Origin of the sequence: Pseudomonas fluorescens (assembly GCF_002022275.1) — a bacterium.
In the GTDB taxonomy this organism is placed as follows: Bacteria; Pseudomonadota; Gammaproteobacteria; order Pseudomonadales; family Pseudomonadaceae; genus Aquipseudomonas; species Aquipseudomonas fluorescens_AJ.
Genome location: NZ_MSDF01000010.1, coordinates 57,026 through 108,066 on the forward strand (window position 1 = coordinate 57,026; position 51,041 = coordinate 108,066).

The following is a 51,041-nucleotide window of genomic DNA, read 5'->3' on the forward strand; positions in this document are numbered from 1 at the left end:
CCGGTGGCGGCCGCTGCCCAGTTATCCACAGACAGGTCATCCAGCGCGGCTTGCATGGCGCCTTCGATTTTTTCGACCGGCAGCGGCTCACCGATGACGCCGGTGGAGTACGGCAGCACCTGGCTGGCATCAACCCCGGCAATCTGGGCGAGCTTGGCGCAGGTACGCGCAGCCGCCACCAGGCCCGGCTCGCCGGTGCCGGCGTTGGCATTACCGGTGTTGGTCAGCAGGTAACGGATGTTGCCGGCCACTCGTTGCTTGGCCAGGATCACCGGCGCTGCGCAGAACGCATTGAGGGTGAACACACCGGCGACGGTCGAGCCTTCGGCACAGCGCATCACCACCACATCTTTGCGCCCAGGACGCTTGATGCCGGCCGAAGCGATACCGAGTTCAAAACCGGCAACCGGGTGCAATGTGGGCAAAGGACCAAGACCAACAGCCATGAATGCGCTCCTTAAAAATAGGTGATGTCTGTGCCGTCGTAAGCGACGGTGAAATTAATGGCAAAACGCCGCGACGGCAAAAGCCGGTCGCGGCGCAGGGTGTTGCAGCGTCAGGCAAAAATCTTAGTTGATTTCGCCGTGGCAGTGTTTGAACTTCTTGCCCGAACCGCACCAGCACAGTTCGTTACGACCCAGCTTCTGATCATTGCGAACCGGCGTCTGAGCCAGAGCCACATCGACCTCTTCGCCCAGCACTTCCGGCGCCTCAAGACCCGGCGCTTCGTCGTGCTGGAACTGCATGCGCGCAGCCAGTGCCTCGGCTTCCTGACGCAGACGAGCTTCCTCCTCGATCGGGTCTTCGCGACGCACCTGAACGTGGGACAGCACGCGAATGGAGTCGCGCTTGATCGAATCCAGCAGTTCGGAGAACAGCGTGAACGACTCGCGCTTGTACTCCTGCTTCGGGTTCTTCTGGGCGTAGCCACGCAAGTGGATACCGTGACGCAGGTGGTCCATGGTCGACAGGTGGTCTTTCCACAGGTCGTCCAGCACGCGCAGTACGATTTGTTTCTCGAAGGTGCGCAGCGCTTCGGCGCTCGCCTGCTCTTCTTTCTCGTTGTACGCGAGCAGCAGCTCGGTCATCAGTTTTTCGCGCAGGGTTTCTTCGTACAGGTGGTCGTCTTCGTCCAGCCATTGCTGAACCGGCAAGTCCACACCGAAGTCGCTCTTCAACGCGGCTTCCAGACCGGCAACATCCCACTGCTCTGGCAGGGATTGTGGCGGAATGTGTGCGCTGACAGTGGCGTTGAGCACGTCCTGACGGAAATCGGCGATGGTCTCGCCAATGTTGTCAGCGGCCAGCAACGTGTTACGCATGTGATAAATCACTTTACGCTGTTCGTTGTTGACGTCATCGAACTCAAGCAGTTGCTTGCGAATGTCGAAGTTACGGCCTTCAACCTTGCGCTGCGCTTTCTCGATGGCGTTGGTCACCATGCGGTGCTCGATCGCTTCGCCGGACTGCATGCCCAACGCTTTCATGAAGTTCTTCACCCGGTCAGAGGCGAAGATGCGCATCAGGCTGTCTTCCAGCGACAGGTAGAAGCGGCTGGAACCGGCGTCACCCTGACGGCCGGCACGACCACGCAACTGGTTGTCGATACGGCGCGATTCGTGACGCTCGGAAGCGATCACCTGCAGGCCGCCGGATTCCAGCACGGCCTGGTGGCGTTTCTGCCAGTCGGCCTTGATCTGGGCGATCTGCTCAGGGCTCGGGTTTTCCAGTGCCGCGACTTCCACTTCCCAGTTACCGCCCAACAGGATGTCGGTACCACGACCGGCCATGTTGGTGGCGATGGTGAGTGCGCCTGGGCGACCGGCCTGGGCAATGATCTCGGCTTCTTTTTCGTGGAACTTGGCGTTCAGTACCTTGTGCTCGATACCTTCCTTATTGAGCAGGTTGGACACGTGCTCGGACGTTTCGATGGTGGCAGTACCTACCAGGATCGGACGACCCTGGGCCATGCCGTCCTTGATGTCGTTGATGATTGCCGCGTATTTCTCTTCGGCAGTCAGGAACACCAGGTCGTTGAAGTCTTTACGTGCCAGCGGCTTGTTCGGTGGAATCACCATCACGGCCAGGCTGTAGATCTGGTGGAATTCGAACGCTTCGGTGTCGGCTGTACCGGTCATGCCGGACAGTTTGTTGTACAGACGGAAGTAGTTCTGGAAGGTGGTAGACGCCAACGTCTGGCTTTCGGCCTGGATGTTGAGGTGTTCCTTGGCTTCGATGGCCTGGTGCAGGCCTTCGGACAGGCGACGACCCGGCATGGTACGACCGGTGTGCTCGTCGACCAGCACGACCTGGCCGTCCTGCACGATGTATTCAACGTTGCGATGGAACAGCTTGTGGGCACGCAGGCCGGCATACACGTGAGTCAACAGACCCAGGTTGTGTGCCGAGTACAGGCTTTCGCCTTCGGCCAGCTCGCCGATCTGGGTCAGCATCTCTTCGACAAACTGGTGACCGGCTTCGTTGAACTCGACCTGACGGGTCTTCTCGTCGATGGTGAAGTGACCTTCTTTGGTCACCACGCCTTCCACTTCCTCGATGTGCTGCTCCAGACGCGGGATCAACTTGTTGATCTCGGTGTACAGGCGCGAGCTGTCTTCGGCTTGGCCGGAGATGATCAGCGGGGTACGGGCTTCGTCGATGAGGATGGAGTCGACTTCGTCGATCACGGCAAAGTTGAGTTCGCGCTGGAATTTTTCTTCCATGCTGAACGCCATGTTGTCGCGCAGGTAGTCGAAACCGAATTCGTTGTTGGTGCCGTAGGTAATATCGGCAGCGTAGGCCAGACGTTTCTCTTCCGGCGGCTGGAACGGCGTAACCACGCCGACGGTCAGGCCGAGGAATTCATACAGCGGGCGCATCCAGTTGGCGTCCCGGCGGGCCAGGTAGTCGTTCACCGTCACAACGTGCACGCCCTTGCCGGACAATGCATTGAGGTAAACACCCAGGGTTGCTACCAGGGTCTTGCCTTCACCGGTACGCATTTCGGCAATCATGCCTTCATGCAAGGTCATGCCGCCGATCAACTGGACGTCGAAGTGGCGCATGCCCATCACACGCTTACCGGCTTCACGGGCGACCGCAAAGGCTTCGGGAAGCAGCTTGTCGAGGGATTCACCTTTGGCTATGCGGGCCTTGAACTCTTGGGTCTTGGCGCGCAATTGCTCGTCCGAAAGGGCAACCATCTGCTCTTCGAAGGCATTGACCAGCTGCACCGTCTTGAGCATGCGTTTAACTTCGCGCTCATTCTTGCTTCCAAAAAGTTTCTTTAACAAAGGCGCAAACATATCGGCAGGTTCTTCCACACATAGGGATGGAGGGCGCACCGTGAGTGGCCCGAGCAGCCCTCACGGCCGCATGCGAACGCGCATTCTACCCGGATTCGTGGGTGAGGAAAGTGGCGTTGTTCCCCGATGCTGGCATGGTGCTGTGAGAGGGCCTGTTTAAAATAAGGGCTTTTGCTGGAACTTCAACCCATGGAGCGCAGAAGTTACCTATTGATTTCACGGCTCAAGCCCGGTCAGCGCTTTGCCAGGGGGCACACAGACGCTTTCTGCTAAGATGGCGGCTCTGTTACTTAAGGTGTCTAAACATGGCATTTCGCCCTCTTACAGCCCGCGCCCCCGGCGCGTTGCTTCGCGAAGCCAAGCCGTTGAAAGCCATCTTCGGCCACGCGCAACGCTTGGGCCATTTGCAACGCCTGGTCGACAGCCAACTGCAACCGGCGGCACGTGAACATTGTCATGTAGCGTCCTGGCGTGAAGGCAATTTGCTGTTAATTGTCACCGACGGCCATTGGGCGACCCGTTTGCGCTATCAACAAAAACGCCTGCAGCGGCAGTTGATGGCCTTTGATGAGTTTGCCAGTTTGACGCGCATTCAATTCAAGGTGCAGCCGCCCACCGTGCAGCAAGGCGCGGTCGGGCACACGATGGACCTTTCGGAAAATGCGGCCGAAACCATTCAGGCTACGGCCGACGGGATCAGCGACCCAGGTTTGCGCGCAGCGCTGGAGCGGTTGGCCGCCCATGCCAGGCCCAAAACCTGACCGCCTACTTGCGCTTGCTGCCGCCGAGCAAGGAACCTAACAGACCACGCACCAGTTGACGACCCATCTGATTGGCGGCCTGCTGCATGGCTGATTTGAGTGCCTTGCCTGCCGTAGTCCCCAAAAATGCGCCCGCCTTGTCGGTGAAGCTCGGCTCCTCGGATGCCGGTTTGGCTTCCTCGGTCGGCCCGAGGTCCTTGCGCGCCATCAGCACTTCATAGGCAGACTCGCGGTCAATCGGCTTGTCATAGCGGCCCAGCAATGGCGAACTGGCGATCAATGCCGCGCGCTCGGCTTCACTGAGTGGCCCGATCCGCGATTGCGGTGGCGCCACCAGCACGCGCTGGACGACTTCCGGCGTGCCCTTTTCCTGCAGGGTGCCCACCAACGCCTCACCCGTGCCCAGTTCGGTCAGTACCGACAACGCATCGAAAGCCGGATTAGGTCGGAAACCATCCGCCACCGCCCTCAGGGATTTCTGTTCTTTCGTGGTGAAAGCGCGCAAGCCGTGCTGGATGCGCAAGCCCAGTTGCGCCAACACCGTGTCAGGCAAATCCCCCGGCGATTGCGTGACGAAATACACACCCACGCCTTTAGAGCGAATCAGACGCACCACTTGCTCCAGACGATCCTGCAACGCCTTGGGCGTATCGGCGAACAGCAAGTGCGCCTCGTCGAAAAACAGCGCCAACAGCGGTTTGTCGGCATCCCCACGCTCCGGCAGTTGCTCGAACAGCTCGGCCAACAGCCACAGCAAGAAGGTTGCATAGACCTTGGGCGCCTCATGCACCAGGCGGCTGGCGTCGAGCAAATGGATGCGCCCACGACCATCGCCGGCGGGTTGCAAGATATCTTCGAGTTGCAAGGCCGGCTCGCCAAACAGGGCTTCGGCGCCCTGCTGTTCCAGCACCGCCAAGCGCCGCAACAACGCCTGGCTGGAGCCGGTGGTCATCAAGGCGGCATCGTCGCCCAGCAGCTCCGGGTGATAACGCAGATGGTTGAGCAGAGCCTTGAGGTCCTTGAGGTCCAGCAGCAACAGGCCTTCGCGGTCCGCCACTTTGAACGTCGCGTACAGCGCCGATTGCTGGCTGTCGGTGAGTTCCAGCAGTGCGCCGAGCAATAAAGGGCCCATTTCACTGATGGTGGTGCGCAATGGATGACCGGATTGCCCGTGGATATCCCACAGGGTTACCGGATAAGCCTTCGCCGTGTAATTAAGGAAGGGCATGCCCGCGATGCGTTCGGCCACCTTGCCCTGAGGGTTGGCCGCAGCACCCAGGCCACAAAGGTCACCTTTGATGTCGGCCGCGAACACCGCCACACCCGCATCGCTGAACGCCTCCGCCAGACGCTGCAAGGTGACGGTTTTGCCCGTGCCTGTGGCGCCGGCAATCAACCCGTGACGGTTGGCCAGGCGCATGGCCTGGGCGATGGGCTGGCCGTCGAGACCGGCGCCGATAAGGAGTTGCGTGGAGTCAGGCATTTCGTCACCTATGGTTAAGCTTTAATGACACCAGGTCGATACAGACAGATGTGAGACCCACAAAGTCTAAAAATAGGTCAGATAGTTCCTACAGGGACAAACGAGAAGTATCACACCTTTTTTGACGCTGCCATGTTGCGCATCCCACAAGGACGCGCTTCGGATATTAAGACCTTAGCGGACCCTACAGGCCATGAATAAAAATCTGCGCTTCAGCCACAAAATCCTGCTTGCAGCCTCCCTTATCGTCATCGCCGCCTTCGCACTGTTTACCCTCTACAACGACTACCTGCAACGCAACGCGATCCGCGACGACCTCAATAATTACCTGCACGAAATGGGCGATGTCACCGCCAGCAATATTCAAACCTGGCTCACCGGGCGCATTGCCCTGGTGGAAAACGCAGCACAAAACATCGCCATCAACCCAGAAACCAGCGCGGCGGCAACCCTGCTGGAACAGAAAGCCCTGACGTCCTCGTTCATGGCGACCTACGTGGGCGACAGCAAAGGTGCCTTCACCATTCGCCCCGACACCAAGATGCCCGACGGCTTCGACCCTCGCGTTCGCCCTTGGTACACCGGCGCGCAGAGCAGCAACGGCTCAACGTTGACCGAACCTTATATCGACGCCGCCACCGGGCAGTTGATCATTTCCATCGCCACGCCCAGCGCGACCAAATCCGGCCAGAGCGTCGGCGTGGTGGGCGGTGACCTGAGCCTGCAAACCCTTGTGGATAACATCGGTGCACTGAACTTCGGTGGCATGGGCTATGCGTTCCTGGTCAGTGCCGACGGCAAAGTGCTGGTACACCCGGACAAGAGTCTGGTGATGAAGACGTTGGCGGATGTGTATCCGAAAAACACACCGAAAATCAGCGGTGGCTTCAGCGAAGTCGAAGCCAACGGCAGAGACAACATCGTGACCTTTACCCCGATCAAAGGCCTGCCGTCGGTAAAATGGTACCTGGGCATTTCGGTAGATAAAGACAAGTCCTTCGCCATGCTCAGCCAATTTCGCACCTCGGCAGTGATCGCCACGCTGATTGCCGTGGTGATTATCATCGCGCTGCTGGGCATGCTGATCCGTGTACTCCTGCAACCCTTGCACGTGATGACGCGCGCCATGCAGGACATCGCCGACGGCGAAGGCGACCTGACGCGCCGCCTGACCATCCAGAACCACGATGAATTCGGCACGCTGGGAAATGCGTTCAACCGTTTCGTGGAGCGGATTCATACGTCGATTCGCGAAGTATCCTCCGCCACCCAACAGGTCAACGAGGTTGCCCTGCGCGTGGTCAGCGCCTCCAACTCTTCGATGGTCAATTCCGACGAACAGGCCAACCGCACCAACAGCGTGGCCGCTGCGATCAATGAATTGGGCGCCGCCGCCCAGGAAATCGCGCGCAATGCGGCACAAGCCTCGCACCAGGCCAGCGACGCGCGGCAGTTGGCGGAGGATGGCCAGCAGGTGGTGGAGCGCAATATCAAGGCGATGAACCAGCTGTCTCAGATGATCAGCGCGTCCAGCAGCAATATCGAAGCGCTCAATAGCAAGACGGTGAATATCGGGCAGATTCTTGAAGTGATCACCAGCATCTCCCAGCAAACCAACCTGCTGGCGCTGAACGCTGCGATCGAAGCCGCCCGCGCCGGGGAAGCCGGGCGCGGTTTTGCGGTGGTGGCCGATGAGGTACGCAACCTGGCGCATCGCACTCAGGAATCGGCGCAGCAAGTTCAGAAGATGATCGAAGAGCTGCAAGTCGGCGCACGGGAATCGGTCAGCACCATGAGTGAGAGCCAACGCCACAGCCTGGAAAGCGTGGACATCGCCAACTTGGCGGGGGAACGCCTGAACAGCGTGACCCAGCGCATCGGCGAGATCGACGGCATGAACCAGTCGGTTGCCACCGCCACCGAGGAACAGACCTCCGTGGTGGAGTCGATCAACATGGACATCACCGAGATCAACACCCTCAATCAGGAGGGTGTGGAAAACCTGCAATCAACCCTGCGCGCCTGTACCGACCTGGAACAACAGGCGTCGCGCTTGAAGCAGTTAGTGGGCAGTTTCCGGATCTGATCCCCTCACTCGTGCTCGGACGGGCCCTTCTCTTGCTCCCAAAGCTCGGCGGCACCCGGAAACTCGGTGCCGTCCTCAGCATCAAGGTCATCCGGGTCAAACCGGCTCAAGCAGCCCTCCCCCAGGGTTGCCGGGGCTTTGGAGGTGGCTTTGTCCAGAGGGTCGCTCATCGTTCAATCCTCAATAGCAAACAATGAAAAAGGGCCTGGGACGATTTAACGCCCAGGCCCTTTTTTGATCAATCAAATGCCGTCGGTATCAGAACACCACGGTTTTGTTGCCGTGCACCAGCACGCGATCTTCCAGGTGATAACGCAGGCCACGGGCCAGCACCATCTTCTCGACGTCACGGCCGAAACGCACCATGTCTTCAATGCTGTCGCTGTGGCTGACGCGCACCACGTCCTGCTCGATGATCGGGCCGGCGTCCAGTTCTTCGGTGACGTAATGGCAGGTCGCGCCGATCAGCTTCACACCCCGCAGAGACGCCTGGTGGTAAGGCTTGGCCCCGACAAACGAGGGCAGGAAGCTGTGGTGAATATTGATCACCTTGCCAGCGTATTCGCGGCACAGTTCCGGCGGCAGAATTTGCATGTAGCGCGCCAGCACCACCACGTCGGCCTCGTGCTGCTTGACCAGGCGGGAGACTTCGGCAAAGGCAGGCTCCTTGTCCTGCGGGTTGACCGGCACGTGGTAATAAGGAATGCCATGCCACTCGACCATGCTGCGCAGGTCATCATGGTTGGAAATCACACACGCGATCTCGCAGTCGAGCTCGTCGCTGTGCCAGCGGTGCAACAGGTCGGCCAGGCAATGGGACTCACGACTGGCCATCAGCACCACGCGCTTTTTCTGCTCGGTGTCGGAGATATGCCAGGTCATCGAAAACTCTTCGGCGATTGGCGCAAACGCCTCGCGGAAGGCTTCAAGACCAAAGGGCAGCGTATCGGCACGGATTTCGTGACGCATGAAAAACCAACCGCTGAGATCGTCCGAGTGATGGCTCGCCTCGGTGATCCAGCCGTTATGGGAGGCCAGAAAGTTACTGACTTTGGCAACGATGCCAACCCGGTCCGGGCAAGCAATCACCAGCCGAAAAGTGCGCATTAGGGGAAAACTCCAGAACTTCGCAAAGGCCGCCATTCTAGCGATTGCGCAGAAAAACTGCAGTATTCATTGCGGCTTATTCTGTTCGCGCCCCGCGCCTACCTCCCTTAATAGCGTAAGGGTTTACCACCACTAGATGACCGTAAAGCGGCACATCAGGTCAGTTATCGAAAATAAGCGAAATAATCTTTAGGCATACCACCTACTAATTAACTCGATTGCACAGCGTTGCCACAAACATTCAACGTAATTTACCTAAATGCATCCTTAAATGTTTACTTGGGGAATTTGCCTGACTATTATTGAGTCACTTCCCCTGTCAATCAGCGCTCTACATAAGGTAGTCCACATGTCTCTGATCAACGAATACCGCGCCACCGAAGAAGCTATCAAAGAGCTGCAAGCCCGTTTGAAGAACCTGTCCCAAGACGACAAGCTGCAAACCGAGCTGGAATTTGAAGGCAAACTGCGCACCCTGATGGGTGAATACTCCAAATCCCTGCGTGACATCATCGCGCTGCTGGATCCGGAATCGAAAGTTAAAGCACCGCGCGGCGCTGTGAAAACTACCGGCACCAAGCGTGCCCGCAAGGTCAAGCAATACAAGAACCCGCATAACGGTGAAGTGATTGAAACCAAAGGTGGCAATCACAAAACTCTGAAAGAGTGGAAAGCCAAGTGGGGCGGCGACGTAGTTGAAGGTTGGGCTACCCTGCTGGGCTAAGCTTTGCCAGGTATGCGCCTGATACGTTACACATAAAAAACGCCAGCTTGCTGGCGTTTTTTATTGTCCGAATAGTCTGCAACTGCCTGATTACAGATCCAGGCGAGCTGCTAAAGCGTCAGCATATGCTTGCCATTGATCCAGCACCTGGCACTGAAACGATGTAGCACTAACAGCCAACTCCTCACGCGCCTGCTTAAATGCCTCAAGGGTATTCGGCGCCCCCCACTCCGGACTCGACAAACGTTGCTGGCAGAAAAGTTTCCAGCGCTGTTGCTCCTCGTTGTTCAAGGTGTCGGCAAAGTTGCGGGCACGATAGCGAAATAATAATTCCGGCAAACGATGATCATCAAACGGCCACTGCAGACGCGCTAAATCCGCAGGTTCCGCCGTGCGGACTTGTTCACATAAACGACGGTCGCGGTCACCGATAAAACCGTCGTAGAGCTGCTGCTCAGGGTCGTTACTCGGCGTAAAATCTTCTTCGGCGTAAATGGCTGCCAACTTGTCACGCCAAACTTCCTGTGCGTCAGTTAGCCGCAGCGCCCGTGCCTGACAGACATCCATATCCAACTGAAGCCGTTCACGGTCTTGCGCCCGCAGCACGTTTAAGGGAGCGACGACCGGGCATCGATTGATATGCAGCAACTTGAGTGGCACCGGCAGTTCACCTTCGGCCAGTTCATCCCTGCGCGTGTAAAGGCGCCTGCGCAGCGTATCGGCGTCCAGATCCAGCAACGCCTGAGGGTCGACCCCCAGATCACATACGATCAACGCATTGCGATTGCGCGGATGCCAGGCCAGGGGCAGCACCACACCCAGGTAATGACGCGCCGCGGAAAAACGCCCGGAGATGTGCACCATCGGTTGCAGCAGGCGCACCTGATCCATGACCTTTTGTTTGCTGCGCAGTTGAAACAGCCACTCATACAGCTTGGGTTGTTTCTCGCGGACCAGACGCGCCAAGGCAATGGTGGCACGCACGTCGGACAAGGCATCGTGAGCCTGGCCATGGTCAATTCCGTTGGCCTCGGTCAAGCGCTCAAGCTTGAGGGTGACGCGCCCGTCCTGTTCAGGCCAGACAATCCCCTCAGGACGCAACGCATAAGCAGTGCGCACCACATCAATCAAGTCCCAGCGGCTGTTACCGCCCTGCCACTCACGGGCGTAAGGGTCAAAAAAGTTGCGATACAGGCTGTATCGCGTCATCTCGTCGTCAAAGCGCAGGGTGTTGTAACCGGCACCACAGGTACCCGGCGCAGCCAGTTCGGCATGTACCCGGGTCATGAAATCGGCTTCGGCCAGGCCCTTTTCCGCGAGAACGGCGGGGGTGATGCCGGTGATCGCGCACGCGGCCGGATGAGGCAGGATATCGTCGCTGGGCCGGCAATAAAGGTTGACCGGCGGGCCGACCTCGTTGAGGTCGAGGTCGGTAGGAATACCGGCGACCTGCAGCGGACGATCGCTGCGCGGGTTGATGCCGGTGGTTTCATAGTCGTACCAGAAAATGGTGGTCACGGGCTGTTCCTGTGCTGAAGATCGACAAAGTCTAGGCGCTGTGGGGCGTCTGCGGCCAGCGATACCTTACTGTACAAACATCCAGCAAAACCTTGAGTGGTTGCTTCCACCGGTGACACTGCTAGCATCCGTGTCTCACAGCCGCTTCGCACTGCCAGGGATCGCAATGCCATCAGCTCCTTTGGACACCCGTTACCAGATCGAAACCCCGGAGGGCATTGACCTGCCCTTGCGCCCCGCGGGCTTGCTGCCCCGCGTGCTGGCCTTTGCTTTCGACCTGGGCGTGCGCGGGTTGATCATGGGCATTCTGCTGGTGCCACTGGCCCTGCTGGGCAATATTGGTATCGGCCTCGGTTCATTGCTGCTGTTCCTGGTCAGCTGGTGGTACATGGTGCTGTTCGAAGTCCTCAATCAGGGCTGCTCTCCAGGCAAACAGGTGATGGGCCTTCGGGTCATTCAGGACGACGGCACACCGGTCGGCTGGTCCGCATCGCTGACCCGTAACCTGCTGCGTTTTGTCGACATGCTGCCCTTCGGCTACTTCCTCGGCGCCATCAGTTGCCTGCAACACCCCCATTTCAAACGGCTGGGCGACCTGGCAGCCGGAACCCTGGTGATTTACCGCGAACTGCCAGTGGCTCGCCCGCAGATACCCCAGGCAACCGCATTGCGTCTGCCCTTCGCCCTGGACCTGAGCGAACAGCGCGCCATCCTCGGTTTCGCCGAGCGCCAAGGCGAATTGTCTGCCGAGCGAGTGCATGAACTGGCCGCAATCCTCGCCTCACCGCTGAAAGTGTCTCCGGCCCGGGCGGCGGAACAACTCAACGGCGTGGCCCGTGGATTGTTGGGGCCGACATGAAACAGAGCCTGTTCGAAAGCCGTCACCAGCCCGAATGGCAGGCCTTTGCCGAACAACTGAAGCAGTTGGAGCAAGGCAAAGCCAAGGCAGGTGACATGGCGCAATTTCCTCATCACTACCGACGTTTGTGCCAGCAACTGGCCCTGGCTCAGGAGCGCGGCTACAGCAGCTATCTGGTAGACCCTCTGCAACAGCTGGCCTTGCGCGGTCATCAACAGCTCTATCGCCACCGCAGCCAATTGGGTGCCAACGTGCTGAGTTTTGTACTGGCCGGTTTTCCTCGACTGGTGCGCGAGCAGTGGCGCTTTGTGCTGATCGCCAGCGTGCTGTTTTTTGGCAGCCTGGCGGGCATAGCCCTGCTGGTCTACCTGTTTCCGGACCTGATCTACAGCATCGTCAGCCCCCAGCAAGTCGCCGAGATGCAAAGCATGTACGACCCCGATGCCAGCCGCCTGGGTCGCGCCGCCGATCGCGCATCCAGCGAAGACTGGATGATGTTTGGCTACTACGTGATGCACAACATCGGCATCGCCTTCCAGACCTTTGCCGCCGGTTTGCTGTTCGGCCTGGGCAGCGTGTTCTTTCTGATATTCAACGGGTTGATCATTGGGGCAATCTCCGGTCACTTGACCGGTATCGGCTATGGCCAGACCTTCTGGTCGTTTGTCATTGGCCACGGCGCCTTCGAACTGACCGCCATCGCCCTCGCAGGCGCGGCGGGTTTGCAACTGGGCTGGGCGCTGATTGCTCCAGGGCCATTGGCTCGCAGCGAGTCCCTGCGATTGGCCGCCCGCAAGAGCGTGCAAATGCTCTGCGGAGTCATGGCATTCCTGCTGATTGCCGCGTTTATCGAAGCCTACTGGTCTTCCACCACAAGCCTTGCTCCATGGATCAAATACCTGGTGGGCGCGGCGCTCTGGCTGCTGGTGGCCGCTTACCTGATTCTCGCCGGACGGACTCGCCATGCGCCTGAGTGATGCGAGTGTGGTGATTCGCCCCCGCACAACCTGGGAAGCCATGGACCTCGGTGTCCTCATGGCCCGCGAACATCGCCTGTTGTTGATGAGCGCCTGGGCATGGGTGAGCTTGCCGGTGTTTGCTTTGCTCACTGCGCTGCTTTGGGAATATCCGTCACTGGTGATGTTCCTGTTCTGGTGGCTCAAGCCAGCGTTCGACCGCCTGCCGCTGTATATCCTGTCCAAGGCTCTGTTCGGCGAAACACCCGGCGTTAAACAAGCCGTACGTCACTGGCCACACCTGCTTAAAAGCCAGCTGCTGGCAAGCCTGACTTGGCGACGACTGAGCCTGAGCCGCAGCTTCGTGTTGCCGGTCAGCCAACTCGAGGGCCTGGATGGGCAAGCCCGCCAGAGACGACTCGGCGTGCTGCTGCAGCGCAATGCCGGTGCCGCGCGCTGGTTGACCATTCTCGGTGTCAACGTGGAAATAGGCCTGTGGTTTGGCTGCATGGCATTGTTCTATCTGTTCATTCCCGAGCAGATTGAGCTGGATTGGGACTGGCAACGACTGGCACTCTCGACCGGCTCGGAAGGCTTATGGCTGGAACATCTGAGCAACACCTTCTATGCCCTGATTCTGGTGTTTTGGGAACCGGTCTACGTCTCCTGCGGCTTCAGCCTTTATCTCAACCGCCGCACCGTGCTGGAAGCCTGGGATCTGGAACTGGTGTTCCGTCGACTGCGCCAACGCCTGAGCAGCGTCGCGACGTTGTTGCTGCTTAGCGTTGGGCTGTTTTTGGTACAAGCCAGCCCGCAGGCATTGGCCGATGAGTCCAACAGCCCCAAACAATTGAGCACCCAAACTGCCAGCCAATCGATCAAGGCGCAGCTGGAACAACCGCCCTTTAAAAACCCGGAAACCGTCACCCGCTACCGCTTCGGCGATGAAAAAACTGCCCCTCAAAGCAAAGCCCACGGCGACGGAAAATTGCCAGCCTGGCTACAAGCGTTGCTGGATAATTTCAACAGCAATGCCTTCAAGCATGTTGCCCAAGGCCTGGAAATTCTTCTGTGGAGCCTGCTGATCGCAAGTGTGGCTTTGCTCGTGTGGTACTACCGTGGCTGGCTGCAAGCCTTTGTCAGCCGGCGCGCGGAACACAAATCCAGGGTCGCCAAACCCGCTCCCACCCAGCTGTTCGGTTTGGAGTTGGGTATCGAGACATTACCCGAGGATATCGCCGCAACGGCCGAAACACTCTGGCTCACCCAGCCACGGGAGGCACTGGGCTTGTTATATCGCGGCCTGCTGAGCCGGCTACTGCATGACTTCAACCTGCCGCTGAAAAGTGCCGACACCGAGGGCCAGGTCCTGGAGCGCGTACACCAGTTGCAACAACCACACTTGCTGGCATTCAGCGACGAACTGACCCGCCATTGGCAGAACCTCGCCTATGGCCATCGCCTGCCACCGTCCTCTGCCCAGCAAAAACTATGCAGTGACTGGCGTGCGTTGTTCCCTGCGGAGTCGGCCCGATGAACCGGCCTTTAGTCTGGGTGGGCCTGCTGCTCGCATGCCTGCTGGGAGCCGGCGCCTTTTATGCCTGGCACAAGGCAATCCCGTATGACGAGGTAGTGGATCGCGGGCCCTCACCAGAGGCCCGGGCGAACCCCTATCTGGCGGCTGAGTATTTCCTGCGTCAGCAAGGCTTGACCGTTGAACATGCCAAGGGTCTTGACCGACTCACCGACCTTGCGCCCAAGGGCAATAGCCTCTTGTTGCTGGGCGAACGCAGCAACATGACCCCACGCCAGGTAGAGCAATTGCTGGACTGGGCGAGATCCGGCGGCCACCTGCTGGTGGTCGCCGAAGCACTGTGGGATGAAGAGACAGGCAAAAGTGGCGACCTGCTGCTCGATCGGCTGGGCATTCATCAAGCCTTGAGCGATAACGTTGACGAACCGGCCTCACCGCGCAAAAAGAAAGCGCCGGACCTGACCAAACTCTATGTCGACAATGAAACCGCTCCGGCTTACTTCAACTTCGACACCGACTTCAACCTCATCGACCCCAAGCACCTGGTCCAGTTTTCCGCCAACAGCGCCAGGTCCAGTCACTTGATGCAGCTCGACCTCGGTCAAGGTTTTGTCACGGTGGTAACCGACAGTGACCTGTGGAAAACCCCGAGCATCGGCAAACACGATAATGCCTGGCTGCTGTGGTACCTCACCCAGGGCACGGCCGTGACATTGCTGTTCAACAGCGACGTGGACAATCTGCTGACGCAGTTGATGCGCTACTACCCACAGGCTTTGGTTGCGCTCGCTGCACTGATTGGTCTGGCACTTTGGCAGGCGGGCATGCGCCAGGGGCCGATCCTGGCTCCGGCGCCCAAGGCTCGTCGGCAGTTGCAGGAGCATTTGCAGGCCAGCGCCCACTTCCTGTTGCGTCGCAGTGGCCAAGGCACTCTGTTGCAAGCATTGCAACGCGATATCCAGCGCGCCGCCCGGCGTCGTCACCCGGGCTTTGAACATCTGGACACCGCTGAACAGTGGCAGGTACTCGAACGCCTGACGCACCAACCCCCTCACGTCATCCGCCAGGCCCTTGGCCCACTCCCGGCAAAACGGCTCAACAGCGCCGATTTCAGCCGTCAGGTGGCGTGCCTGCAAACTCTCAGGAATGCCCTATGAGCGATTTTCCAGCAGACACTGCTCCAACCCGCGAAACCCTTCTACAGGCCAGCCAGCAAGCCCAGGCGCTGCGCGTTGAATTGCGCAAGGCGGTGATCGGTCAGGACTCGGTGATTGACGACGTACTCACCGCACTGATCGCAGGCGGTCACGTTCTGCTTGAAGGTGTCCCCGGCCTGGGAAAAACCCTGCTGGTACGTGCTTTGGCGCGGTGTTTTGGGGGCGACTTCGCGCGCATCCAGTTCACTCCGGACCTCATGCCCAGCGATGTCACAGGGCATGCCGTGTACGATTTGCACACCGAACAATTCAAGTTGCGCAAGGGCCCCATCTTTACCCATCTGCTGCTGGCCGACGAAATCAATCGCGCCCCGGCCAAGACCCAGGCTGCCTTGCTGGAAGCCATGCAAGAGCGCCAAGTCACCCTTGAAGGTGAGGCATTGCCCATCGGCCAGCCGTTCATGGTGCTGGCGACCCAGAACCCCATCGAACAGGAAGGCACTTACCCACTGCCCGAAGCGGAATTGGACCGGTTCATGCTCAAGGTTCGCATGAGCTACCCCGAGGCGCAGCAGGAGCTGGACATGGTGCGCGAAGTGACGCGTTCAGCACGGGCCGACATGCTGGATGTACACCCGCTGCGCACCGTGTTGCAGGCAGTGGACGTGCTGCAATTGCAGCAGGTCGCCAGCGAGCTGGCTCTGGACGAACAGGTACTCGACTACGCCGTGCGTCTGGCCCGAACCACGCGTACCTGGCCCGGGCTAACCCTCGGCGCAGGTCCACGGGCCTCCATCGACCTGGTACGGGGTGCCAGGGCTCGCGCACTGCTGCGCGGTGGCGAATTCGTCACCCCTGATGACATCAAGGGTTGCGCTCTGGCTGTCCTGCGTCATCGGGTACGCATCGCGCCGGAACTGGACATCGACGGCCTGGAAGTAGACGAGGTGCTCAAGCAAATGCTCGACCAGATTCCGGCACCCCGGCAGTGACCCGTCCATGAAGCCGACGCGACTGTTATTGAGCTGGCTGGGGGTGCTGCTGGGCCTGTCTATCTTGCTCGGCGCCGCTGCCGCGTTGCAGTTCAACGTGCCTGACACACTGCACTCGATAGCCTGGGGCTTGCTGCTCGCGCTGTTGTTGTTGGCCGTATTGGACGCCGTGCGCCTGCTTCGCCGCCCCTCGGTTCAGGTTCAACGGCAAATGCCCGGCAGCCTGGCACTCGGTCGCTGGGGCGAGATACGCCTGATGCTGACGCACAGTTACTCGCAGCCGGTCACCGTGAGGGTGTTCGATCACGTGCCTGACGGCCTCAGCCTGGAAAATCTGCCTCAAACCGTTGAGCTGCGCCCTGGCGAACGCAGTGACATGGGCTACCGCCTGCGTCCTCTGCGTCGCGGGCACTTCAGCTTCAGTCGCTGCGAGATTCACCTGCCGAGCCCCTTTGGATTGTGGTCCGCGCGAAGATTTGTACATGCGCCTGATGCCACACGCGTCTACCCGGATTTCGCCCGTTTGTACGGCGCACAACTGCTGGGGGTGGATAACTGGCTGAGCCAGCTTGGGGTACGTCAACGCCAGCGCAGAGGGCTGGGTCTGGAGTTCCATCAACTGCGTGAGTTTCGTGAAGGCGATAGCCTGCGCCAAATCGATTGGAAAGCCACTGCACGCCAACGCACGCCCATTGCCCGGGAATATCAGGACGAGCGTGACCAGCAAATTGTGTTCATGCTCGATTGTGGCCGGCGCATGCGCAGCCAGGATGGCGAACTGTCGCATTTCGACCACGCGCTCAATGCCTGCCTGCTGCTCAGTTATGTCGCACTTCGCCAGGGCGACGCCGTGGGCCTGTGCACATTCGCCAGTGACCAGGCGCGTTACCTGGCGCCGGTCAAGGGTAGTGGGCAATTGAACCTGCTGCTCAATGCGGTATACGACCTCGATACAACCCGCCGAACAGCCGACTACGAAGCCGCCGCGAGCCAGTTGCTGGCACGGCAAAAACGTCGTGCGCTGGTCATCGTGGTGACTAATCTGCGAGATGAAGACGATGAGGCGCTGATGACCGCGGTCAAGCGGATCAGCCGGCAACACCGGGTTCTGGTGGCCAGCCTGCGGGAAGAGGTTCTTGATCAATTGCGCCAGGCCCCCGTGCAGACGTTGCCTGAGGCTTTGGTCTACAGCGGCACGGTGGACCACCTCAATGCGCGTAACGAACTCCTTGACCGGCTGAACGCGCAGGGGTTGGCGGTAGTGGACACTTCACCTTCGCAACTGGGAGCTGAACTGGTTACGCGCTACCTGGGCTGGAAAAAGGCCGGGGTCTTCTGAAGTCAGCATCGGACCATGGTCGAGGAAACGCCCCCGAACCGGTCCGGTAATGCTTCATCGCTAAGCTGATGCCTGTAAAGGGTCGAAACTGAAGTAATTCAATAACGCAGCGACCAAATATGCGTACTCATCGCACGCCTGAACCACGCTGAACCCCGAATCATAATGCTGAGGGTTGATATCTTCATGGCTCCACAGGCACCTGGCCGTGAGGTCAACGGTTTGGATTTCGCCTTCCGGGCCAGGAATCTTCAAACGCAGCTCGAAATCAGCGTCAATCATTATGGGCAATTGGCTGATCAGCATTAGCCCGTCTACTGAGACATTCCCCAGAAAACCGATAGGTTTGTCTGTCAGGCGATTGAACACCTGCAGAAAGCAAGGTAACTGATGCCGCTCGATACGTCGGTGGTTGAACATGTGAAATCGCCATCCAATGGCCACGCTTGGCCGGGCCAGTGATTCGGAACGAGCCAATGGCTCACTCTCCCTGGATCTCGGAGTGACAACACCTATTGTTTGGTCACTGCACAGCTGCCGAATCCGGGCCTTGCATTCGTTTGAACAGAAACTTGTACAAACGAACATCCAAAGAATAGCCCAAGACTGGCGACAGGCCAGCTATAGAATGACAAACATCATTACAACGACGCCGGCCGTGGCTGAGCAACACTGGCGCCGGGATAATGCCCCAACTGCTGCAAGGTATCGAGCCTGGCGCGAGCACGGAAAGCGTACTCACTGGAGGGGTACTGGCTGATGATGAACTGATAGGTTTGCACGGCATCGACAAACAACTTCTGCCGCTCCAGGCATTGCCCGCGCAGCATCGAGACCTCAGGCTGCACATAGCGACGGGTGCGGCTCTCGCGATCCACCTGGGACAATTCCAGGGTGACGCGCTCGCAATCACCCACCCCATAGGCGCGGTAAGCGTTGTTCAAATGGTGGTCCATTGACCAGCGGGTACAGCCGACAACACTGACGGCCAGGGCAGCAACGAGCAAAATTCGCATGGGGGTTCTCCTGTCTTGTGCAGTGTATCGACCCCTCCTCGAAAATCTTCAAGGATGTTCATCGATTCAACTGCCGCAAAAACAAGCCAATCGTCGATAAGTAGTGCAAACGAACAATGACTACAACGAAAGAGCATAGTAGCCTTCCCCAGCGCTTGAACTCAGGAGTCTGTGCATGTCCGTCCGTCGTACCAAAATCGTCGCCACCCTTGGCCCGGCCAGCAACTCGCCGGAAGTCCTCGAACAGCTGATTCTGGCTGGTTTGGACGTTGCCCGTCTGAACTTCTCCCACGGCACCCCGGACGAGCACAAGGCTCGCGCCAAGCTGGTGCGTGACCTGGCCGCCAAACATGGCCGCTTCGTCGCATTGCTGGGTGACCTGCAAGGCCCGAAAATTCGTATCGCCAAATTCGCCAACAAGCGGATCGAGCTGAAGATCGGTGACAAGTTCACCTTCTCCACCAGCCACCCGTTGACCGACGGCAACCAGGAAGTCGTGGGTATCGATTACCCGGACCTGGTCAAGGACTGCGGCGTCGGTGACGAACTGCTGCTGGACGATGGCCGCGTGGTAATGCGCGTCGACACCGCGACCCCGACTGAGCTGAACTGCACCGTGATCATCGGCGGCCCGCTGTCCGATCACAAAGGCATCAACCGTCGTGGCGGTGGTTTGACTGCACCCGCGCTGACTGAAAAAGACAAGGCCGACATCAAGCTCGCCGCCGAAATGGAAGTGGACTACCTCGCCGTGTCCTTCCCGCGCGACGCTGCCGACATGGAATACGCCCGTAAACTGCGCGACGAAGCCGGCGGCACTGCCTGGCTGGTGGCGAAAATCGAACGCGCCGAAGCCGTGGCCGATGACGAAACCCTCGACGGCCTGATCAAGGCGTCCGACGCGGTGATGGTTGCCCGTGGCGACCTGGGCGTGGAAATCGGCGACGCCGAGCTGATCGGCATCCAGAAAAAGATCATCCTGCACGCACGCCGCCACAACAAAGCGGTCATCGTGGCGACCCAGATGATGGAGTCGATGATCCAGAACCCGATGCCGACCCGTGCTGAAGTGTCTGACGTGGCTAACGCCGTGCTCGACTACACCGACGCCGTGATGCTTTCGGCTGAAAGTGCCGCTGGCCCGTACCCACTGGAAGCGGTGCAAGCCATGGCGCGTATCTGCCTCGGCGCTGAAAAGCACCCGACCAGCAAGACCTCCAGCCACCGTATTGGCAAAGAGTTCGAAAGCTGCGACCAGAGCATCGCCCTGGCTGCGATGTACACCGCGAACCACTTCCCGGGCGTTAAAGCTATCATCGCCTTGACCGAAAGTGGCTACACGCCGTTGATCATGTCGCGCATCCGCTCCTCGGTGCCGATCTACGCGTTCTCCCCGCACCGCGAAACCCAGGCCCGCGCGGCCATGTTCCGTGGCGTGTACACCGTACCGTTCGACCCGGCTTCGTTGCCACCGCACGAAGTCAGCCAGGCTGCCATCGACGAGCTGATCAAGCGCGGCGTTGTGGAGAAAGGCGACTGGGTCATCCTGACCAAAGGCGACAGCTACCACACTATCGGCGGCACCAACGGCATGAAGATCCTGCACGTTGGCGACCCAATGGTTTGATGTGACACGCTGAAAAACAAAAGCCCCGCCATGTAGATGGCGGGGCTTTTTGCATTTCATTTCAGGATGATCTGTTGGCTATCAGGGCCTCATCGCAGGCAAGCCAGCTCCCACCTGGGTACGCGGTCAACTGTGGGAGCCGGGCTTGCCCGCGATGAGGCCCGACCAAACAACCCTCTTTCAGCGCCGGGTGATGAAAGCCGACAACGCCGCAATCGCCTCCGGCGACTTCAACCGCTGCACAAACAACGCCCCCTCCTCCTCAATCACCAGCCGCAATTGCTCACGGTCCACGCTCTTCATCAGTTGCTTGGTCACCTGCACCGCCCCCGGCGCCAGGCTTTCAAAACGCTCGGCCATTTCCCGCGCCTTGGCCAACGCCGCCTCACCATTGCCCAAGGCCTCAGTGGCAATGCCCCACTGCGCCGCCTGCTCACCGGTAAAGCCCTCGCCCAACAGCAACAACTCAGCCGCCTTGGCATGCCCCAACAGGCGCGGCAGGATCAGGCTGGAACCGAACTCCGGGCACAGCCCCAGGTTGACGAACGGCATGCGCAACCGCGCATCGCGGCTGATATAGACCAGGTCGCAGTGCAGTAACAGGGTTGTGCCAATCCCCACCGCCGCACCTGCCACGCCCGCCACCACCGGCTTGCGGCAATTGAGCAGGCTCTTCATAAAGTGAAACGGCGGGCTGTCGAGGTCGCTGGGCGGCTGTTCGAGAAAGTCGCCGATGTCATTACCGGCGGTAAAACATTCACTGCTGCCCTGAATCAGCACGGCGCGGATATCCGCATCCGCATCGGCCTGCTCCAACGCCTGCGCTAGTTGCGTGTACATGGCGCGGGTCAGGGCATTCTTTTTGTCAGGGCGATTGAGCTGCAAAATCAGCAACCCGCGTTCACGTAGCTGCAGGATGGCGTCGGTCATGGTGAATCTCGCGGCTGTAGAATTCAGCGCTCAACCACGGGGCAGGAACACGTCGGCCAGCAGTTGATTGCGCGGCAGTCCCGCCAGGAACAAGCGCTTGGAAAACGCCTCGACACTGTCAGGGTGACCGCAGAGTAAAGCCAGAGTTTGCCGCGAAACAAGCCGCAGTTGCGCCAATGCCTGAGACAACTGCGCCGCCGTCCACAGTTCCACGGTCAGGTTGGGGTGCTGTGCAGCCAGCGCCGCCAAGGGTTCGGCCAGATAATGCCCTTCGGCATCATGGGCCAGGTGAATCACCCGGATGGCGCCCTGGTGATCCTGACGCAGCGCCTCGCGCAATACGCCCCACAATGGGCCAAGGCCGGTGCCCGACGCCAACAGCCAGAGCGGCCTGGACTGCCAGTCAGGATCGTATTGCAGCGCCCCGCCCCGTAATTCACCCAGGCGCAGGCGATCGCCCATCGCCAACTGCCGCGCGGCATCGCAGAATTCACCGGGCTGGCGGCAATCGATATGAAACTCCAGAAACCCATCTTCCTGGGGCAAACTCGCCAGTGAATACGGTCGCGCCACCTGCCCCGCCCACACCACCAAATGCTGCCCGGCGCGGTAACGCAGGCCACGTTCGGGTTGCAGGCGCAGGCGCAGCACATTCGAATTCAGCCAGTCGATACCCACCACCTGCGCGGGTAAGCCGTCACGCTGCGGGTCAAAGGCTTCAACCTTCAAGTCCCCCGTAACCTGGCACTGACAGGCTAAACGCCAGCCGTCCTGACGCTGCGCCGGGCTCAAGGCATCCGGTTGCCTGTCCTCAACCTCACCCTGGCAGCGCACCAGGCACGCATGGCAACTGCCCGCGCGACAACTGTAAGGCACGGCAACGCCCGCCTGATTCAAGGCGTCCAACAAGTTGCTGCCGGTGGAGACCGACCAGTGGCGTTCGCCGACGTGCAGTTCAGGCATATAAGTCTCAAATGGAAGGAGCGCGCACAGGGAATCATGCCTGCGACAGTTTGACCATAGTCGGGTGTATCGGCCACCGTGCCGGGTTATACTGCCGCGCCTTTTTAGCGTCGCGCCTGCACCACTTGGCGTGCCTTGGAAAGGTGGACTCAGCCGACCGATGCAACACTGAGCCCACCTTTATTGAATGTTCCCTTATAGAGGAGCGCGACTCATGACCGTGATCAAGCAAGACGACCTGATTCAGAGCGTTGCCGACGCCCTGCAATTCATTTCCTACTACCACCCCGTTGACTTCATCCAGGCCATGCACGAAGCCTACCTGCGCGAAGAATCGCCGGCAGCCCGTGACTCCATCGCCCAGATCCTGATCAACTCGCGCATGTGCGCCACCGGCCATCGCCCGATCTGCCAGGACACCGGTATCGTTACCGTGTTCGTGCGCGTGGGCATGGATGTACGCTGGGACGGCGCCACCATGAGCCTGGATGACATGATCAACCAGGGCGTGCGCCAGGCCTACAACCTGCCGGAAAACGTGCTGCGGGCTTCGATCCTCGCCGACCCGGCGGGCGCACGTAAAAACACCAAGGACAACACCCCGGCAGTCATCCACTACTCCATCGTCCCGGGCAACACCGTGGAAGTGGACGTGGCGGCCAAAGGCGGCGGCTCCGAGAACAAGTCGAAAATGGCCATGCTCAACCCGTCCGACTCGATCGTTGACTGGGTGCTCAAGACCGTTCCGACCATGGGCGCCGGCTGGTGCCCACCGGGCATGCTCGGCATCGGCATCGGCGGCACCGCCGAGAAAGCTGCGGTGATGGCCAAGGAAGTGTTGATGGAATCCATCGACATCCACGAGCTGAAAAAGCGCGGCCCCTCCAACCGTATCGAAGAGATGCGCCTGGAGCTGTTCGAGAAGGTCAACCAGTTGGGCATCGGCGCCCAGGGCCTCGGCGGCCTGACCACCGTGCTCGACGTGAAGATCATGGACTACCCGACCCACGCAGCCTCGCTGCCGGTGTGCATGATCCCCAACTGCGCCGCCACCCGTCACGCGCACTTCGTGCTCGACGGTTCGGGCCCGGCGTCGCTGGAAGCGCCACCGCTGGACGCCTACCCGGAAATCGTCTGGGAAGCCGGCCCGTCGGCCCGTCGCGTCAACCTCGACACCCTGACCCCGGAAGAAGTGCAGAGCTGGAAACCGGGCGAAACCGTGCTGCTCAACGGCAAGATGCTCACCGGCCGCGACGCGGCGCACAAGCGCATGGTCGAGATGCTGAACAAGGGTGAAACCCTGCCGGTAGACCTCAAGGGTCGCTTCATCTACTACGTCGGCCCGGTTGATCCGGTGCGCGAAGAAGTGGTTGGCCCGGCGGGCCCGACCACCGCCACGCGGATGGACAAGTTCACCCGTCAGATCCTCGAGCAAACCGGCCTGCTGGGCATGATCGGCAAATCCGAGCGCGGCCCGACTGCGATCGAAGCGATCAAGGACCACAAAGCCGTGTACCTGATGGCCGTCGGCGGCGCTGCTTACCTGGTGGCGCAAGCCATCAAGAAGTCGCGCGTTGTTGCCTTTGCCGAGCTGGGCATGGAAGCGATCTACGAGTTCGACGTGAAAGACATGCCGGTTACCGTTGCGGTGGATAGCAAAGGCGAATCCGTGCACATCACCGGTCCTGCCATCTGGCAGAAAAAGATCAGTGAAAGCCTGGCGGTAGAGGTGCAGTAAGTACCTCGCTGCAAGACTAAAGGCGACTGCGGCCCCATGGCCCAGTCGCCTTTTTTATGGCTGATACTTTTTGTTCAGTCGAATGCGGTCAAATGTGGGAGCGGGCTTGCTCGCGAAAGCGGTGGGTCAGCCAACTCATCTGCCACTGATACACCGCTTTCGCGAGCAAGCCCGCTCCCACATAAAGCGCGCTCGTCACAAGTCACGATGGTGCATGCTATGGTGCTCCCCCCTTACCGTGCCTGCCCCTCACCGTATGATCGTGATCCCTCGCCCCCTGCGCCTGACCTTCTACTCGCTGCTGATCATCGCCGGTGCGGTGCTGGCCGCTGCCCTGGCGACTCGCCATGCTGAACGCCAGGCCTTGGTGGATGACGCCGCCCGCGCCAATCAGCAACTCACGCTGTATGGCAACTCGCTGCACACCCTGATCGAACGCTACCGCGCCCTGCCCGCCGTGCTGGCCCTGGATTCGGAAATGATCAGCGCGCTGAAAAACCCGGTGGATGCCACGACCCAGGACGTGCTTAACCGCAAGCTGGAACGCATCAACGGCGCCGCGCAATCCTCGACGCTGGAATTGATGGACCGCACCGGGCTGGCTGTGGCCGCGAGCAACTGGAACCTGCCGAGCAGCTACGTGGGGCATAACTACGCGTTTCGGCCGTATTTCAGGCAGACCTTGAGCCAGGGCACCGGGCGTTTTTACGCGGTGGGCGTGACCACCGGCATTCCGGGTTACTTCCTCTCCAGCGCCGTGAATGATGAGAACGGGCAGTTTCTCGGCGCCATGGTCGTAAAGCTGGAATTCCCCGAGCTGGAGCGTGAATGGGCCCAAGGCAATGATTTGCTACTGGTGAGCGACGCCCGTGGCATCGTGTTTATCGCCAACCAACCCGGCTGGCGTTATCGCGCCTTGCGCCCGTTGTCCGACAGCGACCACGCCGAACTCAAGGCCACCCGGCAGTACGACAAAAAGCAGTTGCAGCCCTTGGAAGCCAACAGCCTGCAGCGCTTCGACGACAACAGTCATTTAATGCGCGTCAACGGCCCCGACGGCAATGCCAATTACATCTGGGAATCCTTGCCGTTGAAGGCCGAAGGCTGGACCTTGCACCTGCTGCGCAAACCGCAGTTCGCCTTTGAAGACCAACGCAACGCCGGCCTCGCAGCTGCCGGCTCCTGGCTGGCGCTGGTATTTCTGGTGCTGTTCCTGAGCCAGCGTTGGCGCCTCGCCCGCTTGCGCCAGCGCAGCCGCGAAGAGTTGGAACAGCTGGTAGAAGAGCGCACCCAAGCCCTGCGCACGGCTCAGGATGGTTTGGTGCAATCCGCCAAACTGGCCGCGCTAGGGCAGATGTCCGCCGCCCTTGCCCATGAAATCAACCAACCGCTGACCGCCCAGCGCATGCAACTGGCGACCTTGCGCCTGCTGCTGGACCACGGTCGTGTGGACGACGCCTATAAAGCACTCACGCCGCTGGACGAGATGCTCACGCGCATGGCCGCGCTCACCGGCCACCTCAAGACGTTCGCGCGCAAAAGCCCGAGCGGCCTGCGTGAAAAGCTCGACCTGGCGACGGTGGTCGACCAGTCCCTGCACCTGCTTGACGCGCGCCTGCGCGATGAAGCCATCGGCGTGATGCTGGACCTGAGCCGCCCGGCCCTGGTCCGCGGCGACGCTATCCGCCTGGAGCAGGTGCTGATCAACCTGCTGCGCAACGCCCTCGACGCCATGGCCGGCAAGCCGCGCAAACGCCTGGAAATCCGCCTGCATGCGGACGATCAGCTGTGGCAACTGACCGTCAGCGACAGCGGCGGCGGGATCGCCGAAGAACACCTCAACAGTGTGTTCGACCCCTTCTTCACCACCAAGCCGGTGGGCGACGGGCTCGGCTTGGGGCTGGCGGTGTCCTACGCTATCGTGCACGAATTGGGCGGGCGCCTGATCGCCAGCAACCGTGGCGATGGCGCGGTGTTTACCCTGACCTTGCCTATTGCGCTGGAGACGCCCGGCCTATGTTAAACGCGGTGATTGTGGTCGATGACGAAGCCAGTATTCGCACGGCTGTCGAACAATGGCTGAGCCTGTCGGGGTTTGAGGTGCAGCTGTTCAGCCGCGCCGAGGAGTGCCTGGCGGCGCTGCCGAAGGACTTTCCCGGGGTGATCCTGAGCGATGTGCGCATGCCGGGCCTGAGTGGCCTGGAGTTGCTGGCCGAAGTGCAACGCCGCGATGGCGACTTGCCGGTGATCCTGCTCACCGGCCATGGCGACGTGCCGATGGCTGTGGAGGCCATGCGCGACGGAGCCTACGACTTTTTGGAAAAACCCTTCAGCCCCGACGCCCTGCTCAACAGCCTGCGCCGTGCGCTGGACAAGCGCGGGCTGATCCTGGAAAACCGTCGCCTGCATCAACAGGCCGACCACCGTGCGCAGCTGGAATCCAGCTTGCTGGGCGTGTCCCGGGGTTTGCAGAACCTGCGTCGCCAGGTGCTGGACCTGGCGACCTTGCCGGTCAATGTGCTGATCCGGGGCGAAACCGGCAGCGGCAAGGAGTTGGTCGCGCGCTGCCTGCATGATTTCGGCCCACGGGCAAAGAAGCCCTTTGTGGCACTCAACTGCGCGGCGATTCCCGAGCAGTTGTTTGAGGCCGAGCTGTTCGGCCATGAAAGTGGCGCGTTTACCGGCGCCCAGGGCAAACGCATCGGCAAGCTGGAATACGCCCATGGCGGCACCCTGTTCCTCGATGAAATCGAAAGCATGCCGCTGGCTCAACAGGTGAAGTTACTGCGCGTATTGCAGGAACAGAAGCTGGAGCGGCTAGGCTCCAATCAAAGTATTCACGTGGATTTGCGCATCATCGCCGCGACCAAGCCGGATCTGCTGGAAGAAGCCCGCGCCGGACGGTTTCGCGAAGACCTGGCCTATCGCCTAAACGTCGCGCAACTGCGCCTGCCGCCGTTGCGCGAGCGCCGCGAAGATATTCCTCTGCTGTACGAGCACTTTGCCCACAGCGCCGCCGAGCGTTTGGGCCGCAGTGCCGAACCCTTGAGTGGCCCGCAACTGGGGCGCCTGCTCAGCCATGACTGGCCCGGCAATGTGCGTGAATTGGCCAACGTCGCCGAGCGTCAGGTGCTCGGCCTTGGCGAGCCGGAGCCGGAAGGCATTGAGGCCGGGCAATCGTTGGCGGCGCAGCAGGAAGCCTTTGAAGCGCATTGCCTGAAGGCTGCGTTGACTCGGCACAAGGGCGATATCAAGGCGGTGTTGGCAGAGTTGCAACTGCCGCGGCGTACCTTGAATGAAAAGATGCAGCGGCATGGGTTGGTGCGAGATTCGTTCCTCTAGGGCGAACCTCGCGTTGCCCGTGAGGACGCCATCGCGGGCAAGCCCGGCTCCCACATTTTTGATCTGTGAATACCTTCCAGTGTGGGAGCTGGCTTGCCCGCGATAGGGCCAGCAGCCATAAGCGGATTTCCGCTTACCGCCTGAAAATCATCAGCAATTTTCCGCTCAAAAATATCCTGAAACCCTTCTAAACCGGGCCTTCACCTACCTGGCACAGCTCCTGCTATAGCCCAGACCAGGCGGCGCTCGCGCACGCTCCACAAAAACAATTAGATGAAGGATCCTTCAATGGATAACTCCAATTCCCTGCCTCTGGGGTCGGCGGCTGCGCCGGCGAAAGAGCGCACGACTTCAAGCCGGATCAAATCGATTTTCAGTGGTTCGGTCGGCAACATGGTCGAGTGGTATGACTGGTACGTCTACGCCGCCTTCTCGCTGTACTTTGCCAAAGCCTTCTTCCCCAAAGGCGACACCACCGCCCAATTGCTCAACACCGCTGCGATCTTCGCAGTAGGCTTCCTGATGCGCCCGATCGGTGGCTGGCTGATGGGTTTGTACGCCGACAAGGTCGGACGCAAAAAAGCCCTGATGGCCTCGGTCTACCTGATGTGCTTCGGCTCGCTGCTGATTGCCCTGAGCCCAGGCTATGAAATGATCGGTATCGGCGCACCGATCCTGCTGGTGTTTGCCCGTCTGCTGCAGGGGCTATCGGTCGGCGGCGAATACGGCACCTCCGCCACCTACCTCAGCGAGATGGCGACCAAGGAACGCCGTGGTTTCTACTCCAGCTTCCAATACGTGACCCTGATTTCCGGCCAGCTCATCGCGCTGGCGGTACTGATCGTGCTGCAACAGGTTCTTACCACCGAGCAACTGTATGCCTGGGGCTGGCGTATCCCGTTTGCCATCGGCGCCCTGTGCGCAGTGGTCGCGCTGTACCTGCGTCGCGGCATGGAAGAAACCGAGTCGTTCACCAAGAAGGAAAAAGCCAAGGAAAGCGCCATGCGCACCTTGATGCGCCACCCCAAGGAATTGTTGACCGTGGTCGGCCTGACCATGGGCGGCACCCTGGCGTTCTACACCTACACCACTTACATGCAGAAATACCTGGTGAACACGGTCGGCATGAGCATCTCCGACTCCACCACCATTTCGGCAGCGACGCTGTTCCTGTTCATGTGCCTGCAACCCATCGTCGGCGGGCTGTCGGATAAAGTCGGCCGTCGTCCGATCCTGATTGCCTTCGGCATCCTCGGCACGCTGTTCACCGTGCCAATCCTCACCACCCTGCACACCATCCAGAGCTGGTGGGGTGCGTTCTTCCTGATCATGGCGGCGCTGATCATCGTCAGCGGCTACACCTCGATCAACGCCGTGGTGAAGGCCGAATTGTTCCCGACCGAAATCCGCGCGCTGGGCGTGGGCCTGCCATATGCCCTGACCGTGTCGATCTTCGGCGGCACCGCTGAATACATCGCGCTGTGGTTCAAGAGCATCGGCATGGAAACCGGTTACTACTGGTATGTGACGGCGTGTATCGCAGTGTCGCTGGTGGTCTACGTGACCATGAAAGACACCCGGAAACATTCGCGCATCACCACGGACTAAAAAATGCGGGAGCGGCGAACAGCCGCTCCCACATTGGATATGATGTGCTCCCCAGAATTGAGAGCAGAACCCGGCCATGTCTGACGATATCCATTTCTACGAACCCGCCAACGGCCACGGCCTGCCCCATGACCCGTTCAACGCCATCGTCGGCCCACGGCCGATTGGCTGGATTTCCACCCACGACAGCGAAGGCCGCCTGAACCTGGCGCCTTACAGCTTCTTCAACGCCTTCAACTACATTCCGCCGATCATTGGTTTTTCCAGCGTCGGACGCAAAGACAGCCTGAACAACATCGAACAGACCGGCGAGTTTGTGTGGAACCTGGCCACGCGCCCGTTGGCCGAGCAGATGAATCAGAGTTGCGCCGCAGTTTCACCGGACGTGAACGAGTTCGAGCTGTCCGGCCTGACGCCGGTGGCCTCGAAGATCGTGGGCGTGCCGCGAGTGGGCGAGAGCCCGGTGTCATTCGAATGCAAGGTGACGCAGATCATTCAGCTGCAACGTGCCGACAAGGAGTTGGTGCCGAGCTGGCTGGTGCTGGGCGAGGTGGTTGCGGTGCACATTGCCAAGTGGTTGCTCAAGGATGGCATCTACGATACCGCCGCCGCGGAGCCTATCTTGCGTGGCGGCGGGCCGGCGGATTATTTCCAGGTGGGGCCGGAGGCGCTGTTCAAGATGTATCGCCCTCGTTGATTGGAACACTGATCAACAAACACCCTAGACCCATGTGGGAGCCGGGCTTGCCCGCGATGAGGGTGGATCAGCCAACCTGTGTATTGACTGACACTGCGCTATCGCGGGCAAGCCCGGCTCCCACATTGGATCTTTGTTGATCACTCAGTTTTCGGCAGTTGCCCAGGTCAGTTGACCTTCTTCATCCACATCAACCAACCGCTCAAGTTGCAGCGTCGCGGCATCATCAGCGTCGGAAGCCGTCTTGAACGTCTGCCCATCCAGGATCTTGTGAAACTGCGGTGCGCCCATGCCGTCCAGTGCCTTGACGGCGACGGCGGCGCTGTAGCCACCTTCTCCAGGCACTACGGCGGAAACGGCTTCGTGGTGGGTAAATTGTTTACGTGCCATGTTGCAGGTCCTGGCCAATGGGAAAGTCGGCCATTCTAACCCTCAACCGGCGAGTTGCAGGTACTCACCGTAGGCTTTCACGGCAGAGGCATCGGTGAACGTCTGGAAGTCCATGCTGCGGATCACCATGTCATTCAACAGCTCGGTAAAGATCATCAGGGCCGGAGAATTGAAGTAGGCACTCATCGCCTGCTCGCTGCTCCAGAAACCCGAGACCAGCCATACATCGGGGTCGACCTGGGAATGCTGCAACGAGAATTGCAGACAACCCTGAGCCTGACGGCCCGGTTCAATCAAACTGCTCAAGCGTGCACCGAGTTCGGTGCTGCAACCGCTGCGTGCGCGGATAAAGGCCATATGGCTCGCGGGAATGGGGGTGGACATGTTCGACTCTCCCGTTGAGAAGTGATGCTCGGCAAGCACTGTGAGGGCGTGCTGCCACAGGATCAAAGATAACGGCGCGGACAGGGGCGCAGTTAGTCAATTCCTGCAGGCTTATTGCACAATCCTGCGAGAAGCGTAGATACGACGTTTGGCGGCCCGGATTTATTCCATGCCCATGTTCAGTGTTTCAGGCTGATGACAGGCGCCGCCCTTGCCTGATTCACGGCATGTCGCAGGATCAGGCAAGGATTGTGCAGAATCGACGTAACACTTTTTGAAAAGCTGCCGCTAAGCTGAACCCATCAAAGAAGCCTGCAGAGGTCGCCCCATGTCGTCGCCTGAACATAAACCGCTTCCCCTCGATGCCGAGATGGAAAAGCAGCGCGCCGAGCTGGCCAGCATCGTGCACCGCCACACCTGGGAAGACGGTTCCTACGGCACAGCGATCACCTCGCTGTACCTGAACCGCCACAACACCCCGCGCGATTTCATGCCGGTGCTGGTGGAGCCTGCGTTGTGCATCCTTGCCAGCGGCAGCAAGGAAGTGCGCCTGGCCGACGAGATCTTTGCCTACGATCCACTCAATTACCTGGTGTTCTCCGTGGCGATGCCGGTGGCCGGACGGATCCTCGAGGCCACACCGGAAGCGCCCAACCTGTCGGTGCGCATCAATATCGACCCGGCACAACTCACCGCGTTGATCGCCGAGGCAGGCCCGATGGGCGTGCCCTCGCGTCCGACCTCGCGGGGCATGTACGTCGACCGCATCGACGCCCAACTGCTCGACGCCGTGCTGCGCCTGGCGCGCCTGCTGGATACGCCCAAAGACGTCGCCATGCTGGCGCCGTTGATCAACCGCGAGATTCTCTACCGCCTGCTGCGTGGGCCGCAGGGCTATCGGCTGTATGAAATTGCCGTGACCAACAGTCAGAGCCATCGGGTCAGCCAGGCGATCAAATGGTTGAATGGCAATTACGAACAGCCGCTGCGCATTGATGATCTGGCCAAGGAAGTGAACCTCAGCGTCTCGACCTTGCACCACCGTTTCAAGGCGATCACGGCCATGAGCCCGTTGCAGTATCAGAAGCAGCTGCGCCTGCAGGAAGCGCGTCGGCTGATGATTGCCGAAGGGCTGGAAGCCTCGGCGGCGGGGTATCGGGTGGGGTATGAAAGCCCGTCGCAGTTCAGCCGGGAGTACAGCCGGTTGTTTGGGGCACCGCCGCTGCGCGACTTGGCCAGAATGCGCCAAAGCGTCTGACCCAACGCTGATCACAATGTGGGAGCTGGCTTGCCTGCGATTGCGGTGGGTCAGCTGGCAAATCTGCTGCTGATACACCGCTATCGCAGGCAAGCCAGCTTCCACATTGGTTCTGTGTGTGGTCAGTCCAGACCGCGGGGGAGTTGCAAGGTCACCCGTAGACCACCCTCACGCAAATTCTGCAAACTCACCTCACCACCATGACTGTGCGCAATATTGCGCGCAATCCCCAGCCCCAAGCCGTAACCCTGCTGCTGGCCAGCCAACCGGAAATGCGGTTCAAAGACCTGCTCCAGCCGCTGCTCCGGCACGCCCGGCCCCTCATCATCCACGTGCAGCACAAATTCCGCGCCGTCGTCTTCGATATGCAAATGGGCGTTTTGCCCATACTTCAAGGCATTGTCGATCAGGTTGCCGATGCAGCGCTTGAGCGCCAGCGGCTTGCCGGGGTAGGTGGTCAGCGCGCGGCCGTCCTGGGTGATGCGACCGTTACCGTTAGGGGCCAGGTAAGGCTCCACGAGGCAATCGAGCACGTGATTGAGGTCCACCGGCTCGATATTCTCGTGGATGTCGGTGTCTTTCACGCATTGCAGCGCGCCCTTCACCAATAACTCCAACTCGTCCAGGTCGCGGCCAAACTTGGTTTGCAGGTTCTCGTCTTCGAGCAATTCCACACGCAGGCGCAGACGGGTAATCGGCGTGCGCAAGTCGTGGGAAATCGCGCTGAACAACTGGCTGCGTTCAGTCAGGTAACGGCTGATGCGTTCGCGCATGGCGTTAAACGCGCGCCCCACTTCTACCACTTCGCTGCCGCCGCCTTCGGCTACCGGCTCCACGTCGGCGCCCAGGGACATGTCACGTGCGGCCCGTGCCAGACGCTTGAGCGGGCGGCTTTGCCAGTGCACCAGCAGGCCGATAAACAACAACAGGAAACCGCTGGTCAGCACGATAAACCACACCTGCTGCGATGGCAGGCCTTGTTCTTCAAGGCTGGTGTAGGGCTCGGGTAACAGCGAGGCGATGTACAGCCACTCGCCTTGGGCAAGCTGGATCTGAGTCACCAGCACCGGCGGGTTCACCGGTTCCAGCGTCAGCGCGTAATGCGCCCAGGAGCGCGGCAGTTCATCGAGCTTCAAGCCGGCATTGAAGATGCGCAGGTCTTCGGCGCTGACGAATTCCACCGAGATGTGCACATCGCTGCCCAGGGTCTGGCGCAGCACTTCATCCACCGCTTGCAGCACAGCTTCCTTGCGCGGGGTTTGCGGCAGAATCTGCATGTCCAGCGGGCGGTCGTTGAGGGTCACCACAAACCGCGTGCCACCCATGCTGCGCAACTGGTCCAGCACCAGCGGGCGATAAGCCACGGGCAACGAACGGAAATAACTCACGCTGGCGGTCATCGAATGCGCCAGGCTGCGGGCGCTGGTGACCAGCCCTTCAAGCTGAGTGGCGCGCAATTGCGAGACCCAGATCACGCTGGACAGCGCCTGGGCGAATAGCACCGCCAGCAGGGTCAACAGCAACATGCGCCCGAGCAGCGAACGCGGCACCGGGAAACGGCGGCGCTCGGTCAGAGGTTCAGTGGGCATTGCCGGCAACCACGCTGGCTGCCAGTTGATAACCACTGCCACGCACGGTGCGGATCAGCCGTGGAGGTTTTTCCGTATCGCGCAGGCGTTGGCGCAGGCGGCTGACGGCCATGTCGACGATACGGTCCAGCGGCATCAGGTCGCGGCCACGGGTGGCGTTGCCGATGGTGTCGCGGTCGAGAATTTGTTGTGGGTGGTCGAGAAACAGTTTGAGCAGGGCAAAGTCTGCGCCGGAAAGAATCACTTCTTCGCCGTCGATGTGAAACAGGCGGTGACTGATCATGTCCAGGCGCCATTCATCAAACACCCACACATCGCCGCCGCTGCTGCGTTCCTGGCCAAACTGGGCGCGGCGCAACAAGGCCTTGATTCGCGCCTGCAACTCGCGGGGGCTGAACGGTTTGCCGATGTAGTCATCGGCACCCAGCTCCAGGCCTATCACGCGGTCGGTTTCGTCGGAACTGGCGGTAAGCATGATGATCGGCACCTGCGCCTGGCGCGGGTGCTGGCGGATCCAGCGGCAGAGGCTGAAACCGTCTTCGTCCGGCAACATCACATCAAGGATGACCAGGTCGCACGGCGCCTCGTTCATGGCCTGGCGGAACCCCGCGCCATCCGACACACCCCGCACCTGAAAACCGGCACGGCTGAGGTAGGTTTGCAGCAATTCGCGGATTTCCTGGTCGTCGTCGACGAGGAGAATGGATTTACTGATTACGCTCACGGGGTCCTCCTTGTTGTTATGGCCAAGCTTAAGTCATCTGTTGCTCTTAAGGCCCTATCGCAGGCAAGCCAGCTCCCACACTTGACTGCATTCCAAGGTTGGAACCCGGTCAACTGTGGGAGCTGGCTTGCCTGCGATGAGGCCATAAGCCCCTACGCAAAAGCTTGTTCGAGTGCTACGCCCGCCCCGGTCAACCCGGAATACGGCGCGGTCACCAACCACACCGGAATGCCTTTGAAGTAGTCGCTCATGCAGCCTTTGTCGCTGAAGCTCTTGGCAAAACCGCTGTTGATAAAGAAGTCGGCAAACCTCGGAATCACACCCCCCACGATATACACACCACCGCGTCCACCGGTGGTCAGCACGTTGTTACCCGCCACCCGGCCCAGCCAGATGCTGAACTGGTTCAAGACTTCCATCGCCACCGGGTCGCCGGCCAAACCCGCAGCCGTGATGGCTTCGGGCGTGTCCAGCACCGGCTCGTGGCCGTCGACCGCGCAAATCGCGCGGTACACACGCGGCAAACCGCCACCACTCAACGCCGTCTCGGCGCTGACGTGACCGATCTCAGTGTAGATGTGTTGCCACAGCTGGGTTTCGCGCGGGCTGCTCAGCGGCAGGTCGACATGGCCGCCCTCCCCCGGCAGCGCAGCAAAACGGCCGCCCCCCAAATCCAGCAAGGTACCGACGCCAAGGCCGGTGCCCGGGCCGATCACCACCGCCGGGCGCAACGGTTCCGGCGTTCCTTCGCAGACCACACGGAATTCGTCGGGCTTGAGGCGCGTCATGCCCAGGGCCATGGCCGTGAAGTCATTGACCAACAGCAGTTCATCGACCTGCAGGGTTTTGCAGAACGCAGTCTTGCTCAGGCGCCAGTGATTGTTGGTGAATTTAAATTCATCGCCGCTCACCGGCCCGGCGACCGACAGGCACACCGCGCCAATGTCCCCGATTTCCAGGCCTTCTTCCTTGAGGTACACCTTGATGGCTTCCTCAGGGCTATGGTGATCCGCCGTGGCATGCACGCGGATCGAATGCAGTTCCTGATCCCGCCACAACGCAAAACGGGCGTTGGTACCACCAATATCACCGACCAGCGCAAGCTTCACTTAAGCGTCTCCAAGGCAGAGGTAAAGGCGCTGGCGCCCTGCTCTGCGGAGCTTGCGGCCAAGCGCATAAATGCAAACAGCTCGCGACCGGCCCCAACGTTATTGCCCAACAGGCCCGTGGCAGGCGTGCGCGCTGCAAATTCTTCGGCGTCCACCTTAAGCTCCAGGGTGCCCTTCACGCCATCGACGCGAATGATATCGCCATCTTTGACCCGTGCCAGCGGCCCGCCGCTCTGGGCTTCGGGGTTGACATGGATCGCGGCGGGGATCTTACCCGACGCGCCGGACATACGCCCGTCTGTTACCAGTGCAACTTTGAAACCACGGTCCTGCAACACGCCAAGGAACGGGGTCATTTTGTGCAATTCGGGCATGCCGTTGGAGCGCGGGCCCTGGAAGCGCATCACCGCGACAAAGTCTTTTTCCAGCTGACCGGCCTTGAACGCGTCGGCCAGGTCTTGCTGATCCTGGAACACCACCGCCGGTGCTTCAACAATCTGGTGCTCAGGCGCTACCGCCGAAACTTTCATCACACCCCGACCCAGGTTGCCTTCCATCACGCGCAAGCCGCCTTCCGGCGAGAACGCACGCGCCACGGGGCGCAGGATGGTTTCGTCGAGGCTTTCGATCGGGCCGTCGCGCCAGATCAGCTCGCCGTCGACCAGGAACGGCTCCTGGGTGTAACGGCTCAAACCTTTACCTGCCACGGTGTTGACGTCTTCGTGGAGCAAACCGGCTTCTAGCAGCTCGCGGATCAGGAACGACATGCCGCCCGCCGCCTGGAAGTGGTTGATGTCAGCTTTGCCGTTTGGATACACGTGGGACAGGGTCGGCACCACCTCGGAGAGATCGGCCATGTCCTGCCAGGTGAGGATGATGCCCGCCGACATGGCGATGGCCGGCATGTGCAGGGTGTGGTTGGTCGAGCCGCCGGTGGCGTTGAGCGCAACGATTGAGTTGACGATGGATTTCTCATCAACGATCTCGCCAATCGGCGTGAAGTCGCCGCTGGCCTTGGTCAGGCGCGTGACCTGGTGCGCGGCTTCGCGGGTCAGCGCGTCACGCAGCGGCGTGTACGGGTTGACGAACGAAGCGCCCGGCAAGTGCAGGCCCATCACTTCCATCAGCAGTTGGTTGGTGTTGGCGGTGCCGTAGAAGGTGCAGGTGCCGGGGCTGTGGTAGGACTTCATCTCCGATTCCAGCAGCTCTTCGCGGGTGGCCTTGCCTTCGGCGTAGCGCTGGCGCACGTCGGCTTTCTGTTTGTTGGAGATGCCCGAGGGCATTGGCCCGCCGGGTACGAAGATCATCGGCAGATGGCCGTAGCGCAGTGCGCCCATCATCAGGCCCGGGACGATCTTGTCGCAGATACCGAGCATCAGCGCAGCGTCGAACATGTTGTGGGACAGCGCTACCGCCGTGGACATGGCAATGACTTCACGGCTGAGCAGGCTCAGCTCCATGCCCGGCTCGCCTTGGGTTACGCCGTCGCACATGGCGGGGGTGCCGCCGGCGAACTGGCCGACCGAGCCGACTTCGCGCAGGGCTTTCTTGATTTGTTCAGGGAAGTGTTCGTAGGGCTGGTGCGCCGAGAGCATGTCGTTATATGACGAAACAATTGCCACGTTGGCGGCATTCATCATTCGCAGACTATTTTTATCTTCAGTGCCGCAACCGGCGACGCCGTGGGCAAAGTTGGCGCATTGCAGCTTACCGCGCATCGGACCGTCGCTGGCGGCGCCGCGAATGAGCGCAAGGTAAGCCTCGCGGGTTGCACGACTGCGGGCGATAAGCCGTTCGGTGACCTCAATAACGCGGGGATGCATGTGTAGAACTCCAGGCTAACGGATGTGGCGACCCTCGTTCCTGGGTTGATCAAACGCCCGCAGCGCATGGGATGGCAGGGTGTCGTTTGGATCATCGGACCAGTTGATTCAGGTCACTCGTTGTAGATTGAACAAAATATTGCCACTAAAAAGGCTTGTTTTCTATTTTTATGCGAATAATCTTGTAATTCTTACAACAAATCGACGACAGGCACTTTCCAATGACTCTTCGTATCGCAATCAATGGTTTTGGCCGTATCGGCCGTAATGTCCTGCGCGCACTGTATACCCAAGGCTACCGCCAGGATTTGCAGATCGTCGCCATCAACGATCTGGGCGACAGCTCGATCAATGCCCACCTGCTCAAATACGACACCGTACACGGCACTTTCGATGCAGAGGTTGCTCACGATCAGGAAGGCCTGACCGTCAATGGCGACCGGATTGCCGTCAGTGCCATTCGCAACCCGGCCGAACTGCCGTGGGCTGCGCACAAGATCGACGTGGTGTTCGAGTGCACCGGTCTGTTCACTGACCGTGACAAGGCTGCCGCCCATATTACCGCCGGCGCGCGCAAGGTGATCATCTCGGCCCCGGCCAAAGGCGCAGACGCCACCGTGGTGTACGGTGTGAACCATGACATTTTGCGTCAATCCCACCAGATCATCTCCAACGCGTCCTGCACCACCAACTGCCTGGCGCCCGTGGCTCAAGTGCTGCACCGTGAGCTGGGTATTGAAAGCGGCTTGATGACCACCATTCACGCCTACACCAACGACCAGAACCTGACCGACGTCTACCACACCGACCCGTACCGCGCGCGCTCGGCCACCCAGAACATGATCCCGAGCAAAACCGGCGCCGCCGAAGCGGTAGGCCTGGTGCTGCCGGAACTGGCAGGCAAGCTGACCGGCATGGCCGTGCGTGTGCCGGTGATCAACGTGTCGCTGGTCGACCTCACCGTAACACTGAAGAAAGAAGCCACGGCTGAGCAAGTCAACGCCTTGCTTAAAGAAGCCAGCCAGCACTCGAAAATCCTCGGTTACAACACCCTGCCGCTGGTTTCGAGCGACTTCAACCACAACCCGCTGTCGTCGATTTTTGACGCCAATCACACCAAAGTCAGTGGCAAATTGCTGAAAGTGCTGGCCTGGTATGACAACGAGTGGGGCTTCTCCAACCGGATGCTGGATAACTGCCTGGCGCTGTGCAACGCCGAATAAAGATCGGCCTTGCTCAGGAGTCGGCTTGTGTGGGAGCTGGCTTGCCTGCGATAGCATCACCTCGGTCTAACTGAAAGGCCAAGGTGCCTGTATCGCAGGCAAGCCAGCTCCCACACAGGCCCGGCCCTCACAGGGATCTTTACAGCATCTCAAAGTGCCACTTGCCATTTCAGTTGATGATAAGCATTATCATTAACTGCATCTCGGTCTGGTATCACTGTGAGCCAATCTCGCTTCAACCACGTCTTTCTCACCCAACGGGTGATTCTGCTACGCACCTTGCAGCGGATGGTGAATAACCACAGCACCGCCGAGGACCTGTTGCAGGAAACCTACCTGCGCGTTACCCGGGCCCTCAGCGAGCGGCCGATTGATCACCTCGAACCCTTCGTCTATCAAACCGCGCGTAACCTGGCGCTGGACCACCTGCGCTCGCGCAGGATTCAAGCGCGCACGCTGCAGGAAGATGTCCCGCTGGACGTCCTGCAAAGCGTCGCGGCCCCTATCAGCACCCCGGAAGATGCCACTCAGGCCGAGCAATTGCTCGAGCACCTGAGCGTCAGCCTCGGCCAGTTGAGCGCCCGCCAGCAGCAGATTTTCATCCTCAGCCGCCTGCACGGTTGCAGCTATCAGGAGATCGCCGATCAGCTGCAAGTGTCCTTGAGCACCGTGCAAAAGGAACTGAAATTGATCATGGCCATCTGTGTAGGTGTGGCCGAACGGCTGGATCAGCCTTAAGCTTCCCCGACAGATGTGTCGATCCAGGCTGTAGGAAAAATGAATAGAACGTGGCGAAGACCCGAGGCACACCGTGACGGACCCGAATAAACTGCGCCCCCATGAGCTGGCTCATGAGGTGCTGCAAGACACGGCCATGGACCAAGCCCTCGACTGGCTGATCGCATTGCAGTGCCCGCAGCCCGGGCAGCAGGCCGAATTCGATGCCTGGCTGGCCAGCGACCCGGCGCACGTTCACGCTTTCAGCAAAGCCCAGGCCGCGTGGGGTGGTGCACCGGTACACAGTGCCGCCGTAGCCCTGGCTGCGCCGCGCAAGCCGTCGCTTTTGCGCCGTATCAAACCGCATTGGAAACCTCTGGCCACCGCCGCCGTGCTAGTGATCGGCCTGTTCAGCTTCAGCAACCTGCCCGTACGCCTGCAAGCAGACCACCTCACCGTGGTCGGTGAACGTCAGCGCCTGCAATTGGACGATGGATCAAAGGTGTTGCTGAACACCAACTCGGCCTTCTCCAGCAGCATCAAGGATCACCAGCGCGTCGCCCGCCTGTACCAGGGCGAGGCGTTTTTTGAAGTCACGCCCAGCCGTGGCCTGCCGCTGGAGATCGACGCAGGCCCGGTCCGCGCCAGCGTGCGCGACACCGACTTCGCTGTGCGCTACCTCAATGGCGAAGCCCAGGTACAAGTGCAGCGCGGTGACGTGGACCTGAGCAACACCTTCGACGATGCCCGCGTACGCCTGAGCGCCGGCGAAAGCATCCGCATCGGCCCCAAAGGCTTCGGCCAACCCGCCAAGCTGGACGCCAGCAAAGACCTGGCCTGGGTCCAGGGCCGCCTGGTCTTCGAAAACTGCCCGATGAGCGAAGTGCTCGCCGAACTGCGCCGCTATTACCCGGGCTGGATCGTCAACACCAATGACACGCTCGCCAGCACCGCCGTTACCGGCAACTACCGCCTCGACCAACCGCTGGACGTGGTGCGCTCACTGGCCCACATCACCTCGGCCAAGCTCTCGGAATACCCGGCGCTGGTGATCTTGAACTAAATGAGAATTATTTTTACTCGATAGCCTTCGATGGTACGTCTCGTCTTAGCCAATGCAACTGATTCCTATTTGATTCAGTTCGCAACTATAAGATTCGTACTTCCGGAGCGCTCTCGATGTCCTCTCGTTTCAACCGCCGGTCTTCTTCGCCCGTTCTGTCCCTGCTGACCGCCGCCATCCTGTTGGCCAGCGCGCCAGCGATGGCCGCCACCGCCGCCGAGCCGGTCGCACGCAGCCACGGCAATTACACCTTCAGCATCGAGCAACAGCCGCTGGTGTCGGCGCTGAATGCCTTCTCCGGCGTGACCGGCTGGCAAGTCGGCCTGCCGGCAGAGCTGGGCCAGGGTGTGTCGTCCCCGGGCGTGCGGGGCGCGTTGTCGCCGGAAAAAGCCCTGGATCGGCTGTTGGTGGGGACCAACCTGAGCTATCGCAAACTGGGCAATAACAACATCGTCCTGGAAAAGCGCGCAGCGGGCAGCGTCCTCAACCTGCAACAGGTGACCATCAGCGCCACCCGCACCGAGCAGGATGTGGACAGCGTGCCGAGCACCGTCACCGTGCATGATCGCGAGGAACTGGACCGCCAGAACGTGAACACCATTCGCGAGCTGGTGCGTTACGAACCAAACGTTTCCGTCGGCGGCGCCGGCACCCGCGCCAGCAATGCGGGCTACAACATTCGCGGCATCGACGGCGACCGCATTCTGACCCAGGTCGACGGCGTGGAAGTGCCGGATAACTTCTTCAACGGCCCCTACGCCAAGACCCGGCGCAACTACGTCGACCCGGAAATCGTCAAGCGTGTGGAAATCCTCCGTGGTCCGGCCTCGGCCCTCTATGGCAGCAGCGCCATCGGCGGCGCCGTGAGCTACTTCACCCTCGACCCGGATGACATCATCAAGCCCGGCCAGGACTACGGCGCCCGCCTGAAAACCGGCTACAGCTCCGCCGACGACAGCTGGCTGACCTCCGGCACCGTCGCCGGCCGCGTGCAAGACGTCGACGGTTTGTTGCACCTGAGCCAGCGCAATGGCCACGAAATGGAAGCCTACGACGGCAACAACGCCACCGGCCTGGCCCGCACCGGCGCCAACCCGGAAGATGCGCGCACCACCAACGTACTGGCCAAACTGGGCTGGAACTACGGCGATGACAACCGCTTGGGCCTGACCTACGAGAAGTTCAAGGACGACCGCGACGTCAACCTGAAAAACGCCGTGGGCGGCCCGTTCACTGGCGGTCGCGGCTTCAACTTCTACCGCGCGCGTTCGGGTAACGACACCATCACCCGCGAACGTTTCGCCATCGAAAACCGTTTCGCCCTCGACTCGCCGATTGCCGATCAGATCAAGACCAGCCTCAACTACCAGATCGCCAAGACCGACCAGACCACCGCCGAAATCTATCAGCCATCGCGCCGTGTCTTGCGCACCCGGGACACGCTGTACGAAGAAAAACAGTGGGTATTCGACGCGCAGTTGGACAAAGCCTTCAGCATCGGCGAAACCGATCACCAGGTCACTTACGGCACTACGCTCAAGCAACAGAAAGTCACCGGCTCGCGCGAAGGTGCCGCTACTTGCCTGGCCGTCGGCAGTGGTTGCACCGCCATCGGCGCACCGAGCCCGTCGGCAAGCGACAGCGTGAAAAAGGCCAGCGACTTCCCGGACCCGACCATCAACACCTATTCGCTGTTCGCCCAGGACCAGATCGCCTGGGGCAAATGGACCTTCCTGCCGGCGGTGCGCTACGACTACACCCAGCTCAAGCCCAAACTGACCGAGGAGTTCCTCAACACGGTTGACCCGACGCGCATCTACGACCACAGCGATTCCGACAAGACCTGGCACCGCGTCACGCCAAAATTCGGCCTGACCTACGCGCTGACCGATAACTACACCTGGTTCGGCCAATACGCCGAAGGCTTCCGCACGCCGTCGGCCAAAGCCTTGTACGGTCGTTTTGAAAACCTGGATCAGGGCTACACCGTCGAGCCCAACCCGGACCTCAAACCGGAAACCAGCAAAGGCATTGAGACCGGCATTCGCGGCAACTTCGACGAAGGCTCGTTCGACATCGCTGTGTTCTACAACAAGTACCGTGACTTCATCGACGAGGACGCCTCGGTCGCCGGCGGCACCGTGCAGCAGTTCGAAGCCAACAACATCAAGCACGCCACCATCAAGGGCATCGAAGCCAAAGGCCGTCTGAACCTCGACGCATTCGGCGCGCCGCGAGGCCTGTATACCCAGGGTTCGGTGGGCTACACCTATGGCCGCAACGACGACAACGGCGAGCCGCTCAACAGCGTCAACCCGCTCAAAGGCGTGTTTGGCTTGGGTTACGACCAAGACAATTACGGCGGCCTGGTCAGCTGGACGCTGGTGAAAAAACAGAACCGTGTGGACAGCACCACCTTCCACGCCCCCGACGGCAGCACCAGTGCGCCGTTCAAGACCCCGGGCTTCGGCGTCGTCGACCTCACCGCCTTCTACAAGGTCACAAACGACGTCACCGTCAACGGCGGCGTCTACAACCTGACCGACAAGAAGTACTGGAACTGGGATGACGTGCGCAGCTACGACGGCGTGGGTGAAGCCGGTGTCACCGCGCCCGCCAACCTCGACCGCCTGACCCAACCGGGTCGCAACTTTGCGATCAACCTGATCTGGGATATCTGACCCTGCCCCCCTCACCTCGCCTGAATTTCACCGGCGAGGTGAGGATTTTTTACTGTGCCGCGTCTTCCTGTTCGTCTAGTTGATAACAGCTCTCTTTAGAGCCACAAGGCGCTACCCTTCTCAAGGACTTTTCCGATGACCGCTTCTCCTACCGCAGAACGCCCAAGCCTCCGCTCCCAGCGCCTGAACCAGATCACCCACGAGCCGCACACCAAGCTTGATGCGCTGGTCAAAGCCCACGCCCCGTTTGAAACCCAGGCCAATTTCGCCCGCTTCGTGGTCGCGCAGTACCTGTTCCAGTCTGAGCTGGTGGCGCTGTACAACGATGCCGAGCTGATAGCGATCGTGCCGGACCTGGCCGAACGTTGCCGCGCCGACGCCGCCAAACTGGACCTGGGCGACCTCGACACCGAAGTGCCTGAACCGGTCGCCGGCGCGGTGAAAAACCCGAGCAAGGCCGAGGCACTGGGCTGGCTGTTTGTGTCTGAAGGCTCCAAGCTGGGCGCCGCGTTCCTGATCAAGCGTGCCGTGGGCCTGGGCCTGAGCGAAACGTTTGGCGCGCGTCACCTGGGCGAACCGGCCGGTGGCCGTGCTGAAGGCTGGAAGCGTTTCACCCGTACACTCGACGGCCTGGTATTCAGTGCCGAAGAAGAGGCTGCTGTGGAAAAAGGTGCGATCGACGCGTTTGTGCGCTTCACCGTGCTGCTGGAACAGGCGTACGCTGACGCCCCTGAACCGGCGTAATCACCCGGTAAAAAATGGCTCCATGTGGGAGCTGGCTTGTGTGGGAGCTGGCTTGCCTGCGATAGCATCACCGCGGTGTAACTGATAACCGAGGCGCTTGCATCGCAGGCAAGCCAGCTCCCACAGGTTGACCCTGTTCCAATCTGACTTTTTGCTGCTCCTTGATTGCACAAAACCATGACCCGCCAAACCCAATCCCCCTCGAAAATCGCGCAGATCCTCTTCGGCCTGCTGGCCTATGTCAGCCTGGGTATCGGGCTCGTGGCGATTGTCATCCCGGGTTTGCCCACCACCGAATTCATCCTGCTCGCCGCCTGGGCCGCCACCAAAAGCTCGCCGCGCCTCAGCGCCTGGCTGGAAAACCACCGCCTCTTCGGGCCGATCCTGTTCAACTGGCGCAACGGCAAAATCATCGCGCGCCGCGCAAAAGTCAGCGCCACTGTCAGCATGCTGGTGTGTGCCGGTTTGATGCTGGTAATGCTTGATCACGGCTGGCCGATCTACCTGGCAATCGCCGGGATGAGCCTGGGCAACCTGTGGATCTGGTCACGCCCGGAACGCCTTGCAGCCCCCGTATAACGCTGCCCGTAGTCTTTTTCCTACCACTCATCGCCTGCCCCTCATGAAACAAATTGCTACGCCGATGTTCCGGACATAGCGCCGAATGGATTTGGCTCGCCCTGCTTGCATACCAACAAGTCCAATCGCGAGTGAACCTATGTTCGACACCCTCTCAATCCGCTTGAAAATCGTGCTGCTTTCCGGCCTTTGCCTGGTGGGTGTGATCGCGCTGATCATCAGCATCAACCTCTACGAAACAGACCAGAACGATCATCTGATCAGCGATTCAAGCTCGCGAATGCTCACCCACAGTGTGGAAAACCTGTTGCAAGCCAAGGCTGCCGAACAGGCGGTGCAGTTGCAGAAAACCTTCGGCGAGAACCTGACCGTCGTCACCGCCCTCGCAGACCAGGTCAAAGGGCTGCGGGACACCGCAGCCAAACGCGGGCTGGAAGCTGCGGCACTGCGTGAAGAACTTAACCAGAGCCTCAAGACCACCTTTGAACGCAACAGCAAGGTGCTGGGCATCTGGCTGTCGTTCGAACCCAATGGCCTGGACGGCAAGGACAGCGAATTCATCGACGACAAAGCCCGCGTCTCCAACGAAAAGGGCCGTTTCTCCAGCTACTGGAGCCGCGCCGCGGGCACCGGTTTGAACACCATCATGGTCGAAGACGACCTGACCAAAACCACCCCCAACCTCAGCGGTACGCCCTACAACATCTGGTACACCTGCCCTCGTGACACCCGCAGCGTTTGCCTGCTCGACCCGTACGCCGATGAAGTGGCCGGCAAATCGGTGCTGATGACCACGATTTCACTGCCCTTGATCGTGGACGGGAAAGTGATCGGTGTGGTCGGCGTTGACCTGGCCCTCAACACCCTGCAAGCGACGACAGACGCGGCAAAAAAGGAGCTGTTCGACGGCGCGGCACACTTGGAGATTTTGTCCAGCACGGGCCTGATTGCAGCCTACAGCGGTGAGCCGGAAAAGGTCGGCAAGAACCTGATCGACACCCTCGGCGCCGAAGGTAAAGAGATCGTGCAATTGCTCGCCAGCGGCACCTCCATGATCCGCGAACAGGACGACACCATTCGCGCCGTGTACCCGGTCAAGCCGATTGCCGATGCCAAATCCTGGGGCATCGTGATCAAACTGCCCAAGGCCGTGATGCTGGCGGACACAGTGAAGCTGCAAGGCGTACTCGATAAAGCCCAGGCCACCGGCACACTCAAGGCCTTGCTGGTCGGCGCCGCTGCCGCCCTGCTCGGCTTGCTGCTGATCTGGCTGACCGCAACCGGCGTCACCCGTCCGATCAATAACGTGGCGGCGATGCTGAAAAATATCGCCAGCGGCGAGGGCGACCTCACTCAACGCCTGGCCTACACCAAGAAAGACGAGCTGGGCGAACTGGTGAACTGGTTCAACCGCTTCCTCGACAAGCTGCAACCGACCATCGCGCAGATCAAGCAAAGCATTACCGAAGCACGCGGCACGGCGGATCAGTCGTCCGCCATCGCGCGCCAGACCAGCGAAGGCATGCAGGTGCAGTTCCGCGAAATCGATCAGGTGGCGACCGCGTCGAATGAAATGAGCGCCACCGCCCATGAGGTTGCCAACAGCGCCTCCAACGCGGCCAACGCGGCGCGCGGGGCGGATCAGTCGGCGCGTGAGGGCATGTCGATCATCGAGCAAAGCACCCGCGACATCACCACCCTCGCCGACGAAGTCAGCAAGGCCGTGACGGAAGTGGAAGCCCTGGCGGTGAACAGTGAGCAGATTGGCTCAGTGCTGGAAGTGATCCGCAGCATTGCCGAGCAGACCAACCTGCTGGCCCTCAACGCAGCCATCGAAGCAGCGCGCGCCGGGGAAAGCGGGCGCGGGTTTGCGGTGGTGGCCGACGAAGTACGTAACCTCGCAAAGCGCACTCAGGACTCAGTGGAAGAAATTCGCCAGGTGATCGAGCGCATCCAGAGCGGCACCCGTGGCGTGGTGGCCACCATGCATTCGAGCCAGCATCAGGCCCAGAGCAATGCCGGACAGATCCATCAAGCCGTGCAGGCCCTGGGCAAGATCAGCGACGCCGTGACGGTGATCAGCGACATGAACCTGCAAATCGCCAGCGCCGCCGAACAGCAAAGCGCGGTGGCCGAAGAGGTCAACCGCAATGTGTCGGCAATCCGTACCGTGACTGAAACCCTGACGGGCCAGGCCACCGAGTCGGCGGCGATCAGCAGCCAGTTGAATGCCTTGGCGACCCAGCAGATGAAGCTGATGGATCAGTTCAAGGTGTAAACCCACTCCTCCAGGCGCTGTAGATCCCCTGTGGGAGCCGGGCTTGTGTGGGAGCGGGCTTGCCCGCGATGGCGGTGGTCCAGTCACACACTCATTGACGGACAGACCGCTATCGCAGGCAAGCCAGCTCCCACAGAGAGCAGATTTGTGCCGGGTTACAGACCCGGCCAGGCCTGCACAAACGCCGCCACATCTTCTTTCGCCGCCACACGCGGCGGGTTCTGCGGCGTCCCCAAATAAAGGAAGCCAATCACTTCCTCACCCGCCGTCAGCCCCAGGCCCTTGGCAACATGAGCCGAGTAGGACAATTCACCCGTGCGCCACACCGCACCAATCCCTTGAGCGTACGCCGCCAGCAGAATGCCGTGCGCCGCACAGGCGGCCGCCAGCAACTGCTCGGATTTCGGCACCTTGAAGTGCTCTTGCAGACGGGCAATCACCACCACCACCAGCGGCGCGCGCAACGGGCCGTTCTGCGCCTTGTCGATAGCCGCTTGCGGCGCGTCGGCGTCCTGCAAACGCGCAGCTTCGGCCAGCAGCGTGCCCATCTGCTCACGGGCTGCACCTTCCACGGTAAGGAAACGCCACGGGCGCAACTGGCCGTGGTCAGGCGCGCGCATGGCGGCGGCGAACAGCACATCACGCTGCTCCTGGGTCGGCGCCGGTTCCAGCAAACGCGGTACGGAAACACGGTTGAGCAAAGCGTCGAGAGCCTGCATTGGCCACCTCCAGAGAAAAATGTGCGGCCATTCTAGCGGGAATGAATCGGATACCACCAAACGATAATTGCTCTTATTCAATCCGCCCCGCCCTGTTAGACTTTGCGGCCTTATTTTCAGCCGCCGTTCAGGAAACTCGATGTTCCGTTCGCTATTTCGCCTGTCTGCAGCATTGCTGGCCTTGAGCCTGGCTGCGTGCGACGACGCCCCGCGCTTCACCAAGGCAGAGCCGGGTGAATCACGGGCGGGCGGCGCGACCACGGTGAACAAGCGCGACCAGAACGCATTTTCCCTGCCCTCGGCCAACCTGGCGCCCACCCGCCGCCTGGACTTCAGCGTCGGCAACAGTTTCTTTCGCAGCCCCTGGGTGATTGCGCCGTCCACCACCACCGCGCGCGATGGCCTGGGCCCGCTGTTCAACACCAACGCCTGCCAGAATTGCCATATCAAGGACGGCCGTGGCCACCCGCCATTGCCAGACGCGCCGAACGCCGTGTCGATGCTGGTGCGTCTGTCTATCCCGGATACGCCAGCCTTTGCCAAACTTATCGAGCAGGTCGGCGTAGTGCCCGAGCCGGTCTACGGCGGGCAACTGCAAGACATGGCCGTGCCGGGCGTAGCGCCTGAGGGCAAAGTGCGGGTCGACTACACGCCGGTCAACGTGACCTTCAAGGACGGCACCGTCGTCGAGCTGCGCAAACCTGACCTGCAGATCACCCAGCTCGGCTACGGCCCGATGCATCCGGATACACTTTTTTCCGCGCGCATCGCCCCGCCGATGATCGGCCTGGGCTTGCTTGAAGCCATCAGCGATGCGGATATTCTGCGCAACACCGACCCGAAGACCGCCGATAAAGAAGCCCTCATCGGCCGTGCGAATCAGGTCTGGGATGACGCCCAACAAAAAACCGTCCTCGGGCGTTTCGGCTGGAAAGCCGGGCAACCCAACCTTAATCAACAAAATGTTCACGCGTTTTCTGGTGATATGGGCCTCACCACGTCCCTGAGACCCTTTGATGACTGCACCGACGCCCAAGTCGCCTGCAAACAGGCGCCCAACGGCAACGGCCCCGACGGCGAGCCGGAAGTCAGCGACAACATCCTGCGCCTGGTGCTGTTCTACACCCGCAACCTCGCCGTGCCGGCGCGCCGTGGCGTCAACACGCCGCAGGTGCTCGCCGGTAAAAACCTGTTCTATCAAGCGGGCTGCCAGGGTTGCCACAAGCCCTCGTTCACCACGGCTGCCAACGCGGCCGAACCCGAGTTGGCCAACCAGGTGATCCGCCCCTATAGCGACCTGCTGCTGCACGACATGGGCGATGGGCTGGCGGACCACCGCAGCGAATTCAAGGCCGGTGGCCGCGACTGGCGCACGCCGCCGTTGTGGGGCATCGGCCTGACGCAAACCGTCAGTGGCCACACCCAGCTTTTGCATGACGGCCGCGCCCGCAACCTGCTCGAAGCCGTGCTGTGGCACGGCGGCGAAGCGCAAACGGCGCAGCAGCATGTGTTGTCCTTTAATGCCGAGCAGCGCGCTGCGTTGCTGGCGTTCCTGAATTCTTTATAAGCGTTGCCACAATTACAGAAGGGAGCTCGACATGTTCCGTCCCAAGTTGTTGTTCACCAGCCTGGCCGCCCTCGCCCTCGGCGCGTGCTCGCCCCAGGACCCGCAAGCGGTGACCTCGGCGGCCATCGCCAAGCAAGTGATTCTGCCCACTTATAGCCGCTGGGTTGAAGCCGACCGTCAACTGGCGGTCAGTGCGCTGGCCTACTGCCAGGGCAAGGAGAGCCTGGACACTGCCCGCGCTGACTTCCTCCACGCGCAAAAAGCCTGGGCCGAGTTGCAACCGCTGCTGATCGGCCCACTGGCCGAGGGCAACCGTTCGTGGCAGGTGCAGTTCTGGCCGGACAAGAAAAACCTCGTGGGGCGCCAGGTCGAACAGCTTGTTACCGCCCAGCCGCAAATCGACGGTGCCGCACTGGCCAAGTCCAGCGTCGTGGTGCAAGGCCTGTCGGCCTACGAATACATCCTCTACGACGCCAAAACCGACGTCGCCGACGAAGCCCAGAAAGCCCGTTACTGCCCGCTGCTGGTGGCCATTGGCGAACGCCAGAAAACCCTGGCTGAAGAGATCCTGGCGAGCTGGAACAGCACCGACGGCATGCTCGCGCAGATGACCAAGTTTCCGAACCAGCGCTACGCCGATTCCCACGAAGCCATCGCTGATCTCCTGCGCGTGCAGGTAACGGCGCTGGATACCCTGAAGAAAAAGCTCGGCACGCCGATGGGCCGCCAGACCAAGGGCATCCCGCAGCCGTTCCAGGCCGACGCATGGCGCAGCCAGTCGTCCCTGCAAAGCCTGCAAGCCAGCCTCGCAGCGGCCCAGACCGTGTGGGTCGGCGTCGACAACAAAGGCCTGCGCGGCCTGTTGCCGGCCGAGCAAAAACCGTTGGCCGACAAAATCGACGCCGCCTACGCCGCGTCCCTGAAACTGTTTGCCAGCAACCAACGCACGTTGAACGAATTGCTGGCCGACGATGCCGGGCGCCAACAGCTCAACGACCTCTACGACAGCCTCAACGTGGTCCACCGCCTGCACGAAGGCGAGCTGGCCAAGGCGCTGGGCATCCAACTGGGCTTTAACGCCAACGACGGTGACTGATGATGCTCAGGCGACAGGCTTTGGCGGTTGGCAGCCTGCTGCTCAGCGCAATCACGCTGGGTGGCTGGACGCTGTTCAAACAGAAAGACAAGGGCCCGCTGCTGCTCTCGGCGCGGGATGATGCAGACGGCAAGCACTACGCCGTGGGCTATCGCCTGGACGGCAAACAGGTGTTTGCCACTCAGGTGGGCCAGCGCTGCCACGACATCATCAACCACCCGACGCTGCCGATTGCCCTGTTCGTCGCCCGTCGCCCGGGCACCGAAAGTTACCTGATTGACTTGCGTGATGGCGCGCTGCTGCAAACCATCACCTCCCACGCCAATCGCCACTTCTATGGCCACGCGGTGATTCACAAAAGCGGCGACTGGCTGTACGCCACCGAGAACGACACGTCCGACCCGGGCCGTGGCTTGCTCGGTGTGTATAAGTTCGAGGGCGAGCGGTTGGTGCACAGTGGGGAAATCTCCACCCACGGCATCGGGCCGCATCAGGTGTCGTGGATGCCCGATGGCGAAACCCTGGTGGTGGCCAATGGCGGCATTCGCACCGAGGCCGAAAGCCGGGTGGAGATGAACCTCAACGCCATGGAGCCGAGCCTGGTGCTGATGCACCGCGACGGCAGCCTGATCAGCAAGGAAACCCTGGGCCAACAGATGAACAGCGTGCGCCATATGGGCATTGCCAGCGATGGCACGATCCTCACGGGGCAGCAGTTCATGGGGCCGTCGCAGGAACGTTCCGAGTTGCTCGCGATCAAGCGGCCGGGGCAGACGTTTGTGGCGTTTCCCGTGGCAGACGAGCAGTTGCAGGCGATGGGGCATTACACAGCCAGTGTCGCGGTGCACAGTGAATTACGCCTGGTGGCGTTAACGGCGCCGCGGGGCAATCGGTTTTTTATCTGGGACATGGACAGCGGTGAGCTGCGCCTGGACGGACCTTTGCCCGATTGCGCCGGCGTGGGTGCGGTGGCGGATGGGTTCGTGGTGACGTCGGGTCAGGGGCGGTGCCGGTATTATGATTGTCGCCAGGCGCCGCTTATGGCCAAGCCGATGGAGTTGCCGGCAGGGTTTTGGGATAACCACCTGCATTTGGTTTGATGCGCTTTGGGTGTTGGAGGGGCATCAGCGTTTCTGCGGTAACGGCTGAAATAGGTTCTGCTCTTGCAGCGGATCACTTTAGGCAAAAGCCGCAGACAAATGGAGATCCAACTGTGGGAGCTGGCTTGCCTGCGATGCAGACACCTCGGTATATCAGACACACCCAGTTGATGCCATCGCAGGCAAGCCAGCTCCCACAAAAGCCAGCTTCCGCCCCGAACCTTGCTTTTGATCCAACCACTCAGGTCGGCTGTC

At 60.5% G+C, this 51,041-nt stretch carries 43 protein-coding genes and 2 pseudogenes (1 of these 45 cut by a window edge); 28 read left to right on the forward strand and 17 right to left on the reverse strand.

Features of this window, described 5'->3' with window-relative positions:
- Together argJ and secA are read right to left on the reverse strand one after the other, a co-directional pair.
- Positions 1–446, reverse strand: the 5' end (the start) of a protein-coding gene (gene argJ, locus BFW87_RS05130; protein ID WP_078738875.1) for a bifunctional glutamate N-acetyltransferase/amino-acid acetyltransferase ArgJ. It extends 772 nt beyond the left edge of the window; only the first 446 of its 1,218 coding nucleotides appear in the window; it begins with the start codon at positions 444–446; its stop codon lies off the left edge, out of view.
- Between the two features lie 123 nt (positions 447–569).
- Positions 570–3,305: a preprotein translocase subunit SecA gene (gene secA, locus BFW87_RS05135; protein WP_078738876.1), complete on the reverse strand. Its 2,736-nt coding sequence runs from the start codon at positions 3,303–3,305 to the stop codon at positions 570–572.
- A gap of 305 nt (positions 3,306–3,610) precedes the next feature.
- Here secA and BFW87_RS05140 point away from each other — a divergent pair, with 305 nt between their 5' ends.
- Positions 3,611–4,066 carry a DUF721 domain-containing protein gene (locus BFW87_RS05140; protein WP_078738877.1) on the forward strand — a complete coding sequence of 152 codons (456 nt, stop codon included), beginning with the start codon at positions 3,611–3,613 and terminating at the stop codon, positions 4,064–4,066.
- Positions 4,067–4,070: 4 nt separating this feature from the next.
- Here BFW87_RS05140 and BFW87_RS05145 read toward each other — a convergent pair whose 3' ends face one another.
- Entirely contained in the window at positions 4,071–5,549 is a 1,479-nt protein-coding gene (locus BFW87_RS05145) for a helicase HerA-like domain-containing protein (protein WP_078738878.1), read from the reverse strand.
- A 193-nt stretch (positions 5,550–5,742) separates the two neighbouring features.
- Here BFW87_RS05145 and BFW87_RS32555 point away from each other — a divergent pair.
- Together BFW87_RS32555 and BFW87_RS32560 are read left to right on the forward strand one after the other, a co-directional pair.
- Positions 5,743–6,777, forward strand: a pseudogene (locus BFW87_RS32555) (HAMP domain-containing protein); the annotation flags it as partial.
- 93 nt (positions 6,778–6,870) lie between these two features.
- Positions 6,871–7,635, forward strand: a complete 765-nt coding sequence (locus BFW87_RS32560; protein ID WP_439848375.1) for a methyl-accepting chemotaxis protein — start codon at positions 6,871–6,873, stop codon at positions 7,633–7,635.
- A 5-nt stretch (positions 7,636–7,640) separates the two neighbouring features.
- Here the strand turns inward: BFW87_RS32560 and BFW87_RS31950 are convergent, their stop codons facing one another.
- Both BFW87_RS31950 and purU read right to left on the reverse strand, forming a co-directional pair.
- Entirely contained in the window at positions 7,641–7,805 is a 165-nt protein-coding gene (locus BFW87_RS31950) for a hypothetical protein (protein ID WP_176159711.1), read from the reverse strand.
- Positions 7,806–7,893: 88 nt separating this feature from the next.
- The gene (gene purU, locus BFW87_RS05155; RefSeq protein ID WP_078738880.1) at positions 7,894–8,742 is read right to left on the reverse strand and encodes a formyltetrahydrofolate deformylase; all 849 of its coding nucleotides are present in this window, start codon (positions 8,740–8,742) and stop codon (positions 7,894–7,896) included.
- A gap of 349 nt (positions 8,743–9,091) precedes the next feature.
- On the opposite strand from purU, the gene mvaT reads away from it, so the two are divergent.
- The gene (gene mvaT / locus BFW87_RS05160; RefSeq protein WP_005790963.1) at positions 9,092–9,466 is read left to right on the forward strand and encodes a histone-like nucleoid-structuring protein MvaT; all 375 of its coding nucleotides are present in this window, start codon (positions 9,092–9,094) and stop codon (positions 9,464–9,466) included.
- A gap of 90 nt (positions 9,467–9,556) precedes the next feature.
- On the opposite strand, the gene sbcB is transcribed toward mvaT, so the two are convergent.
- Positions 9,557–10,984 (reverse strand): exodeoxyribonuclease I, encoded by a 1,428-nt coding sequence (gene sbcB, locus BFW87_RS05165; RefSeq protein WP_078738881.1) that lies wholly within the window; start codon positions 10,982–10,984, stop codon positions 9,557–9,559.
- Between the two features lie 166 nt (positions 10,985–11,150).
- On the opposite strand from sbcB, the gene BFW87_RS05170 reads away from it, so the two are divergent.
- The 6 genes from BFW87_RS05170 to BFW87_RS05195 are packed head-to-tail and all read left to right on the forward strand — an operon-like array spanning position 11,151 to position 17,821.
- Positions 11,151–11,843: an RDD family protein gene (locus BFW87_RS05170; RefSeq protein ID WP_078738882.1), complete on the forward strand. Its 693-nt coding sequence runs from the start codon at positions 11,151–11,153 to the stop codon at positions 11,841–11,843.
- On the forward strand, positions 11,840–12,820 hold the full coding sequence (locus tag BFW87_RS05175) for a stage II sporulation protein M (RefSeq protein WP_078738883.1): 981 nt from the start codon (positions 11,840–11,842) through the stop codon (positions 12,818–12,820). The genes BFW87_RS05170 and BFW87_RS05175 overlap by 4 nt, the downstream gene beginning before the upstream one ends.
- Positions 12,807–14,336, forward strand: coding sequence for a DUF4129 domain-containing protein (locus tag BFW87_RS05180; RefSeq protein ID WP_078738914.1), 1,530 nt, complete (start codon positions 12,807–12,809; stop codon positions 14,334–14,336). Before BFW87_RS05175 ends, BFW87_RS05180 begins: the two co-directional genes overlap by 14 nt.
- A complete protein-coding gene (locus BFW87_RS05185) occupies positions 14,333–15,490 on the forward strand; it encodes a DUF4350 domain-containing protein (protein WP_078738884.1) in 1,158 nt (385 codons plus the stop codon). The genes BFW87_RS05180 and BFW87_RS05185 overlap by 4 nt, the downstream gene beginning before the upstream one ends.
- Positions 15,487–16,482, forward strand: a complete 996-nt coding sequence (locus BFW87_RS05190; protein WP_078738885.1) for an AAA family ATPase — start codon at positions 15,487–15,489, stop codon at positions 16,480–16,482. Before BFW87_RS05185 ends, BFW87_RS05190 begins: the two co-directional genes overlap by 4 nt.
- A 7-nt stretch (positions 16,483–16,489) precedes the next feature.
- Positions 16,490–17,821, forward strand: a complete 1,332-nt coding sequence (locus tag BFW87_RS05195) for a DUF58 domain-containing protein (protein WP_078738886.1) — start codon at positions 16,490–16,492, stop codon at positions 17,819–17,821.
- Between the two features lie 60 nt (positions 17,822–17,881).
- Here the strand turns inward: BFW87_RS05195 and BFW87_RS05200 are convergent, their stop codons facing one another.
- Together BFW87_RS05200 and BFW87_RS05205 are read right to left on the reverse strand one after the other, a co-directional pair.
- The gene (locus BFW87_RS05200) at positions 17,882–18,241 is read right to left on the reverse strand and encodes a PilZ domain-containing protein (RefSeq protein WP_078738887.1); all 360 of its coding nucleotides are present in this window, start codon (positions 18,239–18,241) and stop codon (positions 17,882–17,884) included.
- Positions 18,242–18,462: 221 nt separating this feature from the next.
- Positions 18,463–18,837: a tetratricopeptide repeat protein gene (locus BFW87_RS05205; protein WP_078738888.1), complete on the reverse strand. Its 375-nt coding sequence runs from the start codon at positions 18,835–18,837 to the stop codon at positions 18,463–18,465.
- 175 nt (positions 18,838–19,012) lie between these two features.
- Between BFW87_RS05205 and pyk the strand changes: the two genes are divergently transcribed.
- Entirely contained in the window at positions 19,013–20,464 is a 1,452-nt protein-coding gene (gene pyk / locus BFW87_RS05210; protein ID WP_078738889.1) for a pyruvate kinase, read from the forward strand.
- 180 nt (positions 20,465–20,644) lie between these two features.
- Here the strand turns inward: pyk and BFW87_RS05215 are convergent, their stop codons facing one another.
- Together BFW87_RS05215 and BFW87_RS05220 are read right to left on the reverse strand one after the other, a co-directional pair.
- Entirely contained in the window at positions 20,645–21,394 is a 750-nt protein-coding gene (locus BFW87_RS05215; RefSeq protein ID WP_078738890.1) for an enoyl-CoA hydratase-related protein, read from the reverse strand.
- A gap of 30 nt (positions 21,395–21,424) precedes the next feature.
- On the reverse strand, positions 21,425–22,357 hold the full coding sequence (locus tag BFW87_RS05220) for an iron-sulfur-binding ferredoxin reductase (RefSeq protein WP_078738891.1): 933 nt from the start codon (positions 22,355–22,357) through the stop codon (positions 21,425–21,427).
- Positions 22,358–22,571: 214 nt separating this feature from the next.
- Between BFW87_RS05220 and BFW87_RS05225 the strand changes: the two genes are divergently transcribed.
- The 5 genes from BFW87_RS05225 to BFW87_RS05245 all read left to right on the forward strand — a co-directional run bounded on the left by BFW87_RS05225 (position 22,572) and on the right by BFW87_RS05245 (position 29,742).
- Positions 22,572–24,095 carry a fumarate hydratase gene (locus BFW87_RS05225; RefSeq protein WP_078738892.1) on the forward strand — a complete coding sequence of 508 codons (1,524 nt, stop codon included), beginning with the start codon at positions 22,572–22,574 and terminating at the stop codon, positions 24,093–24,095.
- 256 nt (positions 24,096–24,351) lie between these two features.
- Positions 24,352–26,118: an ATP-binding protein gene (locus BFW87_RS05230; protein WP_078738893.1), complete on the forward strand. Its 1,767-nt coding sequence runs from the start codon at positions 24,352–24,354 to the stop codon at positions 26,116–26,118.
- Positions 26,112–27,437, forward strand: coding sequence for a sigma-54-dependent transcriptional regulator (locus BFW87_RS05235; protein WP_078738894.1), 1,326 nt, complete (start codon positions 26,112–26,114; stop codon positions 27,435–27,437). The genes BFW87_RS05230 and BFW87_RS05235 overlap by 7 nt, the downstream gene beginning before the upstream one ends.
- 288 nt (positions 27,438–27,725) lie before the next feature.
- Entirely contained in the window at positions 27,726–29,045 is a 1,320-nt protein-coding gene (locus BFW87_RS05240; protein WP_078738895.1) for an MFS transporter, read from the forward strand.
- Between the two features lie 76 nt (positions 29,046–29,121).
- Complete coding sequence (locus BFW87_RS05245; RefSeq protein WP_078738896.1) at positions 29,122–29,742, forward strand: flavin reductase family protein; 621 nt, start codon at positions 29,122–29,124, stop codon at positions 29,740–29,742.
- Between the two features lie 144 nt (positions 29,743–29,886).
- On the opposite strand, the gene BFW87_RS05250 is transcribed toward BFW87_RS05245, so the two are convergent.
- Positions 29,887–30,132, reverse strand: coding sequence for a hypothetical protein (locus tag BFW87_RS05250; protein ID WP_078738897.1), 246 nt, complete (start codon positions 30,130–30,132; stop codon positions 29,887–29,889).
- Between the two features lie 42 nt (positions 30,133–30,174).
- Positions 30,175–30,516, reverse strand: a complete 342-nt coding sequence (locus BFW87_RS05255) for an antibiotic biosynthesis monooxygenase family protein (protein WP_078738898.1) — start codon at positions 30,514–30,516, stop codon at positions 30,175–30,177.
- Positions 30,517–30,844: 328 nt separating this feature from the next.
- Between BFW87_RS05255 and BFW87_RS05260 the strand changes: the two genes are divergently transcribed.
- On the forward strand, positions 30,845–31,774 hold the full coding sequence (locus BFW87_RS05260) for an AraC family transcriptional regulator (protein ID WP_078738899.1): 930 nt from the start codon (positions 30,845–30,847) through the stop codon (positions 31,772–31,774).
- A gap of 122 nt (positions 31,775–31,896) precedes the next feature.
- Here the strand turns inward: BFW87_RS05260 and BFW87_RS05265 are convergent, their stop codons facing one another.
- The 4 genes from BFW87_RS05265 to edd all read right to left on the reverse strand — a co-directional run bounded on the left by BFW87_RS05265 (position 31,897) and on the right by edd (position 37,019).
- The gene (locus BFW87_RS05265; protein WP_217699411.1) at positions 31,897–33,324 is read right to left on the reverse strand and encodes an ATP-binding protein; all 1,428 of its coding nucleotides are present in this window, start codon (positions 33,322–33,324) and stop codon (positions 31,897–31,899) included.
- Positions 33,325–33,352: 28 nt separating this feature from the next.
- A complete protein-coding gene (locus BFW87_RS05270) occupies positions 33,353–34,087 on the reverse strand; it encodes a response regulator (RefSeq protein WP_078738901.1) in 735 nt (244 codons plus the stop codon).
- Positions 34,088–34,239: 152 nt separating this feature from the next.
- On the reverse strand, positions 34,240–35,196 hold the full coding sequence (locus tag BFW87_RS05275; RefSeq protein ID WP_078738902.1) for a glucokinase: 957 nt from the start codon (positions 35,194–35,196) through the stop codon (positions 34,240–34,242).
- Complete coding sequence (gene edd, locus BFW87_RS05280; protein ID WP_078738903.1) at positions 35,193–37,019, reverse strand: phosphogluconate dehydratase; 1,827 nt, start codon at positions 37,017–37,019, stop codon at positions 35,193–35,195. The genes BFW87_RS05275 and edd overlap by 4 nt, the downstream gene beginning before the upstream one ends.
- Before the next feature lie 221 nt (positions 37,020–37,240).
- Between edd and gap the strand changes: the two genes are divergently transcribed.
- The 8 genes and pseudogenes from gap to BFW87_RS32570 all read left to right on the forward strand — a co-directional run bounded on the left by gap (position 37,241) and on the right by BFW87_RS32570 (position 46,304).
- Positions 37,241–38,242, forward strand: a complete 1,002-nt coding sequence (gap, locus tag BFW87_RS05285; RefSeq protein ID WP_078738904.1) for a type I glyceraldehyde-3-phosphate dehydrogenase — start codon at positions 37,241–37,243, stop codon at positions 38,240–38,242.
- A 219-nt stretch (positions 38,243–38,461) separates the two neighbouring features.
- Positions 38,462–38,980, forward strand: coding sequence for an RNA polymerase sigma factor (locus BFW87_RS05290; RefSeq protein ID WP_016971131.1), 519 nt, complete (start codon positions 38,462–38,464; stop codon positions 38,978–38,980).
- Between the two features lie 73 nt (positions 38,981–39,053).
- The gene (locus BFW87_RS05295) at positions 39,054–40,022 is read left to right on the forward strand and encodes a FecR family protein (protein WP_078738905.1); all 969 of its coding nucleotides are present in this window, start codon (positions 39,054–39,056) and stop codon (positions 40,020–40,022) included.
- A gap of 116 nt (positions 40,023–40,138) precedes the next feature.
- Positions 40,139–42,703, forward strand: a complete 2,565-nt coding sequence (locus BFW87_RS05300) for a TonB-dependent receptor (RefSeq protein WP_078738906.1) — start codon at positions 40,139–40,141, stop codon at positions 42,701–42,703.
- Positions 42,704–42,838: 135 nt separating this feature from the next.
- Positions 42,839–43,447, forward strand: coding sequence for a biliverdin-producing heme oxygenase (locus tag BFW87_RS05305; protein WP_078738907.1), 609 nt, complete (start codon positions 42,839–42,841; stop codon positions 43,445–43,447).
- A 177-nt stretch (positions 43,448–43,624) separates the two neighbouring features.
- Positions 43,625–44,026 (forward strand): YbaN family protein, encoded by a 402-nt coding sequence (locus BFW87_RS05310; protein ID WP_078738908.1) that lies wholly within the window; start codon positions 43,625–43,627, stop codon positions 44,024–44,026.
- Between the two features lie 280 nt (positions 44,027–44,306).
- Positions 44,307–45,446 (forward strand): annotated as a pseudogene (locus BFW87_RS32565) (PDC sensor domain-containing protein); the annotation flags it as partial.
- Between the two features lie 102 nt (positions 45,447–45,548).
- A complete protein-coding gene (locus BFW87_RS32570; RefSeq protein WP_439848376.1) occupies positions 45,549–46,304 on the forward strand; it encodes a methyl-accepting chemotaxis protein in 756 nt (251 codons plus the stop codon).
- 155 nt (positions 46,305–46,459) lie between these two features.
- Here the strand turns inward: BFW87_RS32570 and BFW87_RS05320 are convergent, their stop codons facing one another.
- Positions 46,460–47,023 carry an NAD(P)H nitroreductase gene (locus tag BFW87_RS05320; protein WP_078738910.1) on the reverse strand — a complete coding sequence of 188 codons (564 nt, stop codon included), beginning with the start codon at positions 47,021–47,023 and terminating at the stop codon, positions 46,460–46,462.
- A 139-nt stretch (positions 47,024–47,162) separates the two neighbouring features.
- On the opposite strand from BFW87_RS05320, the gene BFW87_RS05325 reads away from it, so the two are divergent.
- The 3 genes from BFW87_RS05325 to BFW87_RS05335 are packed head-to-tail and all read left to right on the forward strand — an operon-like array spanning position 47,163 to position 50,786.
- On the forward strand, positions 47,163–48,590 hold the full coding sequence (locus tag BFW87_RS05325) for a di-heme oxidoreductase family protein (RefSeq protein ID WP_078738911.1): 1,428 nt from the start codon (positions 47,163–47,165) through the stop codon (positions 48,588–48,590).
- A 31-nt stretch (positions 48,591–48,621) separates the two neighbouring features.
- Positions 48,622–49,686 carry an imelysin family protein gene (locus BFW87_RS05330; protein ID WP_078738912.1) on the forward strand — a complete coding sequence of 355 codons (1,065 nt, stop codon included), beginning with the start codon at positions 48,622–48,624 and terminating at the stop codon, positions 49,684–49,686.
- 2 nt (positions 49,687–49,688) lie between these two features.
- Positions 49,689–50,786, forward strand: coding sequence for a DUF1513 domain-containing protein (locus BFW87_RS05335; protein ID WP_078738913.1), 1,098 nt, complete (start codon positions 49,689–49,691; stop codon positions 50,784–50,786).
- Positions 50,787–51,041: the final 255 nt, after the last annotated feature.

What these genes read in the sequence shown, in the direction of transcription:
- secA (WP_078738876.1), bottom strand. Translation starts at nt 3,305, where the DNA reads ATGTTTGCGCCTTTGTTAAAGAAACTTTTTGGAAGCAAGAATGAGCGC.
- BFW87_RS05140 (WP_078738877.1), top strand. Translation starts at nt 3,611, where the DNA reads ATGGCATTTCGCCCTCTTACAGCCCGCGCCCCCGGCGCGTTGCTTCGC.
- BFW87_RS05145 (WP_078738878.1), bottom strand. Translation starts at nt 5,549, where the DNA reads ATGCCTGACTCCACGCAACTCCTTATCGGCGCCGGTCTCGACGGCCAG.
- BFW87_RS32560 (WP_439848375.1), top strand. Translation starts at nt 6,871, where the DNA reads ATGGTCAATTCCGACGAACAGGCCAACCGCACCAACAGCGTGGCCGCT.
- BFW87_RS31950 (WP_176159711.1), bottom strand. Translation starts at nt 7,805, where the DNA reads ATGAGCGACCCTCTGGACAAAGCCACCTCCAAAGCCCCGGCAACCCTG.
- purU (WP_078738880.1), bottom strand. Translation starts at nt 8,742, where the DNA reads ATGCGCACTTTTCGGCTGGTGATTGCTTGCCCGGACCGGGTTGGCATC.
- mvaT (WP_005790963.1), top strand. Translation starts at nt 9,092, where the DNA reads ATGTCTCTGATCAACGAATACCGCGCCACCGAAGAAGCTATCAAAGAG.
- BFW87_RS05170 (WP_078738882.1), top strand. Translation starts at nt 11,151, where the DNA reads ATGCCATCAGCTCCTTTGGACACCCGTTACCAGATCGAAACCCCGGAG.
- BFW87_RS05175 (WP_078738883.1), top strand. Translation starts at nt 11,840, where the DNA reads ATGAAACAGAGCCTGTTCGAAAGCCGTCACCAGCCCGAATGGCAGGCC.
- BFW87_RS05180 (WP_078738914.1), top strand. Translation starts at nt 12,807, where the DNA reads ATGCGCCTGAGTGATGCGAGTGTGGTGATTCGCCCCCGCACAACCTGG.
- BFW87_RS05185 (WP_078738884.1), top strand. Translation starts at nt 14,333, where the DNA reads ATGAACCGGCCTTTAGTCTGGGTGGGCCTGCTGCTCGCATGCCTGCTG.
- BFW87_RS05190 (WP_078738885.1), top strand. Translation starts at nt 15,487, where the DNA reads ATGAGCGATTTTCCAGCAGACACTGCTCCAACCCGCGAAACCCTTCTA.
- BFW87_RS05195 (WP_078738886.1), top strand. Translation starts at nt 16,490, where the DNA reads ATGAAGCCGACGCGACTGTTATTGAGCTGGCTGGGGGTGCTGCTGGGC.
- BFW87_RS05200 (WP_078738887.1), bottom strand. Translation starts at nt 18,241, where the DNA reads ATGTTCAACCACCGACGTATCGAGCGGCATCAGTTACCTTGCTTTCTG.
- BFW87_RS05205 (WP_078738888.1), bottom strand. Translation starts at nt 18,837, where the DNA reads ATGCGAATTTTGCTCGTTGCTGCCCTGGCCGTCAGTGTTGTCGGCTGT.
- pyk (WP_078738889.1), top strand. Translation starts at nt 19,013, where the DNA reads ATGTCCGTCCGTCGTACCAAAATCGTCGCCACCCTTGGCCCGGCCAGC.
- BFW87_RS05215 (WP_078738890.1), bottom strand. Translation starts at nt 21,394, where the DNA reads ATGACCGACGCCATCCTGCAGCTACGTGAACGCGGGTTGCTGATTTTG.
- BFW87_RS05220 (WP_078738891.1), bottom strand. Translation starts at nt 22,357, where the DNA reads ATGCCTGAACTGCACGTCGGCGAACGCCACTGGTCGGTCTCCACCGGC.
- BFW87_RS05225 (WP_078738892.1), top strand. Translation starts at nt 22,572, where the DNA reads ATGACCGTGATCAAGCAAGACGACCTGATTCAGAGCGTTGCCGACGCC.
- BFW87_RS05230 (WP_078738893.1), top strand. Translation starts at nt 24,352, where the DNA reads ATGATCGTGATCCCTCGCCCCCTGCGCCTGACCTTCTACTCGCTGCTG.
- BFW87_RS05235 (WP_078738894.1), top strand. Translation starts at nt 26,112, where the DNA reads ATGTTAAACGCGGTGATTGTGGTCGATGACGAAGCCAGTATTCGCACG.
- BFW87_RS05240 (WP_078738895.1), top strand. Translation starts at nt 27,726, where the DNA reads ATGGATAACTCCAATTCCCTGCCTCTGGGGTCGGCGGCTGCGCCGGCG.
- BFW87_RS05245 (WP_078738896.1), top strand. Translation starts at nt 29,122, where the DNA reads ATGTCTGACGATATCCATTTCTACGAACCCGCCAACGGCCACGGCCTG.
- BFW87_RS05250 (WP_078738897.1), bottom strand. Translation starts at nt 30,132, where the DNA reads ATGGCACGTAAACAATTTACCCACCACGAAGCCGTTTCCGCCGTAGTG.
- BFW87_RS05255 (WP_078738898.1), bottom strand. Translation starts at nt 30,516, where the DNA reads ATGTCCACCCCCATTCCCGCGAGCCATATGGCCTTTATCCGCGCACGC.
- BFW87_RS05260 (WP_078738899.1), top strand. Translation starts at nt 30,845, where the DNA reads ATGTCGTCGCCTGAACATAAACCGCTTCCCCTCGATGCCGAGATGGAA.
- edd (WP_078738903.1), bottom strand. Translation starts at nt 37,019, where the DNA reads ATGCATCCCCGCGTTATTGAGGTCACCGAACGGCTTATCGCCCGCAGT.
- gap (WP_078738904.1), top strand. Translation starts at nt 37,241, where the DNA reads ATGACTCTTCGTATCGCAATCAATGGTTTTGGCCGTATCGGCCGTAAT.
- BFW87_RS05300 (WP_078738906.1), top strand. Translation starts at nt 40,139, where the DNA reads ATGTCCTCTCGTTTCAACCGCCGGTCTTCTTCGCCCGTTCTGTCCCTG.
- BFW87_RS05305 (WP_078738907.1), top strand. Translation starts at nt 42,839, where the DNA reads ATGACCGCTTCTCCTACCGCAGAACGCCCAAGCCTCCGCTCCCAGCGC.
- BFW87_RS05310 (WP_078738908.1), top strand. Translation starts at nt 43,625, where the DNA reads ATGACCCGCCAAACCCAATCCCCCTCGAAAATCGCGCAGATCCTCTTC.
- BFW87_RS32570 (WP_439848376.1), top strand. Translation starts at nt 45,549, where the DNA reads ATGCAGGTGCAGTTCCGCGAAATCGATCAGGTGGCGACCGCGTCGAAT.
- BFW87_RS05320 (WP_078738910.1), bottom strand. Translation starts at nt 47,023, where the DNA reads ATGCAGGCTCTCGACGCTTTGCTCAACCGTGTTTCCGTACCGCGTTTG.
- BFW87_RS05325 (WP_078738911.1), top strand. Translation starts at nt 47,163, where the DNA reads ATGTTCCGTTCGCTATTTCGCCTGTCTGCAGCATTGCTGGCCTTGAGC.
- BFW87_RS05330 (WP_078738912.1), top strand. Translation starts at nt 48,622, where the DNA reads ATGTTCCGTCCCAAGTTGTTGTTCACCAGCCTGGCCGCCCTCGCCCTC.
- BFW87_RS05335 (WP_078738913.1), top strand. Translation starts at nt 49,689, where the DNA reads ATGCTCAGGCGACAGGCTTTGGCGGTTGGCAGCCTGCTGCTCAGCGCA.